Below are 57671 nucleotides of genomic sequence, written 5' to 3'. Positions count from 1 at the left end.
GCTCCTGTACAAAAAGCAGCACCTGTTCAACAAGCACAAGCAGCTCCAGCAGCAGCGCCTGTTCAACAAGAAGCAGCACCGGCAGCGGCGCCAGCAGCAACTTCTTCAGCAAAAGAATGGATTGCTCAACGCGAATCAGGCGGTTCTTATTCAGCTACAAACGGTCAATACATCGGACGTTACCAATTATCTTCTTCATATTTAAATGGTGACTACTCTGAAGCAAACCAAGAACGTGTGGCAGATCAATATGTTACTTCTCGTTATGGTTCATGGGAAGGCGCACAAGCTTTCTGGCAATCTAACGGTTGGTACTAAGATTTAGACGAATTCAAAAAGGAGGATCACTTGTTGATCCTTCTTTTTTTGTTCCTATTAAAAGAGGTATGGAAACGAAAAGACCAGCTAAAACAGAATGTCTGTCTTAGCTGGCTTTCTTATTCCGCCCATAGTCCGGGAAGTGCTTGAACCGCGATTTTCTGATTGGTGAAGGGATGGTGCAGGTGGAGCTCATACGCGTGAAGCATCAATCTGCCATGGGGATTTTTACTGTATAAAGGATCACCGACTAACGGATGCCCGATACTCGCAAGGTGAACACGAATCTGATGTGTCCTTCCTGTATCTAATTGGCAGAAGACCGCTGTTTGATTTTCTACGTTCTTTATGGGGGTCACGTGTGTTACGGCAGGCTTGCCACCTTTAGGATCGATTCGCCGTTTTCGGCGGTCATGGCGATCACGTCCAATTTTTTTGTTAATAATCAGTTCTTTTCTAATCGTACCGTGAACGAGTGCTTGGTAGCGACGATAGATTTTCTTTTGTTCTAGTTGTCTTCCTAAAATAGGTAAGACAAAAGGATTTTTTGCGAATAGAATTGCGCCGCTGGTTTCCTTATCGAGCCGATGAACGACATGTGGTTGGAAATCAGGTGATAAATAGTCAGCCAGGTGATTAAGCAACGTGTCTTTTTCTTCCGGTTGATTTGGATGTGTCTTCATTCCCTCGGGTTTATTGACGATGATCAAATGCTCATCTTCGTAAAGAACGTTGATTTTCCTTCGGTCTCCCAACAGGATGGAACGTTCTGGATAGTCGCTTGCCTCGATCGTAATCGTCAAAACATCTTCTGGAGAGACCATAGATTGGAAGTGGCAAACCTCGCCATTCACCAAGATTCCTTTACGTGTTCGAATGAAGTGGCGGACTTTTCGCGGTACGAGCCATTCTTCTTCCAATAATTCTTTGACTGTCATCTCTGACAAGTCGGCAGGCAATGTCATCGTGAATTTCATCATAGTGCTCCTTTATAGATAAATGTGTTAGTTTTGGCTAATTTAAACGTTTCATCTGGCTCATTGTATCACTTTTAATGGATATTTAAGAAAAAAAACAGCTTTTCATTGAGACCCCATGCTAGAATACTTTCAAGTGTGTATCCGTCTCAAGCCCCAAGCGTTGAATGGCTGATTTGTGGTACACTGTGTCTGAATTTTGTATAGAATGGAGACCAAAAATGGATTTTCAAGAATTTTGGCGCAAATTTAAAAGTGGTGCAAAAGTTTTTTGGCAAAAGTTTCGCAGCGGCACAAAAACTTTTTGGCAGTGGATCAAGCCTTATTTGATTCGTTTTCATCACTGGCGCAAACGTATTTGGAAAAAATATCATATCAATAAAATATTGCTCTTATTAGCACTCGTAGGTGTTTTAGTGATGAGTGTCTATCTATTTTTCTTAGCAAAGTCGGTGAATGTTGAGACACTGCAATCCAGTTTGAAGCAATCAACAGTTATCTACGATGAAAAAAATGAACAAGCGGGTTCCTTATATGGACAAAAAGGAACGTATGTAGAGAGCGACCAAATCTCTCCTTATCTTAAGGATGCGGTTGTTTCTACCGAGGATCGAAATTTTTACAATCACCACGGGTTTGATATAAAGGGAATCGCACGGGCGGCCTTAGGACTCGTCACTTCTGGCCACATTACTGGCGGGGGAAGTACCTTGACGCAGCAATTAGCTAAAAATGCCTATCTGAGCCTTGATCAAACTTTAGAACGAAAGGCCAAAGAAATTTTTATGGCGATTGAGATCGAGAAAAAGTACGACAAAGATCAGATTCTGACAATGTACTTAAACAACGCATATTTCGGGAATGGCGTTTGGGGTGTTCAAGATGCTTCTAGAAGGTATTTTGGTGTAGACGCCAACCAATTGTCGATCGGTGAAGCAGCTACGATTATTGGCATGTTGAAGGGGCCAAGCATCTACAATCCAATCGATAATTTAGAAAATGCGGTGAATCGCCGGAACACGGTTCTTTCGGTCATGGTTGAAAATGGCAAGCTGTCAAAAGAACAAGAGACACAAGAAAAGGCGACAGATCTGGGTTCTGAGTTGAATGATACATACTCTTCAGCGGACGCGGGCTATCGTTACCCTTCTTATTTTGATGCGGTCATTGATGAAGCCGTGGAACGCTACGGAATGTCAGAAAAAGATTTATTGAATAAAGGCTACAAGATCTATACGTCATTAGATCAAGATTATCAAAAACAAATGGAGACCGTTTATGAGAACAACGCGAATTTTCCGGCAAATGCTGAGGACGGTGCTATGCCGCAATCTGCGTCTGTAGCGATGGACCCTAAAACGGGCGGCGTTCAAGCCTTAGTCGGTAGACGTGGAGAGCATATCTTCCGCAGCTATAATTTTGCGACACAAATGCAGCGTTCGCCAGGTTCTACGATGAAACCATTGAGCGTGTATGCCTCTGCATTAGAGTCGGGCTATAAGCCAGACAGTGTGTTGAAGGATGAGCCGCAATCTTATTACAAAGCGAAAAACTATGATGGAACATTCCAAGGGGAAGTCCCTATGTATCAAGCCGTGGCACAAAGTTTGAACTTGCCGGCGGTCTGGTTATTGCACGAGATGGGATTGAACAAGGGCTATAGTAAAGCAGAAGAATTTGGTATCCCGTTAAGCAAATCAGATAAATATTATGGCTTGGCACTCGGTGGGCTGGAAAAAGGAACCTCGCCGATGCAAATGGCAGCCGCCTATGGTGCGTTTGCCAATGAAGGGAAAGTCTATCAACCTCATTTGATCACAAAAATTATTGATTCTACTGGTGCGGTGATTGAAGACAACAGCTCACCAAAATATGAACAAGTGATCTCTAAAGAAGTTGCCAATGAAATGACCAGTATGCTTCTAGGGACATTCTCAAACGGAACTGCCGCGCAAGCAGCACCAGCAGGCTTCACAGTTGCTGGTAAGACAGGAACGACTGAAACGAACTTTGATGCAAACAAAGTAAATGACCAATGGATCATCGGTTACACACCAAATGTCGTGATTTCGACGTGGTTAGGCTTTGAAAAAGTCAGTGAGACCCATTATTTAAGTGGAACAAGCGGGTCAGAGGTAGGACAGGTATTTAAAGCGGAAGCGGAATCTATCTTGCCGTATGCTGGACAATATTCCTTTGAAGTCGCAGACGCTTATGCTACGGGCGGCAAAGTCGTTGCCGCAGATCAAGTGAACCAAGGCGAGCAAGCGTCGGATTCGAATAAATGGCGGGAAGAATTAAAAGACATTGGCGGAAAAGCCAGTGAAGGGGCGGCGAATTTCTTTGAAAAAGCCAAAGAAGGCGCCAATAAATTGAAAGAAAAGGGCCAAGAATTGTGGCAGCAATACCAGCCGGGAAATTAAACTGTGAACCCGTTTCCATTCATGTTACAATAGAACAGTAACTTTTATAGAAAATGAGGGAATAAAAAGATGGCAAACATTTATGATTCAGCGAATGGATTAGAACGTGAAATCCGTGAACTACCAGAATTTAAATCTTTAGAAGAAGCTTTCGCGGAACTAAAGAAAAACGAAACAGCGTATGCTGCATTCAAAGACTTCCAAGCTTTCCAACAAAGTTTGCAAGAAAAACAAATGCGCGGTGAAGACTTCAGTGATGAAGATGCTGCACAAGCACAAGCATTAGCTGAAAAAGTTCAACAAGAAGAATTAATCAACGAATTAATGGTGAAAGAACAAGCATTCAGCGTGATCATCAACGACTTGAACCGGATCATCATGACTCCAATTCGTGAACTATACGAAGGCTAATCAAAAAATAGAAATTGCGAGTTCCGCTTTCTCCCGTTCAAAAGAGCGCGAGCTCTACCAAAAGCTGCTTTAGCGAATAACTGAACGCGTTGTGTAGCGGAATCGTATGCGAATGACGATAGGATCCTTTTTCCGAATGTTGGAAAAAGGATTTCTTTGTTTTGAAGCTAGCTGCGAGTTCGGCTTTCTGCCGTTGAAAAGAGTGCGAGCTTTTTTCAATTGAACAGAGGAATTCTTTAAGCTACGCACCTTACAAGAGTCTTACAAAAAACGAAGAAAATTGATAGATGGAAATAAATTGAAGCAATTCTTTTGGAAAATTGCTATACTTCAAGCCATAAGGATGCGAATAAAGATGAAAAAAATAATCATTGGCGGCAGTTTGCTTTTGTTGCTAGTAGTAGGCGGCCTGATGGCTTGGCGCGGGCATGCGTCGAATTCACAGACTGCGAAAACACAGAAATCAACAGTCGAGTCGACTTCGACTTCTAAAAGTTCAACGACGAAAGAAACAGAGAGAACGCCAGAAAAGAAGGAAGCAGTGGTTTTACCAGAAGCCACGAATCAGAAGTTGAATCAATTATTGGTTGACCAACGCTTTTCGGGAACGGCATTAGTAGTGCGTAAAGGCCAAGTGGTGTTGAATCACTCCTATGGGATGGCAGATCAGGAGAAACAACGCAAAAATACACCGACCACGCGATACTATATCGGGTCAGCGCAAAAAGCTATTATTGCTACCGCCATTCTGCAATTAGAGCAAGCGGGAAAATTAACTATTGATGATCCTGTTGCAAAATACATGAAAGATTTTCCCAATGGGCAGCAGATTACGTTGAAGAATTTGCTTAATCATACGAGCGGATTGACCGGACGTACAGAGGGCAGCAAAGAAATACTCCCTCAGCAGATTCTTCAGGAGATTGAGGCAGCAGGGAGCGATTCATCAGTAGGAACGTGGCATTATTCGGACAGCAATTACGCCGTGTTGGCCTATATCTTGCAACAGGTCAGCAAGCAGAAAGTGCAGGAGTACATTCAAGAGCATATTTTTGACCCTGCAAATATGCAAAATACTGGGTTCTATCAAAGCAATACAGCGACCCCCAATATGGCTGAGAGCTATAAAGAAAAAAATGGCCGTGTAGAAAAGGCGCAATTGCCAAACCTTTCTCAATTATTTGGTGCAGGAGATATCTATACGACCGCCACGGATTTTTATCTCTTCGACCAAGCTTTGATGCAGGGAAAACTGATCAATGAAAATGAAAAAAGTAAAATGATGACATCGGGAAGTGCCTCCACCTATGGGATGGGATTTTATGTAAATCCAGGAAGCTACTCTAGTCATGGCGTATTAGGCGGATTTAATACGATCAATACATTTACACATACAGGATTGACATACATCATTTTATTGGCGAATACGAACCAAGTCCAGTCGCTGGGACAGACGGCAGATGCTGTATATGGTGTGCTAAATCAAATGGAATAGAAAAAGGTAGAAGCAGTGCTCTGAGTGAGCGTCCGCTTCTACCTTTTTTGCTAAAAAAATTTTTTGAATCGATCCATCACACTATTGATATTTTCAGATTTTAGCAACACTTTGACTTTGTCATAGTATTCGCCTAATTCATCTTTGTGAGCTTCAATAAATGCCTTCGCCTTTTCTGTGTTTCCTTCGTTTAATAACTCTTTGGCTTTTCTGATCAGTTCGTCTCTCTCTATGAACACTCATCCTTCCTTATTCAGGTAATCGTTCGAAAGTCCTTTGCTTTGAGGAAACACCTGCGAACCTGGACACTCAAAGCTCCAAATAGTCCATCAAACCGTCCAACATAATGTGGACAGTTTCCGTTAAGTAGGTGTCGATCATCACTTCTCGATGAAACATCCCGAAACCTAATAAATGAACATAATTTTGTACGATTTCTGGGTGTTTGTCTTCAATTTCCAAGATAGCAAAAAAGTCTCGATAATTTTGTTTCTCGTAGGTTTCCAGTTCAGCCATTTTTTCTTTTGAATACCGTAAGAGAAAGCGCTGAATTTCCTGCTGCTCTTTCACGAAAAAGATCATATCGTTTGAGGAAAAGAACTGGTCGGAAAACGCTTTAATCGTTTGTCGTCGTTCGTGGGACGATAACGGTTTGATCCGTTCAGCAATTATCTTCAGACGACCAAATAATTCGCGATGGATCTGATAAACAATCGCATAGAGAAACTCATCTTTAGATGAAAAGTAATGGTAGAACGACCCTTTCGCTATCCCTGCGGAGGCGACCACATCATCCACACTCACTTTTTTGATGCCATATTGATAAACAAGCGCACGTCCCTTGTCGACCAACATCTGTTTATTGCGGGCTTTTTCATCCGGTGTTAATTCTCGCGGCAAAGCAGACACACCTCCATAAAATCCTATTCTGAGGACAATTATATACTGAAATAAGCGAATGAGCTATTTTATTCTTCTTGAACTTTCAACCCTTCAACAATAGCTAATCCTTCAATGTACCGATTGGAAATCAACAAACGAAAACTACTAATGATACTCACGACCAGCGCTGTAAAAATATAGGATTCCAACCGGATACTGGGCTGCATTGCAAAACTATTTTGTGAAAACTGTTCTTTTATAGCCGCTAATAGCCAGTTTCCTGCAAAAAAACCTAGAGGAATTGATAATAGGAGCTGCAGCAGATTTTCCTTATTGATCGTTTGCAGAATTCGTCGTTTGGAATACCCCATGATATTCATAAGCATGTATTCAAATTCTCGAATAGTCAAATTCATTAAGTTCAGGCAGAAAATAACTGTAGCACCTAGAATCACTGAACAAATCACTAATAAAACAATCAGTATTCCCATGTTGTCCAACAAAGAACGAAAGGTTTGTTTATCTTCTTCGGCGGTCGTATAAAAAAGGTTCTTTTCTTTTAATTGCTTTACGCCCTTGCTAGGGTGATCTGAAGTTACATAAAGGGTATTGTAGACTGCTGGCAATTCCTTAAAGCGCGTGCGCGCGTAATCATAGGAAGTATAGACCGCTAACCCCATACTTAGCGGAAGAACAGCAGAAATCGTTGCTTTTTTTTCATTGATGGTTATTTGATCGCCGACGGATACGTGCCATTTTTTTGCATAATATTCAGGAATCACCAAGCCCTGATCCAGTTTTTCCGTTGGCAGATTCAAAATGGTTATATCTGATGAGGTAATGATCAGCGGATAGTCTTCATCGTGGACGGTCCCTGTAAGCTGCAATGCCGCTTCTTGGCGATCGATCACAGAAGAAGTCTGTATGATTGTTTGATCGAGTGGGAGGGGTTCCGGTAATTGAACAATAAAGTCATACTTGGCAAATGTTTGAAAATAATGATCCGCCACGCCTCGGATAGAGTCGTTAAAGCCTAATGAGAATAACAATAGACCCGTTGAAGCGGACATCCCAAGGACCATTAGAAAAAAGCGTCCTTTATTTCTTAACGAGGCAGCAAAAGCGTAACGAGTATTGAAGGACAAGGAGGAAAGGAATCTTGAAGGCACACGTGTCCTTTTTACTTTTGGAATTCTCTGCCTCATAGAAATGGCTGGATACTCCTTGAGAATATCAAGCATGGAGCACAAGGAAAAAACGCCGCAACCAAGTGTGGAAATCATTAACGAAATCACCCAATAGCGAGAGTCAATATGATAGGCCAGAGTAGGCAGTTCGATCATGCCGCTAAAAATGCGGAATAACAACTCCGTAACAGGGTAACTCAGCAAACAACCTATCAATGAACTAAAAAGGCCTAGCAGCACAAATTGTCTAGTGTATATCCTAATGATGGAAAAATTAGTCGTGCCCAGAGCTTTTAATAGACCGATCTGCTTGTGTTCCTTGAGCAACGTCCGCCTCAGAATAATAAAGATGATCCCAAAAGACAGCAGCCAGAAGATCGTAGGAAAGATGTATGCGAAAGAGACAAATTGATCTAAATCACCTTGATACATTTGATAGTTGATTTGATCTTTTTGAGCTGTGAAGGATTGATAAGGAAGAAGCTTTTTTATCTCAGCTTCCTTGATGCTTGTTGTACTGGCTAGTAAAAGTTGATTTGCAGAAGGAAAGAAATTTTTTGAAACAAAAGCAACCGCGAATGTTTTCGAATCAGCAGAAAAAGAGCGTTCACTTTGCGAGTAGTAGATGTATTCCGGTGAGCGAACAATGCCGACTACGTTTAATTTTTGTCCATTGACCGTGAAGGTGTCATTCAATTTTATTTTATTCTGACGCGCGTATTGACTAATGAGGACACATTCTGCTGTGGACTTTGGGAGATGTCCTTTCTCCAAAATTACTTGATTCAGCTTTGTCGAAAGAGAAATCAGGCGCACCGTTTTGTCTCCGCTGCGAAAATCTTGTACAGTCCGCTTCTCAATAGTAGAGGTGTGAGGCGAAGCTTCCAATTTTTTCGTATCGTCAGCAGTAAAATTCCCCGTTAAGGTGACAGCTGCATAATGCTGTTGACGGAATAAAGCGGTCACTTCTTCTTCATAGATTATTTTGAAAGTAAACAGCGTTGTAAAAAACAAGGCAGCGATGAGAATCAACAACCCCATGCCGAGCATTTGAGCAAAATTGTTTTTTATTTTTCGAATAGAAAGAATTGTCTGTACACGCATTACCATTCCACCTCCATAGGGGACAGCGGGGAGTCATTTTCTTCAATAGATAAAATTTTCCCGCTTCGAAGTCGGATGACCGTATCGGCGATTTTTGCGATCTCTTTATTGTGAGTAATAAAGATAACGGTATTTTCAGTAGCAGTTTGAATGTCCTTTAAAACACCTAAAATAGTGATCCCCGTTTCAAAATCTAGTGCACCGGTTGGTTCATCACATAATAAAATCTCCGGCTTTTTAGCAATGGCCCGAGCGATGGAGACACGTTGCTGTTCACCGCCCGAAAGCTCCCCCGGAAAGTGAGTGATTCGGTCTTTTAGACCGACAAGCTGTCAATGCTTCTTCAGCGTCTTGTCTGTTTTTACTGACTAGCTCTGTAGAAAATTCTACATTTTCTAAGGCACTTAAATCAGGCAATAAATTGTAGCTTTGAAAAACAAAGCCAATTTTATTTTTTCGGAATTCAGTCATTTGAGCTTTGGAAAGTCCAGTGAGATCTTGTCCTTCAAACAGAATAGTTCCTGAGCTCGGCTTGTCCATGCAGCCGATCATATTCAAGAGGGTCGATTTTCCTGAGCCACTCTCACCCAAAATTACAATAAAGCGATTCTTAGGGATATCCAGAGTAATCTCATCCAGTGCGATAACTTTTGATTCTTTAGCGCCGTAAACTTTAGATAGCTTTTCAATTTGGAAAGTATTCATTAAAACGCCTCCATTCTTTATTTTGACCGAATAGTAATTATTAGTCATAATGTACGTAAAAAAAGAATCGTTTACTTTTGAGTATTATGACCATTTTGAGTTATATGGTCATAATGCTATAGCTTTCTTTTCTTGTATAGCTTTTCTTGAAGGAAACCTTAAGCATATCCGTGGAAGGCGAACAAATTTTCGTTTTTTTATGGTAAAATATACAGGATTGAGCAACTGCCTATTTTTCATTAAATAAAATAAATCCGTTGCCTTTACTGATAGGGGGAGAAAAAATGAAATTTTTACATGCAGCTGATTTGCATCTGGATCGCTCATTTGAAGGTCTGACGACGATACCAGAATACTTTCAAGAAAACCTTGTGACAGCGAACAAAAAAATGCTGGAAAATATCGTAGATACAGCAATTACAGAAGCTGTTGATTTCATTTTGTTCGCTGGCGATACGTTCCATCAAAATCGTCCTACCTTAAAAACTCAACGTTATTTCTTTCAAGAGATGGCGCGCTTGGATGAAGCGAAAATTCCAGTCTTCATGAATTTTGGAAATCATGATTTTTATCAAGCAGAACGTTATTGGTTTGATTTTCCAGAGACGATTCAGTTATTCGACAATGAACAGGTGGAAACGAAAAAATTTGTGACAACGATGGGGGAGACTGTTGCTATTACGAGTTTTAGTTATCAGCATTCCACGATCAGTGACGCGATGATCGAACAATTTCCTCACAAAGAGGCGGTTGATTTTCAAATCGGGATGTATCATGGTGGTCAGATGCCTTATGCGCCCTTTCAGCTAACCGAATTAGCAACAAAGGGTTATGATTATTGGGCATTGGGACATATCCATGTGCCGCAAGTTTTATTGCAGCAGCCTTATGTGGTTTATCCGGGAACACCTCAGGGACACACGCAAAAGGAAACAAATCTGGCAGGTGTAACGGTGGTGGAAAGCCAAGGCAATCAACTGATTCCGAGAAACGTTTCAGTTGAAGCGATTCGTTGGGAAAAACGGACGCTTTCCCTAGCTAGCGTGCGTCAGCCACGCGAACTCTTTCCTTTGATACGAGAGCTTACAGCGGATTTGCCCACGTTAATACATCTGGAGTTCAAGGATACAGAAAACTTGGGTGAGGAATTGGCTTATCAAGTGGCGTCAGGTGAGCTGGCAGAGGCGTTACAAGAAGAAGTGCCTCAAACTATTTTCCTATGGCAAGTAACGTTAGCAGAACGGCCGACGGAAAGACCGTATCTTGCCGTGGATCAACAGTTGGTAGAACAGTTGATCGCGACGTATCAAGCGCCTGATATTTTTAATGAATTACTAAGTGATTTGGAACAACATCCGCAAGTACATTATTTAATGGATCAAGCATTTAAATCAACGACGTTGGCAATGTTAAATGAAAGAATGACAAAGAATTATCGATTTAGGAGGGACGCCGATGTGGATTAAAAAAGCAGAGATCACAAGTTTTGGCAAATGGCGTCAGCAGTCGTTCCTGTTCGAAGCGAAAAATCAATTGGTCTATGGCCTAAATGAAGCCGGAAAATCAACACTGTATCAGTTTATTCAAGCGATTCTATTTGGCTTTCCTGCAAAACGAAAAAAGGGCCAAGACTATACGCCAAATGACGGTAGCGGTTTTGGTGGGCGCTTGCTGATTGTTCATCCAACCTATGGATCGGTAACGGTCGAGCGATACAAAGCCAAAAATAAAGGCAAAGCGAAGGTCTGGTTGGAGGATGGGCAGCAAGGCGATGATGAATTTCTAGAAAAGATTCTTTATCCGTTAAATCAGCAGTTGTTTCGCCAAGTCTTTACCTTTCAGCAGGAACAACTTCAGCAGTTAGAGACTCTGAGTGAAGAAAATCTTCATGAGGCATTGATTTCAATGGGGTTGTCTGGCAGCAATGAATTATTTGAGCAACGGATGAAGCTAAAAAATAACTACGAAACAATCTATCGTCCTCGAGGAAGAAAGCAGCCGTTGAATCAAGCGTTGCAGCAGTATCAAGAATTGAAACAAAAGATCAAAGAGAAGGAAGCGCAAGAACTCGGTTTTCAGCAGCTTGTTCGCCAAGCAGAGGACGAGAAGCGAAGCGTCAGCCAGCAAGCAGCAAGCAATCGAAAGCTGCAAGAAAGTCAGTTAGGTCTCGAGCAGCAGCGTATGAACTGGTCAGGTTACGCAGAATTTTTAGAGTTGCAGCAATTGGATCTGCACGCATTGGCGACCGAAGAAGAGCGGGCGCAGCTGCAAGACTTCTATCAAGATTATCAGCAATTAATGAAAGAACAGGAAAAGCTGCACGCTGCTCTACAGAAGTACAGTGGGAACCAAGAGTCTGCGCGCTATTATTTCTATTTAGAAAATGAACAACGCATCCAGCAATTGCTGGATGAAAAAGTCACGATCACTCGAATGCTGGATGAAGAACAGCGACTGGCGATCAAACTAGCTCAAACAGATGATGCTCCGGTAAATTGGCAGCAGAATTTGCCGCGCCCCTTTGCCGATGAGCAAGCGATCCAGCAGCTTTTCGAGCCGCTTCAGACCCAGCAAAAGGTAGTAGAAGAACAACGCATTCGATTACGTTTGGTCAAAGAACAGCGGGATCAAGCGGAGGCTAGTCTTAATGACTACGAACAAAAACATCCGGAGCTGTTTAATAAAAAGAAAAATCCGCCATGGTTCTTTCTCGCCGCAGGCGTTACTGTACTGATAGCATTCTTTGTCCCAGCACCATTTCGCTATCTTTTGATGATCGCCGCTGTAGTCTGCGGAATCCTAGGCGTGATGCGGCAAAGTAAACCAGCCAATAAGGATACTTGGCAGGAGAAGCTGGGCCAATTAGACATTTATGAAGGTCAAGTAGCAGAAATGACCGAAAAAGCAGCTAAAGGACAACAAAAAGTACAGCGTCTTTCAGAAAAGCTTCAAACGGAGGTGCTGCAAAGAAATCTGTCTAGTGTTGAGAATGAATTTTCACTGATACAAGAAAATCAACGTGCCTTGAACTATTTGTCTTTACTGAAGTCAAATAAAGAATTGCAGCAACGACAATCGGTATTGCGTCAACAATTGATGCAGTATGAGCAGCAGTTTGAATTTTTAGCAGATTGGCTGCCGCTGCATGAAAAGAATCTATCAGAAAAAATGACAACGCTGGAGCAATTTGCTAAAGAGATGGAACAGATTCGCTTTGCTCAGACCTACCAAGAGAATACCGTTTTACAGCAACGGATCCATGAGGCGCAAAAGCAGCAGCAACAGCTTTTAGAACAACAGCAACCGGTATTGCAACAGCTACGAATCGCTTATCCATCAGAAATTCCTGCCTTTTTACAACGGGAATCGGAATTGCTTCAAAAGCAAGCACGTTTAGGTGAATTAACCGAAACGATCTTACCGCTGTTTAAAAATGAAACGACGCTTGCAAAAATCGAGGAATCTCTGCGTACCCTAAAACAGGAGCTTCAAGAAGGAGAAGCACTGTTGCAACAACTACAGGAGCAGGAGCAACGCTCTCGTTTGCAGATTCAGCAAATGCAGGCGGATGGCACGTTAGATAGTCTTTATCAAAAAGAGAGTCAGCAACGTGCGCTGGTAGAAAAATTGACGACGGATTATGCAGTAGCAAAGCTGGAAAATCAATTGCTGCAGGACATTGCGACAGAACTATCCGAACAGCAATTACCTGAATTATTAAAACAGGCAACGAGTTATTTTCGAGAATTGACGAACAATGCCCATAGCCGGTTGGATTTTTCTGAAGGACTGTTGACCGTCGACGAGTTGAGCCTCTATAATCTTTCAACGGGGACTAAGGATCAGGTTATGATGGCCTTTCGCTTTGCGTACGTTGCTTTGCAGCAGCAATACCCATTATGCCCAGTAATTATTGATGATGGCTGGCTGCATTACGACCATCAGCGGAAGTATCAGTTTGCCAAATTATTACAGCAATTTAGCCAAAATTATCAAGTCATTTGTTTGTCATCTGATCAAGAAATGGTAAGCTATTACCAAGAGCTTCACCAGCCAATCTGGGAATTGAAGGGAGTCCAACGATGAAAAAAATCAAAGAATTAACGGTCGATGAGCAGTTTGAAATGTATGTGTTGATCAAGAATGCAGATGTCCGCTTAGCCAAAAATGGGAAAAAATTTATCGCGTTTACTTTTCAAGATACTTCTGGGACGGTCGATGGAAAATTTTGGGACGCATCTGAAGAAGAGATCAAACGCTATAAAGCTGGACAGGTCGTGTTATTGAACGGCAAACGAGAAATGTATCAAGGCAATCCGCAGGTCAAGATCATTCATCTACGTACAACGAAGACGGATGAACCAAATGATCCGGCACTGTATATGGAACGTGCGCCAATCAAGCGTGAAGATATGGAAGAAGAATTCAACAAAACGCTCTTTGAGATCACTAATGCGCATTGGAATCGTATCGTGCGCTTCCTATTAAATAAATATCAAAAAGAATTTTTTGAGTTTCCAGCGGCAAAACGCAATCATCATGCGTTTGCAGGTGGATTAGCCTTTCACACGTTAACCATGCTTCATCTAGGAAAAGCGATCGCGAAGGAGTACCCTCAGATAAACAACTCGTTACTTTATGCAGGAATCATTATTCACGATTTAGGCAAAGTAATTGAATTGACGGGTCCGTCTTCTACCGAATATACAGTCGTAGGAAACCTAGTAGGCCACCTCGTTTTAGTGGATGAAGAGATCACTAAAGCCTGCGCTGAACTGAAAATCAATGATGCAGATGAAGACATCGTTGTCCTGCGTCATATGGTCTTGTCCCATCATGGGTTATTAGAATATGGATCGCCTGTCCGTCCACGAATCATGGAAGCAGAGATCCTGCATCAAATCGATAATATCGATGCGTCAATGCAAATGATGTCTAGTGCGGTGAAAAATGCAGAACCAGGAATGTACACAGAACGCATTTTTGGAATGGATAACCGCAGTTTTTATGTTCCAAAAGATATTTAAATGGAAAAGCGGTGCCTCAAATTACAAGGCATCGCTTTTTTGCGAGTTCTACATTTATAGGCTATTAATAGTGAGATGGGTAAAATCTTTAACACTAACAGATAAAACACGAAGTTTAATTAGACCGTTTGAGAAGTGAACACCCACTCATTTTTTTGTACTCTTAGAAGAGGATTCTTTAAATTGAGGTAACTATCCGTCTTAATTTTCGCAGTTTGTTACGGTGCAAGTTACTTTAGAAATAGGCAGGGAATATTCAAGCTGAACAAGTTTTGCACGATGATCGATTTTTTTCTGGGACTTGGAAAAAAAGTCATTTTAGACTAAGCAGGAGGGGAAAGTGATGATTGAAACAGAGCGGCTCTATTTTCGTGAGCTGCAACAGACAGATAAAGAGGCACTAAGCGCTATTTTACAAGATGAACAAACGATGTATGCATATGAAGGCGCCTTTGACGATAAAGAGGTCCAAAACTGGTTGGATAAACAACTAAGCAACTATCGCCGTGATGGCTTTGGTTTATGGGCGGTCTGCTTGAAGGACACAGGTGAACTGATTGGTCAATGTGGTTTGACTTGGCAAGAAGTTGCAGGTACCCCTGTATTAGAGATCGGTTACTTGTTCCGACGGGCGTTTTGGCATAAAGGCTATGCGATCGAAGCGGCGAGGGCTTGTAAAGAATATGCGTTTACCCACATAAAAGCAGAAGAGGTTTATTCCATTATTCGTGATACGAATAGTGCTTCGCAGAAGGTGGCGAAAAGAAACGGCATGGTTCGTTGTGGAGAAATCGTTAAGCATTACCGAGGAGTGGCTATGCCACATGATGTTTATAGGATAAAGAACGGGGCTGCATGATGCGGCTCTTTTTTTGTCTTAAGTAAGTAAAAAAAGGAAATGCTCCCGATAGTTTAAGAGAATATTTTATAAAATGTTTTCTCCCGACTAAAAATGTAAGTCGTGTTAAGATAGTTCTAGAATCAAAAAAGAGAGAGTGCGACAAATGGAGACGAGGGGATGCCGTATGAAAAAGAAAAAAATTGACGTTCAAACGGTGGAAGAAACTTTTGAGGATGTAGAGATTCCATCAGATTTGAATGGACTGACTCACTCTGAAGTTCAGCAACGAATAGATCAGGGGCAAGTCAATCAAGCGGAAGAAAATTTATTAAAGTCTGATAAAGAGATTATCAAAGAAAATACGATCAATATTTTCAATATTTTAAACTTTGTATTGGCAGTATTTGTACTGTTGGTGGGATCGCCGAAAAATACGTTGTTTTTCGGTGTCGTGATCATTAATACGTTGATCGGAATCATTCAGGAATTAAGAGCAAAACATACGATCGATAAATTATCGGTCTTGGCTAAAACGAAAGCAGTCGTCTTGAGAGAAGGCCGGCTGCAGCAGGTGGATCAGGAGGAGATTGTCTTAGGCGATATCCTATATCTGCGCAATGGAGACCAGGTCCCAGTAGATGGAAAATTGTTATCTGGAATGGGTGTAGAAGTCGATGAATCACTGTTGACCGGTGAATCAGATCGCGTCCAAAAACAGTTGCAGGATCAATTGTACAGCGGCAGCTTCGTAACCGCTGGGGAATGTTTCTATCAAGGAACGGCTGTTGGAAAAGATAATTTTGCGGAACAATTGACTAGTGAAGCGAAAACGAAAAAAACAGACAATTCTGAACTGACGAAGGTATTGAATCGCATGATCGCTGTTTTGACGATCGTGATCATCCCAGTAGGACTGGGCTTGTTTTATAGTCAATATCAAGCGTCCTCGTCAATCAAGCAGGCTGTTTTAGGAACGGTGGCAGCGTTGGTCAGTATGATTCCCGAAGGACTGATGTTACTGACGAGTGTGGCCTTTGCTGTTGGTGCAGCGAATCTGGCACGAAAAAAGGTATTGGTGCAGGCACTGCCTTCCATTGAAACGTTGGCACGAGTAGATGTTATCTGTCTGGACAAGACTGGGACGATCACGGATGGCACGTTGAAATTTGAGGATGCGTTGCTGGAAAATGTATCTGAGGATCGTTTGCGCGTAATCATGGGAAATTTATTAAACCAGCTCAAAGATCAAAATGCGACAGCGAAAGCCTTGCGGGATGCTTTTCCGGCGGCAGATACTTGGCAAGCAGAAAAAATCGTGCCATTTTCTTCTGCACGAAAATGGAGCGGCGTAACGTTTAAGGATCAAGGGAGTTTTGCGTTTGGGGCGCCAGAATTTATATTCAAAAATCTGTCTCCTGAATTGCAAAAGAAAATTCACCCTTATTTGGAGGAAGGACAGCGCGTTCTTGTTTTAGTAAACTATCCAGGCCTCCTAGAAGAAGAGCTTTTGCAGGAGCCGCAATTGCTTGCAACATTGATTATTTCCGACAATTTAAGAGAGAACGCGCGAGCCACCTTTGGTTATTTTGCAAAGCAGGATGTGCAGCTAAAGGTCATCTCTGGCGATCATCCATTGACCGTTTCAAAAATTGCCCAGAAAGCAGGTATCAAAAATGCAGAGACATTTATTGATATGTCCAGCTTAGAAGAGCCGATCGACTATAGAGCTTTAGTGGCAAATACAACGGTCTTTGGCCGAGTGACACCAAAGCAGAAGCAATCACTGATTCGAGCGTTAAAGGTCCATCATACAGTCTGCATGACGGGGGACGGCGTGAACGATGTGTTGGCGTTACGTGAAGCAGATATCGGTGTAGCGATGGCCAATGGAAGCAGTGCCGCAAGAGCTGCCTCGGATGTCATTCTATTGGATTCTGATTTTGCTCGAATGCAGAATGTTTTAAATGAAGGGCGTCGAGTGATCAATAATATCGAACGTGTAGCCTCGATGTATTTAGTAAAGACAATCTATTCATTGATCCTGGCAGTGATTTTTATGATCATTGCAAGTCCATACCCCTTTGAACCTGTCCAATTAACACCAATCAATGCCTTGACTGTAGGCATCCCGTCCTTCTTCTTGGCGTTGAAGCCAAGCTATGAACGGATTAAGGGCGATTTTTTAAATAATATTTTGCGGGTCTCTTTACCCGGCGCCTTGACCGTGGTCGGTGCGGTAATAGTCATCCAAGTTGCAAACGTATTATTTGATCTAGACTATCAAGCAACATCGACTATGTCTGTCTTCTTGACGGGGTGTGTAGGATTATTGGTCCTATACAAAGTTTCTTTCCCGTTGGACAAGAAGAAGATCGCGTTGATTGCAGTATTGGGCACGGCGTATCTAAGCTGCTATTTATTTTTTAGAGAGTTCTTTGAATTTGATAAACTATGGAACCGTAATTTGTTTTTTGTTCTTCCATTAACATTCGGAATTTATTGGCTATTCAAAGGTCTGACCTTTGTCATGGACCGATTGGTTGCATGGCGGATTCGCTGGCAAAAGAAACGTCAAGCGAAAAAAAATCCTCAATCTCGAGTCATTTAAAAGAGTGAAAATTACTTAAATTGATAAAATTTCCCGGAAAAGGCTTTCTTTTTCGGGATTTTTGGTATAATGGACTAAAAGTAATACCAAAGGATGCCAGTTGTCAGTTTTGCTTTTAGCTGGAATAGGCGGGGAATTTGGCACACCGTGACGAAGCATCTTATTTTTCTGAAGAGAAAACAAGTATATAAATAGGAATAAGGAGGAATTCATCAATGGAGTTATCGAAATTGCAAAATGGTTCGGACATTCGTGGAATCGCTATCACTGCTGAGGGGAAAGAAAAAAACTTAGGTGTTGAAGAAGTACGTGAAATTGCGAAGGGGATTCTTAATTGGTTAGCAGATAAAGGTGTTAAGCGTCCATTCAAGATTGGAATCGGACATGACAGTCGTTTGACGGGGCCAGAGTTGAAGCAAGCCATGGCGGCAGTATTTGAAGCAGCAGGCTGCACGGTGTTAGATTTCGGACTGGCGACGACACCGGCCTTATTTATGGCGACACAATTTGATGAGTTCGCCTGTGATGCTGGAATTATGCTGACAGCCAGTCATTTGCCGTTTTATTTTAATGGCATCAAAATTTTCAGTCAATCTGGGGGCGCGGAAAAAAGTGATATCGCCTACATTTTGACACATACTACTGCAAGCGAAGAAGCTGCTGGAAGTACAAAGCAAGCCGATTTATTGTCTCGATATGCCGCGGATCTTGTTGAAAAAATCCAGCAAGGAAGCGGGGCTGAGCAGCCTTTAAAGGGTCTGAAAATCGTTGTTGATGCGGGCAATGGCGCGGGCGGCTATTTTGCAGAGAAGGTATTGGCCGTTTTAGGTGCGGACATTGAAGGTTCTCAGTTTTTGGAGCCTGACGGTAATTTTCCCAATCATATTCCCAATCCCGATAACAAAGAAGCGATGGCTAGTATTAAACAGGCCGTACTTGAAAATCAAGCGGATCTTGGCGTGATTTTTGATACAGATGTGGATCGTTCGGCAATTGTTTCTAAAGATGGACAAATGATCAATCGCAATAATCTGATCGCTGTTTTATCTGCCATTGTTTTGCAGGAGCACCCAGGAAGCACGATCGTGACGAACTCGCCAACTTCAGATCATTTGAAACACTTCATTGAAGAAAAGGGAGGAAAGCAATACCGCTATATTTCTGGTTATCGGAATGTCATCAATAAAGCAATTGAATTGAATGAAGAAGGTATTGATTGTCAATTAGCGATCGAGACAAGCTCTCACGCAGCCTTTAAAGAAAATTATTTCCTAGATGACGGTGCGTATGTCATTGCCAAAGTATTGATGCTATTACCAAAATTACAAAAAGAAAATCGGGAATTGACTGATTTAATGGCAGAACTGGAACAGCCCGTAGAGACATTGGAGATCCGTTATACGATCACTGGCGAAGACCACAAGAAGACCGGGCAAAAAATGATTGAAAGATTCCGTGCAGAGCTTCCGAAGCAGGAAGGTTTTTCGGAGAATTCAGAAAATCAAGAAGGCGTTCGTTTTTCCGTGACGACTCCCTATGGAAAAGGTTGGATGTTGCTGAGACTAAGTCTCCATGAACCATTGTTAGTGATGCAGGTGGAAAATGATCAAGCGGATCAAATCCAAAAACAATTACCACTCTTCCGCGAGCTGTTGGCACAAGAGCCGCAAATCGATTTAACGAAATTGGATCAACAATTGAATAAGTAAGAATTCTTGCAAAATAAGCCCCTTCGTCTGATGATAAGAGTCAGACAAGGGGCTTATTGCCGTTCATACAACTAACCGCGCTTAATTTGAAGGAACAGTCAGCGTTGAAAAAAATCAGATTGGGGAGTTTATTATGAAAATCACCGTGGATGAAGCAGCAAAAGAAAAAATCTCTGCACACTTAGGCGCAGGGAAACTTTTATTATTAACCTTTGAAGATGGGGTAGGCGCCTACTCGCAGCATGCGATGATCCATATGCAGACACAGTTTTCCATCAATATTATTTCATCAGAAATGGAAAGAACCGATTATGACGAAAAGATTCCTTCAGAGATCGGCGATTTTTGGATCAAAGGATATTCAAAAGAAGATTTACAAGAAGAAATTCGGATCAAATTCAATCCACGCTTGAGTACATTTAGTTTGTCAGGTGAAGGCGGCATGATCGACGATAATATGGGGTTCATCGATTTTACCAAAAATTAATCTAAAAAGGATCGTCTTTCATTTTTTTCGCGTTCTTTGATATGATAAAAAAAAGAGTTCAATTAGTCGTGCAGTCTCTGGTTTTTTCGGATCAGAGACTGCTTCACGACATCGAGCAGCAACCAGAAAGTAGGGAACAACATGGCAAAAATCATGATCGTGGAAGATGAAGCGGTAATTCGGCAACTGATCGGGGAAGAACTAACGAAATGGCGATTTGATGTTTATCAAACAACGGACTTTAATCAAGTCTTTGAAGAATTTGAACAAGTGGCTCCGCAGCTTGTTTTATTAGATATCAATCTTCCAGTCTATGACGGCTATTTTTGGTGTCAAAAAATTCGTGAAGTTTCTAAGGTACCGATCATTTTTATTTCTTCGCGAAATACGAACATGGATCAAATCATGGCAATGAATATGGGGGCCGATGATTACATTACGAAGCCGTTTCAAGTAGATATACTAGTTGCAAAAATCAATGCCTTGCTGCGCCGTTCGTACAATTACGCTGAAAGCGGCGAAGAATTGGAACACAACGGGATTACGTTAAATATTGACAATAGCAGCATGACGATCAGCGATGAAGTGGTGGATCTCAGCAAAAATGAGTACCGATTGTTGTTTATTTTAATGAAGCAGCACGGAAAGATTTTGAGCCGTGATAAATTGCTGCGTGCATTGTGGGACGACGAGCGTTTCGTGGATGACAATACATTGACAGTGAATATCAATCGGCTGCGTCGGAAGATCGAACAAGCTGGGATCGAAGATTATATTCAAACAAAAGTCGGACAAGGATATATTGTCCCATAAGGAGAGCCCATGACATTTATTAAGTATCTAAAAGACCGAATACTTATTTTAGCAGGATGGGTTGTACTGAGTTTACTATTGGGGTTTATGGTGTGGCTGACACCCGATCTGCATAATTTCTGGGACAACCTCAGTTATTTGCTGGTCTTGCAATTATTTATTGTTTTTCTATTTTTTACGATTGATTACCATCGGAGAAAAAAATGGTACAAGACATTTGATAAAGAGGAAGATTCCCACCTTCAGCATTTTGTAGAATCCGCGAGCACAGAAGAGGAGCTGCTGATTCAAGAATACGTGAACCAGCAAGTCCGAGAGCATCATTCGATGATGGAGCAACTGTTGGATAGTCAAAAAGATCAAAAAGATTATATGGATTCTTGGATTCATGAGATCAAGGTACCGTTAGCGGCAGTTGATTTGATTTTGAATTCGATTGAATTTGATATTCCAGATGAAAAATTCGTTCTATTGCAAAATGAGATCCAGCAGATCGATGAATATGTTGAACAAATTTTGTATTATTCGCGCTCCGATGAATTTGTGAATGATTACCTCATTCAAGAATACTCATTGAAAAAAATTATCCAGCCGATCATTCGCAGCCAAGCAAATTATTTTATTCAGAAAAATTTACAATTGACTTTAGCAGAGGCGGATGCGCGCGTATTGACGGATTCTAAATGGATCGAATTCATTTTTCGCCAACTATTAAGCAATGCAATCAAGTACACGCCCGATCATGGTAAGATCGATATCACGATCGAAAAGAAGAACAATGGGGTGGCCTTGATCTTGCAAGATAATGGAATCGGTATTCCCTCAGAAGATCTCGGTCGGATTTTTGATAAGGGATTTACTGGTGAGAACGGACGGAAGGCGCAGCAGCATTCTACTGGCTTGGGCTTGTATCTTGCGAAGCGATTAGCAGGCAAGATCGGTGTGGACTTATCGGCAAAATCAACGATGAACGAAGGAACGACGATGACACTCTTTTTCCCTCAATTAGATTATTATCATGAAGAACGTTAAATTTTCGATTTTTGATTGCCAAATATCCTTTTTTTCGCTAAACTGTTCCAGTTGTGAATTGAAGGGAGTAAGTTTATGAGTATTTTAATAGCCCTAGTGCCAATGATAGCATGGGGAAGCATTGCTTTGGTGAGCGGAAAGTTAGGCGGGGATGCCAATCAGCAAACCTTAGGGATGACGATGGGTGCTTTTGTTTTCGCATTGGTAACCTTTTTTATCGTTCAACCAGCAATGAGCAGTTGGATTCTGTTGATCGGTTTCTTGTCAGGTCTTTTTTGGTCGGTTGGTCAAAACGGTCAGTTTCATGGGATGAAATTCATGGGTGTATCTGTAGGGTTGCCCATTTCGACCGGCTTTCAATTGATTTTGAATACCGTCGCCGGTGCCGTCTTCTTTCATGAATGGACGAAAACAAGAGATTATGTTTTAGGATTTATCGCTTTGGCCCTCCTTGTTCTAGGTGCGTATTTAACGGCACGAAAAGATGACGAGAGCGGAGTCGAGACAGATAATAGTATGTTGAACTTCGGTAAAGGCTTTCGGGCGCTGCTATTTTCAACTTTTGGATATGGTGTCTATACGATCATCATCACGTGGGCAGGACTGAATCCTTTGGCGATCATTTTACCTCAAAGTGTCGGAATGTTAGTCGGCGCCAGCTTCTTTGCATTTCGCAAAGCAAAGGTGGATCGCTACGTTTGGCGCAATATGGCGTCAGGTCTTTTATGGGGAATCGGAAATGTCTGCATGTTAGTGAGCGTTCAAAATATTGGTTTAGCCATTGGCTTCTCTTTATCGCAAATGGGAATCATCATTTCTACGCTAGGCGGGATCTTCCTTCTGGGCGAACGTAAAACTAAAAAAGAGATGTATTATGTGATTACGGGCTGCCTGCTGATTATTGTCGGCGGTATCGTACTAGGCTATATGAAAGCATAAAAAAAGCGCGCCGATGGGCGCGCTTTTTTTGCAATTATTGACCGGAATTTAGTTCCATCAATTTTTGTTTTAAGTCGTTTTCCATGTGACCGATCTCGATCTCCGCTGCTTGGCGACGTTCTCGACCTTCTTTTTGGATACGCAATGTTTCTTCTAATGTCTCAACGAGATCATTTTGTGTTTGCTGTAACGTATCTAGATCAACGATGCCGCGTTCATTTTCTTTAGCGGTTTCAATAGTAGAGATCTTCAACATCTCTGAATTTTTCTTCAGCAAATCATTGGTTGTTTCTGAAACTTGGCGCTGTGCTGTAGAAGCATCCTTTTGGCGTAAGAGTGTCAATGCGATCGCCACTTGGTTTTTCCATAAAGGAATCGCTGTATTGATGGAAGCCTGGATTTTTTCAGCTAGTGCTTGATTGGTATTTTGGATCAAACGAATCTGCGGTGCTTGCTGAATCGTGATTTGACGAGCCAGTTTCAAGTCGTAGGTTCGTTTGTCTAAACGATCTAAGAATTGTGTATAATCATTAACGATCTGAACTTCCATCTGATCACCGGAAGCCTGTGCCTTTTCTGTTGCTTCAGGAATCGTTGTGAGCTTCAGCTCTTCTATTTTCAATTCTGCTGCGGCAATATAAATATTTAAGGCATCAAAGTAATCCTTATTTTTATTGTAAAGTGTTTCCAGCATTTGATTGTCGCGTAATAAGCCATCTTTTTCGACGTTTAATTTTGTGGCGATTTTGTCGATTTGAGCACCGATTTTTTGATATTTTGTCGTGATTTCATAAATGGATTGTTTTACTTTACCAAACATTTTTTGAAAAATATTTCCTTCACCGACACGTAGTTCATCGGGGTTGGCTTCATTTAAACGATACATCAACTGATTCAACGAATCTCCGATCGGTCCAATGTCTTGAGAAGAGACGGTATTTAGCATGGACTGAGAAAATTCACTTAATTTTGTTTGTGCTGTTGAGCCGTAGCTGATCACAGCCTGCGAATCATTCACGTCGATTTTCTTTGCTAGTTCCCGCGCCTGTGCTTGGCGTTCTTCGGGAAGCTTATCCACTAAGCGATCTGCTTGTTCTTGCGACTGTAAGTGAGAAATTTCTTGTTGCTGGACGGGAGTTAATGAATCGGTCCCGAAAGGATTGCTTAGTAAATCGTCTAAAGTACTGTCGACTGGTTTAGTCTGCGGGTTGTTTTCTGGTTCCACTATGGTTCCTCCTGTTCGAAAAAAATCTAGCTTAAGCTAGATTTTTTTGATATTTCGTTCATTTTATTTTGTGGACAAATCAGGATCGTGTTCAAGATTTTTTTTCGCAATCGAAATCTCAACATCCATGTCTTCCAAATCGTCAGACACAAATTGTTGATAATCTTTTACGATCAAATCTGCCATTTGATCAATGATCTGTGCGCTTTCTTCCAGTTTACCATAAACTTCTTTTGACTTGACCTCGTGACCGTTGATTTCAACATAATTATCTGTCAAATCAACGATATTCGGTAAATGCGTATATAGAAATTGACTTGCTTCTGGTAAACGCTTCGGATCTTTTACCAATTCCTTGAATAGAGCTTTCGCTGCCTTTAACGTATCGTGACGCAAATCGATCGCTTTTAACTTGGCATTTTTTTGAATGTTTTGTTGCAGACGCAACACTTGCTGTTTGGAAAGATTCATCGTTTCACGGAACAATTCGATTTCACGTTCACTCATACCCAATTTTTTATAGTAAGCTTCCTTTTCTTTTGTAAGAAATGGCAATTCTTCTTTTTGTGGACGGATTTTTCTCCCTTTAAATCCACGATAAATCAGCCAAAACCCAACGACCAACATCAAAAAGATCAGATAGTCGCCGAAATCTCCTTCAAAAAAGGAGAGAATACCGATGGCTGCGATGATGATAGGGAATAGTTTCCTTCGCATAATAATCCTCCTAGTCTATTGATAACCCTTCACATTATTTAGTCAAAATTCTTGATTTCTTTACACGCTCATCATAGCATGAATTTCTATAGAATTAGTATCGGACTAAAGATGGATTTTTCAGATTTAGAAAAAACATAAGAATTTTCTGTGATACAATAAGGCAGAACCGTCGAGTTAAAGCTATTTAGGGGGAATGATGTCATAATGCTAGAGTACAAAGACTTCGAAGAAAAGACGATTGAACGTAAAGAATTGTTTAAGGGGAAAATTATTGACGTCTATTTAGATGATGTTTACTTGCCAATGGGAGGAACAGCAAAACGTGAATTGGTTTTTCACCATGGTGGTGTGGGAATCATCCCGATCACAAAAGAGAATAAAATGATCATGGTCAAGCAATTTCGCAAACCGTTAGAAAAAGTAGTTTTAGAGATTCCAGCAGGAAAAATCGATCCTGGCGAAGGGCAGCATCCTGAAAAAACAGCGGTACGTGAGCTAGAAGAAGAGACCGGTTATCGCACTGAGAACTTGATGTACATAAATGAAATGTATTTATCTCCGGGATTTTCGAATGAGAAGCTATATATTTACACGGCAACCGATCTAGTAAAAGTCGAAAATCCGAAGCCACAAGACGAAGATGAAGTCTTAGAACTGTATGAGCTAACGATGGAAGAAGCGAAGCAAGCCATTCACGACGGATTAATTTGTGACGCAAAAACAATCTTTGCAGTCAATTATTGGGAATTGATGCACTATAGAAAGGAAGATCACGCATGAGCCAATCTCCTCTGGTGACGCGCAGCGAATTGAGAAAGCGAAAAGAAGAGCAGGAACGTTTGGCAGAGGAACAACGGAAAGACGCTGAACGAATGTATGAAAAAAGAGAAAAAGAAATCAGCTCTGTTTATCGAAAAGAACTGAAGAAAAACAAGCCAGTCACAAAATCTCGCAGCAGCGAACGAGTGAAGCAAAAAGAACGCAGCAGTTTTTTAAATAAAGCGATAATTGTGGTCTTATTACTTTTAATCGTCGTCATGTTAGCAGTATTCTTTATTTGATCCTTAACTAAACACAACTATATTAAGAAGAAATAGGGGAATGAGTTATGAAAATCGGTATTATCGGTGCAATGGAGCCAGAAGTAAAAGCGTTAAGAGAGAGCTTGGATTACCCGTTATCTTGGGAACAATCAGGCGCGTTGTTTCTCTCAGGAGGTTTAGGGAATCATGAGGTGATCGTTGTTCAATCAGGTATTGGGAAAGTGTTGGCATCCATCACAACATCTGTTTTGATCCAGCAATACAAAGTCAATATGGTCATCAATACTGGTACAGCCGGCGGAATCGGCGGCGGTCTTGCTATCGGCGATCTAGTGATTGCTGACAGAGTTGCGTATTTTGATGTAGACGCTACGACCTTTGGCTATAAGATCGGACAAGTCCCAGGCATGCCGCTTTATTTTGAAAGCTCCACGTATCTAAAAAGTGAGATGCTGGAAGCAAGCAAAAAACTAGAGCAGGCAGCACATGTGGGACTGATTGTTTCAGGTGACACCTTTGTCAGCAGCCCATCAAAAATTTATGAAATCAAAGCCGCATTTCCAGATGCACTGGCTGTCGAAATGGAAGGGGCAGCGATTGGGCACACAGCCGCACAATTTGGCATTCCGTTCTTGATCGTGCGTGCGATCAGTGATACAGCGGACAGTGAAGCGACGGAGACTCATGAAGAATTCGTGAATCGCACAGGCACACTTTCTGCACAATTGGTCATGGAATTCGTGAACCATTTAAAATAAAAGGATTCATTGATAAAACGAGGAGGCATCACGATGCGTGCATTACTTTCGATTGATTACACCAATGATTTTGTCGCAACCGATGGAAAATTAACGACAGGCGAAGCAGGTCAAGCGATTGAACAAGCTTTAGTTGACCGAACAAAAGACTATTTTCAACAAGGAGATTTCATCGTTTTTGCGATCGATGGGCATGACCCAAACGATCACTACCATCCTGAAAACAGCTTGTTTCCCCCTCACAATGTGATTGGAACGAGCGGGCGTGATCTATACGGTTCGTTAGCCGCATTTTATCAAGCCAATCAAGCAGAAAAAAATATTTACTGGATCAATAAACGCCATTATTCTGCCTTTAGCGGAACGGACTTAGACATTCGTCTGCGGGAGCGCGGCATTACAGAGCTTTGTTTAACCGGTGTTTGTACAGATATTTGTGTGCTGCACACTGCTGTGGATGCTTATAATCTGGGGTATCAGCTCGTAATACCAGAGAATGCCGTTGCCAGCTTTGATGCGACTGGTCATGCTTGGGCATTGAACCATTTTAAACATACACTAGGGGCAACACTTATCTAGATAAAAGAACCGCAAACGAAAAAAATCGTTTGCGGTTTTTTCTAAGCTAGATAGGTTAGAATAAATGTAGTGAAATCCTCGATCACCCCATCGGAGGCTAAGCCTTCCGATTCGAAGATCCCGCGATTTTTCCCATCGGGGTCAATGGCAACAATTGTTCCTATCCCCGCACTATGAGCGGCTTGTAACCCTGAATAGGAGTCTTCGATGACTAAGCAATTTTCAGGAGCGACGCTGATTTTTTTCGCGGCGATCAAGAATATATCTGGAGCAGGTTTACCAGGAAAGCTGCCATCATGGTAAACTATCTTTTCGTAATCGAACCAGATGCCTAGGTCTAAATAGTCAAAATAGAAGTCCATATTGATTTTCGGTGAGGCAGAAGCAATGGTCATTGGACTATTCTTTTTCTTCAAATAGTCCAAGACTTCTTTCAGCCCTTTTGTAAATTCTTTATGATCAGAGCTGTTTAGAACGGTTTCTCGATAGTACGCCTCTTTTTCATCCGATAATCGTTGGATTTCTTCATCTGTTAAATTTTTTGAGATAAAATTGCGAAGGACGACATCATTGGTTTTACCATGCAGATTTTTTAAAATGTCTTCCTCGGTCACTTTGCTGTCTGAATATTTTTGAATCAACTGCAGCCATGCCGCTTCATGAAGATCAGAATCCATAAACATTGTTCCGTTAAAATCAAAAATGATCCCTGTCATGTATAGCCCTCACTTTTTTCAAGATACTCTTAGTTTAGCATGTTTTGAAAATAGTAGATGAAAAAGATAGTATTATTTGCAACTTCAAATCAATCGTTTTATAGTGATGAAGAATAATTAATGGAGATGAACATCATGTTGGATTATTTAGTCATTGCGCTGTTTGCTTTTGCGGGAGGAACAGCGCGGTATTGGTTAGGCGTGTGGATTCCTTCAGTGGGCGGATTTCCACTTGGAACACTTGTTATAAATTTGATCGGCTGTTTTATTTTTAGCTGGGTCGTCAAGCATATTTTGAGTGATATTGACGTATCCGCTCGTTTGGTCTTAGGGGTCGGTGTTGGTTTCTGCGGGGCACTAACGACCTTCTCGTCTTTTGCCTTGGATACGATGAAACTGGTTCAGTCTGGAGAAATTGGTTTGGCATTTCTTTATTTGCTGCTGTCATTTATCGGCGGGTTGGCGATGACCGTGCTCGGTGAAGCCATCTACCACAGAAGGGTGGGAGAAGAATGATCGAGATGTTATTGGTTGGCAGCGGGGCAGCGATTGGCGCGATGCTGCGTTTTGCTCTGAACAATTACTTTGAGCCTCAGACCAAGCGGCTGCCGAGGGCGACTTTTTTTATCAATTTATCAGGAAGCTTGCTATTAGGTATTTTTTTTGGTGTGCACTTGTCTGATCCCGTCTATTTATTTTTAGGAACAGGGATCATGGGAGGCTATACGACATTTTCTACTTATAATTTTGAATTGTTTGTCTTATGGAAACATGATCGCCCCATGTTTTATCGCTATTTATTCGGTTCTTATGGCCTAGGATTACTATTGAGCTTTGTCGGTATCGTGATCGGCTCAAAAATTTAGAAAATAAGTCACAGAAAACGCTGTGGCTTATTTTTTATGCTCTCTGAAAGAGTTCGGCAGCTCATGGTATGTATCTTTGAATTGTTTGTAAAAATGGCTGCGGTTTTTGAGACCGATCATTTCGATAATGGTATAATCTTTTTATTTTTGGAAGGCCGCTTATTATTTATCTGGAGAGAAAGTCATGAAATATTTTGCTCAAGCAGAGTTACTTATTGGAGAGAGCTTTAGAAGCAAGTCCTATAAAAAGTGAAGGTTTCGACTGTTGCTGCCAATACAGACAGTCGACCCCTTTTTTTGCTATTTCTGCTGATTTTCCAGCAAGAATTTACAATCAGAAATCATAGAAAACGGTTTCTTTTTATGGGATAATCAATTGTGAAATACAACACAATGAAGGAGAGATACTAATGGTAGTCAATCGAATGATTTTGAACGAAACCTCTTATTTTGGCAAGGGTGCAATTCAGGAGGTAGCCAATGAGGCGAAAAAACGCGGGTTCAAAAAGGCACTAGTCGTGACAGACAAGGATTTATTGAAATTTGAAGTGGCAACAAAAGTTACCGCACTTTTAGATGAAGCAACATTGAGTTACGAAATTTTTGATGGGATCGTTCCGAATCCTTCGATCGAAGACGTACAGGCTGGGGTCAAGGCTTGTCAAGCGGCTGGCGCGGATTATCTCGTGGCGATCGGCGGCGGATCACCTATCGATACGGCCAAGGCGATCGGGATCATTAGCACCAACCCTGATTTTGCAGATGTCATCAGCTTAGAGGGACCCGCAGATACGAAAAATCCTGCGTTGCCGATACTGGCGATCCCGACAACTTCTGGAACGGCTGCTGAAGTAACGATCAATTATGTCATCACGGACAAAGCCAATCAACGGAAATTTGTTTGTGTCGATCCTCATGATATTCCAGTGGTGGCTTTTATCGACAGTGATATGATGATGGGGATGCCCACAGCGTTATGTGCGGCAACTGGTATGGACGCCTTGACCCATGCGATCGAAGGGTTCATTACAAAAGGTGCGTGGGAAATGACAGATATGCTGCACATCAAGGCAATTGAGATCATCAGTCATGCGTTGCGTGATTCCGTTGCGGGAAATCAAGAAGCCCGAGAAAAAATGGCTTTGGGTCAGTATATCGCTGGGATGGGCTTTTCTAACGTTGGATTAGGTCTCGTCCATGGAATGGCACATCCATTATCCGCTTGGTACGATACACCACATGGGGTAGCGTGTGCGACATTGCTGCCATTGATCATGGACTTCAATAAAGATTATACTGGTGAAAAATATCGTGAGATCGCCGTGGCAATGGGTGTGAAGGATGCGGCTGAACTGCCGTTATCAGAAGTTCGCGATGCGGCAGTCCAAGCGGTGAAGCAGCTAGGTATTGACGTGGGGATTCCTCAAAGTCTGACTGAGATCGGAATGAAAGAGGCGGATGTTCAAAAAATTGCAGAAGATGCTTTCCGGGATGTCTGCTCACCAGGGAATCCGCGGGATGCAACAGTAGAAGAAATCAGCGAGCTTTACAAATCAATGTTGGATTAAAGCGAAATGGCTATAAGGAAAAGAGGGAGTGCCAATCGGCGCTCCCTCTTTGTAGTCACTGTTTTATTTGTCTTCTTCAGGAATCTTATTGTCTAAATCTGTACGAACGATCAAGACGTCGCAAGCGGCGTTGCGAATAACGTATTCCGATACGGAACCGATAAATAAACGTTCTACTGCATTTAATCCTGTAGCACCCAGCATGATCAAGTCAATATCGTTGTTTTCCGGGATTTGATTGGCGATCATCACTTTTGGTGCGCCGTATTCAATGACCTTGCTGATATTTTTGACGCCGGCTTTTTTCGCTTCAGCTTCATAATCACCTAAGGTTTGCTTCGCCATATCCGTAGCCTGTTCTGCAAGAACATTATCGAAAGAAGAAACTGTTTGGAATGCACGCGTATCAATGACATGAGCGAGTAGTAATTCTGCCTGATTTCGTTTCGCTACATTCACTGCTTTTCTGAATGCTAATTCCGCTTCATTAGAACCGTCAACTGCCACCATGATTTTACTGTATTCTTGATCCATCATTTCCCACTCCTTTTCATTTCAAAGAATCCATCCTTCTGTAGAAAAACGATTTCCATACTATCTAATTAAAAATCGGTTCACTTCTAAAGAATTGGATCAGTATCCGTTTCTCATCTTTATTTTAAATCAAAAGACTCGAAAATGGTACTGTTACCCTTTTTTTGTTTTTGCGCCCATCAATAAAGCAAAGATCGCTGCAACCACTAAAAGCAGGATCAAATACATCATCGAATAGGAACGGTTGTTCATCACACCGACCAATAGCGCCATGATCCCTAAAACGGCATAGATAATTCCAAATTGACGTAAGAAGCTGCGTGCTTCAGTTTGTGTTTCTTTACTAAAGAGAACTAATAGCCCCTGTGGTTTTTTGATCAAGTAATAACTGCAAATTAATAAAATAAGCGCAAGTAAAAATAATAAAATGCGAACCATTTTCTTCCTCCAATACAATAAAAAGCAATTTGCAGTTCGCAAATTGCTTTCATTCCATAAAAAAATGGAAAATTCCGTCGATGCCGTTATTCGCCCGATAGTATTGATCCCGCAAAATCTAGCAGGTGGGTTCCATGGTCTAAGCATCGAACTACCAAATGAAAAGGCATGTTACCAACTTTGACACAAGACGGATCCCAAGATATCAATAAAAATGTTCGGTCAACACTGAAATGGGCAACGCGCACATCACAGAACTTCCATCTCAATCATAGCATAGTCATTATAGAGACGCAACGAAGTGGTCTTTTAGAACACATCTGAAAAGGTTCGAGCCACTCACATCTTCTATACCTATATAGTATGAAAAAGAAGGCGGTATGTCAAAAAAAATTACTTATTTATTTAATTTATATTTTTACATTTTTATTTGATTTTTTAATTGTTGAAAGCAGACAAAGCAACACGATATATTTGACTTTTATAAATGAAAAGAAGACGGATCGAACGGAATCCAAAATGATTTTGTTGAAAAAGAAACAAAAACACCTTAAAATAGTCTTGCATTTACGAATGGTTAATAAAAAGTCCAGCGCAATGACTAGGGGGATCGAGTATGAACAAAAGAGAAGAGGTTCTGGAAGGCTTCAGCGAAGTGTTTAACAAGCGGGCCTGGTTAGATAAGGTAAAAATGGAAAAAGCTTTGGCAGGATATGCTGTTTCCGAAGTACATTGCATCGAATTTATTGGTAAACATGAAGACCCAAACGTTACAAAAATGGCGGAATCTATGTATATGACTCGTGGGGCCATCAGTAAGCTGACGAAAAAAATGCTGCAAAAGAAGTATATTGAAAGTTACCAAAAGGCGGATAATAAAAAGGAAATTTATTTTAAGCTGACTGAAGAAGGACAAAAGGTCTTTGATATTCATGAGCAGCTTCACCAAGAATTTGAAGATCGCGACGAGGTTGTTTTTGAACCAATTACTGACGATCAATACGATGCCTTCTTAACATTTCTCGCACGGTATAACCAACATTTGGATTCAGAAATCAAGAAACAAGGGATCACAACTCACTGATTTGAAGCAGTCATTCGCGACTGCTTCTTTTTTTTTGATTTAATTTTGTTGACAAGGAAACAAAGAGGCTGTATAGTTTCCTGGGAAACAAAAAAGACCGCTATTCGACAAGGGGAAGAATAGACATTTCAATCAAATCCATAACAATAAGAAAGGTGTTTTCTATGACTCAATCACATTTAAATAAATTACCAAAAGAAGTATTATCTGCTGCCTGGGCGATTGCTTTAGGCGCTATTGCCCCAATGCTGGACTCAACGATGGTGAATATCGCCATTGATCAATTGACCAGAAATTTTCACACGAACTTAGCAACGATCCAATGGGCGATCACGGGCTATGTCTTGGCGTTAGCCATTGCCGTACCTATCGCAGGTTGGCTGATGAATCGTTTTGACGGAAAGAAGATTTTCATTGCTGCCGTCATTCTTTTCGGTTTCACCTCTGTTTTAGCAGGTATTAGCTGGAGTGTTACGAGCTTCATCGTTTTTCGTCTGCTTCAGGGGTTTACGGCAGGGATCATTACGCCCTTGATGTCAACCCTGTTAGTTAAAACGGCAGGTCCCGAAAATATCGGACGCGTCATGGCGATCGTCAGTACGCCAATGATCTTTGGACCGATCCTTGGTCCTGTATTAGGCGGGTTCATCGTTCAAGCGGCATCATGGCGCTGGATCTTCTTTATCAATGTTTTCATCGTTCTCATCGCGGCACCTTTAATGATGCGAACATTGCCCGCTTTTGAACCATTTAACCGAGAAAGTAAATTGGATATTTTCGGTATTCTTGATTTATCAGCGATGAGCGCCGCGTTGATTTACGGTATTACAAAAGCTGCGGATCATGCAACGTTCAATAATAGCGAATCCTTGACTTGGACAGGTATCGGCGTGCTGCTCTTGATCGCCTATATCTTCTACGATCGGTATAAAGGGCACAAGACGGTGTTGCCGCTAACAATCTTTTCTCATCGCAGCTTCAAAGCATCAAGTGTCGGTCTGTTTTTCGCCAACATCGCTATTATGGGCCCCATGCTTATTTTGCCACTATTTTTCCAAAATTTCCGTCATTTTTCCGCGATGGAGGCTGCGATTGCCCTAATTCCCCAAGGAGTGGGGATGTTAGTCACGCGTCCATTGATCGGGAAAATGATCGATCAGCTTGGTGCAAAATATGTTGTGATCGTCAGCTTGGTCATTTCTTTAGTTGGGACGATCCCACTGCTGTTTGTCACCGATCAAACGAATATGATTTGGATCGCGCTGATCCTGTTCATCCGAGGAACAAGCTTTGGCGGCATCAATTTACCGTTGACCAGCGATGCGTATACAGGCTTAGCGGATGAAGAATTGCCTGACGCAGGTGTAGGTATCAATATTATTGAAAATCTAGGATCAAGTGTTGGTTCAGCGATGATCGCTACAGTAGTGGCTACGGTATTGCAAGGAGCTCAGCCAACGGTTGCCCATGAGCTGGCCGCCTATCATGCGGGCTTTCTCGTCTCAGTCGTTGTCTTAGCATTGCTCTTCCTGCCGAGTCTCTTCCTAACGAATAAAACAACAGCCTCTGCTGATAAGCACACGATTTAAAAAAACAGGCGTCAAGCCCGAAAGCTTGACGCCTGTTTTTGCCTCTTTATAAAAGAAGAACTTATTTCTTCTTTTTCCATTCTTCGATTCGTTGGTATTGCTGTCCGAGAGCCTGCTCATACTTACCGGTAGATTTAGGTTCATAGTAATGGGCATTCTTGATTTTGTCTGGTAAATATTGCTGATCAACCCAGGCATTCTCAAAACTATGCGGGTATTGGTAGCCGATGCCGCGGTTCAACTCCTTTGCCCCTTTGTAGTGACTGTCTCGTAAATGGTCAGGTACTTCTCCGGCATTCCCCATTCGGATATCTGTGATCGCCGCGTCCAATGCGGCATAGGCAGAATTCGATTTAGGGGACAAGCAAAGATCTACGACTGCATCCGCCAAAGGAATCCGTGCTTCGGGAAAGCCTAATTTTTCTGCTGCTTGGACTGCCTGGACGGTTCGAGCGGCTGCGGCGGGATTTGCCAAGCCAATGTCTTCATAACCGATGACCATCAACCGACGGCAAATAATCGGCAGATCCCCCGCTTCGACTAATCGGCCCAAATAGTGCAATGCGGCATTCACATCACTGCCGCGAATAGACTTTTGAAAAGCAGAGATCACATCATAATGGGCATCGCCATCCTTATCATGAGTCAAGGCTTTCCGTTGAACACATTCTTCGATGATCGAAAGCGTCAAATGAATTTTTTCTTCAGTATCTTTAGGTGTGGATTTTGTCGCTAATTCTAATCCATTCAGTGCGCTTCTTAAATCGCCATTTGTTGCGCGAGCCAAATGAGTCAATGCATCCTCATCTAGTTCCACAGGATACTCTCCAAGTCCGCGCTCCTTGTCTTTTAAAGCTGTCTTAACTGCGGAGATAATATCGTACTCATCTAACGGCTTTACCTCAAAAATCTGCGTTCGACTTCTAATCGCGGGATTGATTGTGATATAGGGATTTTCGGTGGTAGCCCCAATCATGATGATGCGGCCGCTTTCTAAATGAGGCAGTAGAAAATCCTGTTTGGTTTTATCTAAGCGATGCACTTCATCTAACAATAAAATAACTGTCCCGCTCATTTTTGCTTCTTCGGCGACGATCTGTAAATCTTTTTTTGCGTCCGTAGCCGCATTCAACATTCGAAACGCATAATTTGTTGAGCCAGCAATGGCGCTTGCGATACTGGTTTTTCCTGTGCCTGGCGGTCCATATAAAATCATCGAAGAAAGCATTCGCGCATCAACCATGCGCCGAATAATTTTTCCGGGACCAACTAGATGCTGCTGCCCGACAACTTCGTCTAAGTTGCGTGGGCGCATACGATAAGCTAACGGCTGTTGCATGAGAAACCTCCTTGAAAGAATGAATAATACTATTTCAGTTGCGATGGTTACGAGTAAAAAGCAGATTAATTACGAGTTTTAATAAACTGCGAAAAGCAGAACTGGCAGCTAGCTCAGAGTAAGGTATCTATTTTCGTACGCTTAGCATCCAACGAAACAGTTCTTCTGATGTTTACATTTAACAAAGTGTGTTCACGTTGAATTTAGTAAACTGCGAAAAGTTGGACTGGCAAATGTATGTTCTCATTATAGCATTTTTTTGGTGAGGGTGCTTTGTTTGGATATGTTAGAGAAGGGGAGGGAGTTCTATTGTTCGACTAGAAAGATTCCTTTGTGTTTGCTGAGTTTTGGTCGTTGAGCGTAGCATGCGGCAGGATTATTGTGTATCATGTAGAAGGTGAGAAAAATGGAGCAGTTAATTGATTATTTTAATACAGAAACGACGGAAAATGTGGCGCGCTATTTATTGGGAATGTATTTAGAGCATGAAACGCCTTCTGGGACATTAGGTGGCTACATCGTTGATTGTGAAGCCTACTTAGGGCCAGAGGATGAAGCGGCGCATAGTTACGGGATGCGTGCGACTCCTCGTGTACGTGCCATGTATGAAAAGCCGGGAACGATCTATTTATACACGATGCACACGCATTTGATCTTAAATATGATCACTCAGCCTGAAGGAACGCCTCAAGGTGTAATGATCCGAGGGCTTGAACCGGTTGATGGCGTGGCGCAAATGATCCGCAATCGTCATGGCAGAGCGGGAGCGATGCTCTCCGACGGTCCGGGGAAATTAGTGGAGGCACTAGGAATCACTCGTGAATTATATGGCGACTCTATTTTTACAAGTAGCCTGCATTTGGTTCCTGAAAAACGACGGATTCCTAAAAAAATCGAGGTTCTTCCACGCATCGGCATACCCAATAAAGGGATTTGGACGGAGAAACCTCTGCGTTTTGTTGTTTCTGGAAATCCTTACATAACCAATCAACGCAAAGCATTACTAGAAGAAAACAATGGATGGAGGAACTAAAAATGGCAAAAGAGACCATGATTACTTATTTAGACAAATACTTGAACAAAAAAATTCCTGATTATGAACTAGCACTGGATTGGGATACGCGAAACCACAGTTTTGAGATCGCTTTTCGCATTTATGGAGAGAATAAAGAACAGATTGAGATCGATGATGTAGATGGCGTGGCTTCAGAGGAGGAAATCATTGAGTTTGAAGACGCGATCGTATTAGTCGATCCGACTAAATCTGACTACGATACAGAGAATTATTTGGCAGTGATTCCTTACGAAGGCAAAAAAGGCATGAAGAAAAATGAACTGACCGCTGTCGTAGACTATTTGAAGGACGTGATTGAGGAAGGCCAGAGCGATTTGCTAGACTTTTTAGCGGATGATAGTGAGGACGCGGTTTTTGAAATGAACTGGGACGATGCGGTATTCAAGGCGACGATCAAACCAACCGACAGCAGCTATCTGCCATATCCAAGTTATTAAGGGGCGAAAAAAATGAAATGGAATGAAGTAAAGGTAACGACAGAAAGCGAAGCAGTAGAAGCTGTTTCGAATATTTTGATGGAGGCAGGGGCATCAGGTGTAGCGATTGAAGATGCCTTGGATTTTGAGAATTATCAAGAAGATCAGTACGGGGAATTGCTGGATAAAGAGACTTTTTCAAGCTTGACCGAAGGGGCCGTCGTGATGGCGTATTTTCCAGAAACGATCTTTTTACCAGAGATTTTGCCCTTCATTAAAACAAAGATTGAAAAACTCCCTGAATTCGGCTTGAACATCGGAAAAAATCTCCTAGAAGTCAGTGAAGTGGAAGAGAGTGACTGGGCGACGGCTTGGAAGAAATATTACCATCCAGTTCGCGTGACTCGTTATTTGACGATCGTTCCAAGCTGGGAGAATTACGAAGCGCAACACGAAGATGAAAAAATCATCACCTTAGATCCCGGCATGGCGTTTGGAACAGGGACGCATCCGACAACGAATCTGACGCTGCAGGCGCTGGAAACAGTGCTGCGCGGTGGGGAAACGGTCTTGGATGTTGGTACAGGTTCGGGTGTATTGAGTATCGCGAGTTCCCTTTACGGCGCACAAGAAATCTATGCCTATGATTTAGATGAAGTTGCGGTGCGTTCAGCACAGGAAAACGTAGACCTCAATGCCCATACAGAAAATATCCACGTGTCTGCGAATAATTTATTGGTGGGTGTAGAGCAAGAAGCCGATGTTATCGTGGCAAATATTTTAGCAGACATCATCGTCCTAATGATCGAAGATGCGTGGCGCTTATTGAAATCAGAGGGCACCTTTATCGTCTCTGGAATCATCGAAGATAAAAAAGATATGGTATTAGAGGAAATGTACGCACAAGGCTTTGAAGTTGATCGAATCTTCCAACAAAAAGACTGGTTCGCTATTATCCTGAAGAAACCAGAGGAAGAATAAGATGCAACGTTATTTTATCGATCAAGCGTATCAACCTGCTGTGACAGTTACGGGAGAGCCGCACCATCATATGTCTCGTGTGATGCGGATGACTGTCGATGACCAAGTCTTTCTTGTCTTCAACGACCAAACAGCGATCAAAGCCAAAATCATTGCTATGGATAGTGAGAAAGTGATGCTGGAAGAGGTTGAAAAAGAACGCCTAGAGCGTGAGCTGCCGATCCAGATCACGATTGCCAGCGGATTTCCTAAAGGTGAGAAACTGGAACTGATCGTTCAGAAGGGGACAGAACTTGGTGCGCATGCCTTCATTGCCTTTCCAGGAGAAAGCTCTGTGGCGAAATGGGATACGAAAAAGCAGCAAAAGAAGCAGCAGCGATTAAACAAAATCGCGCAAGAAGCAGCGGAGCAGTCCCATCGCCAAGCGTTGCCCACTGTTCACTTTACTTCTGAAAAAGAGTTGACCACTCGTTTTTCTGAATACGATGCCGTGCTGATCGCCTATGAAGAATCCGCGAAGCAAGGCGAGCAGGCGCAAGTTGTCCAAACGTTTCGAAGCTTGAGCGCAGGACAAAAACTATTGGTCGTTTTTGGTCCAGAGGGCGGCTTGACGCCGAAGGAAATTGACGCGTTTCAAGCGGCAGGAGCGAAACTATGCGGTTTAGGGCCAAGAATATTACGGACAGAAACGGCGCCTTTTTATCTTTTAAGTGCGGCAAGTTTCTATTATGAGCTGCAACACTGATTTGATTGAAAAAGCTTACGAGAGTTTGTATAATAAGAGCAATCATTTTCAAAAAGAGAGTGGAATAAAAGCGTTCGGGTTCATAAAGTAGAAAGAAAATTACAGAAAATGTTCTTGCTGATTGAGAAGTTCGTTTTCATTCCGAATGTTTTTTTGTATTCCAGTCACTAAGAATAAGGGGGAACGTCACATGGCAAAAGAAGTTGAATTGACTGGTCCTGACGTCATCAGGATGGTCAGTACTTACATGGGAAAAGAGCACGTGGCGTTTGTACAAAAGGCATACGACTTTGCTTATGAAGCCCATAAGCCCCAGGTTCGCAAATCAGGAGAACCCTACATCATTCATCCGATCCAAGTCGCAGGTATTTTGGCTGACTTACATATGGACCCGCATACTGTTGCGACAGGCTTTTTGCACGATGTGGTAGAAGACACACCCGTAACATTGGAAGATTTGAAGGTTGAATTTGGGGAAGACGTGGCCTCGTTAGTGGATGGCGTTACCAAATTAGGGAAGATCAAATACAAATCTCATGAAGAACAATTAGCAGAAAATCACCGTAAGATGCTTTTAGCGATGGCACAAGATCTACGGGTCATCATGGTCAAATTAGCCGACCGTCTGCACAATATGCGTACACTAAAATATTTACGTGATGACAAGCAACGCCGCATCGCTCGTGAAACGCTAGAAATTTATGCACCGTTAGCGGATCGTTTAGGGATGAGCCGGATCAAGTGGGAACTAGAAGATACTGCCTTGCGCTATTTGAATCCAAAGCAATATTATCGGATCGTTCACTTGATGCGCAGTAAGCGTGACGAACGTGAAGGCTTTGTGGACGAAGCTGTAAATGAAATCAAAGAAGCGACAAGAGAATTAGGGATCGAAGGCGATATTTACGGTCGTCCGAAGCATATTTATTCCATCTATCGTAAAATGCGGGATCAAAAGAAACAATTTGATGAAATTTACGACCTGTTGGCGATTCGCGTAATCGTGGATTCGATCAAAGACTGTTATGCAGTCCTAGGGGCGATCCATACCAAATGGAAGCCGATGCCAGGACGCTTTAAAGACTACATCGCCATGCCAAAGGCCAATATGTATCAGTCGTTGCATACGACGATCATTGGACCAAGCGGCAACCCAGTGGAGGTACAAATTCGGACCCATGAGATGCATCAGATCGCTGAGTTCGGGGTTGCGGCTCACTGGGCATATAAAGAGGGAAAAACGGATAAGACAGAAACAACACAGGACAACAAGCAACTGGACTGGTTCCGTGAAATTATCGAATTGCAAGATGAAAGCTATGATGCCTCAGAATTTATGGAGAGCGTCAAGGGCGATATTTTCAGTGATAAGGTGTACGTCTTTACACCAAAAGGCGACGTAACTGAACTGCCAAAAGGTTCTGGTCCGTTGGATTTTGCTTATAGTATCCATACAGATGTCGGAAATAAAACCACAGGTGCTAAGGTCAATGGCAAGATGGTCCAGCTAGATTATAAACTGAAAAATGGCGATATCATTGAGATCATGACCTCAGCTAATTCCTTTGGACCAAGCCGCGACTGGTTGAATCTAGTCAAAACCAGCAAAGCAAAAAATAAAATCAAACGGTTCTTCAAGACACAGGATCGAGAAGAAAATGTATCAAAAGGCCATGATGCTGTAATTAAGTGTATCAATGACTTAGGGTTTGTTCCGAAAGAAATGCTGACGAAGGACAAACTTTCAGACGTGTTGGATAAATTTAATTTCCACAGTGAAGAAGACTTATATGCGGCCATTGGATTTGGTGAAATCAGTGCATTGACCTTCGCCAATCGTTTGACGGAAAAAGAACGCCGAGAACAAATGAAGCAAAAACAGCGAGATGCTGTAGATGAGATGGTCAGCAGTCCGAAAGAACCAGAAAAAATCAAAGTTCGCCATGAAGGCGGCATCGTCATTCAAGGCATCGAGAACCTATTGATTCGGATCAGTCATTGCTGCAATCCTGTTCCTGGGGATAACATCGTCGGTTACATTACAAAAGGTCGAGGAATCTCGATCCATCGTGCCGATTGCCCAAATATTACGAAACAAAAAGATATCCAGCAACGATTGATCGAAGTAGAATGGGAAGATACCTCCAATTCTGTTCAAGATTACAATGCCGACCTAGAGATTTACGGCTTCAATCGTGACGGGTTGCTGAATGATGTCTTGAATATCGTGAGCGGCATGACTAAGAAATTAGTGAGTGTTGAAGCAAAGCCAACGAAAGATCGTTTGGCGCTCATCAACTTGACGTTTAAAATTCAAAACTTGAATCATCTGTACTCGATTGTTGATAAAATCAAGACTGTCCCGGATGTTTATAGTGTGAAACGGACGAAGGGATAGAAGAAATAGGAGGGCACTATGCGAGCTGTTATTCAACGTGTAAGCCAAGCCAGTGTAACGATCAATGAGACGGTTATCGGAAAGATCGACCATGGCTTCATGATCCTTTTAGGAATTCATGAAGAAGATACACAAGCAGATGCGGATTATTTGATTCGGAAGATTCCGCTGTTGCGCGTATTTGAAGATGAAGAAGGAAAAATGAACCAGTCTTTGCAGGATGTTGGCGGCAGTGTTTTGAGCGTTTCGCAATTTACACTCTATGGGGACACCAAAAAAGGCAATCGTCCGAGTTTTGTAAAAGCTGCTCGTCCAGAAACCGCTATCCCCTTATATAACTATTTTAATGAAGGCTTGCGTCAAGCGGGGCTTACGGTAGAGACGGGAGAATTCGGCGGTGACATGGATGTCGCGCTGATCAACGATGGACCGGTCACGATCTTGTTTGATACAAGAGATAAATAACGAACGAAGTACAAAAGTTTAACGGCTTTTGTACTTTTTTTGTATCCGTTTTGGTAGAAATGAGCGATAATTGAACAAAATAGAAGGAAAAAAGATCTCAGTTCCACTTTTCGCAGGATCATGGCTGAACTAGCAAGAGTCAAAATGAAACCAATGAAAATTTACAGAAGTCTAGAGGAATGACATACGGATGAAACTCAAACTCATTTTTCTAGAAGAAAAATGAATACATTAATTTGAAGAAGGAGTCGAATACATGGAAACACGGATTGAACAGGATTCAATTGGCCCAATCGAGGTGCCAAAAGAAGCGTGGTGGGGAGCACAAACCGAACGCAGCAGGCAGAATTTCAAAATTGGCGGAGAAAAAATGCCGCAAGAATTATTGCATGCGCTCGTGTTAGTAAAAAAAATGGCTGCGATCGCTAACCAGCGGACAGGAAAACTAGAAGCTGAGAAGGCGATGGCTATTCAAAAAGCAGCGGATTTGCTATTGAAGGGTGAGCACTGGGAGAAATTTCCGCTAGTGGTCTGGCAAACAGGTAGCGGCACGCAGAGCAACATGAATGCGAATGAAGTTATTGCACATCTAGCGACTCAGAATGATTTAGCAGTGCATCCAAACGATGATGTCAATATGTCACAGAGCTCCAATGATGTTTTTCCGACAGCGCTTCATATTGCAGGAACATTTACGATTGAACGAACGTTATTACCAGCGATCCATGAGATGATCGGTGTATTAGAAGAGCTAGAAGAGAACAATCAGCATGTGATCAAAATTGGGCGGACCCATCTACAAGACGCGACGCCGGTCACTTTTGCGCAAGAAATCAGCGGGTGGCGCTCTGCATTGGAGCACAACGAAAATATGCTGATCCACAGCTTAGCGGAATTACATCAGTTGGCAATCGGAGGAACAGCAGTAGGTACTGGGTTGAACGCGTCAAAAGCGTATGAAGAAGCCTTTATTGAAGCGATAGGTGAAGAAACAGGGATACATTTTACCAGTGAAAAAAATAAATTTCATGCGTTAGCCAATCGGGATGCCGTTGTATTTGTCAGCGGCGCACTAAAGGCCTTAGCAGCAAACAGCATGAAAATGGCGAACGATATCCGCTGGATGGCAAGCGGACCTCGCAGCGGCTTAGGCGAGATCACCTTGCCTGCCAATGAACCGGGGAGCTCGATCATGCCAGGGAAAATCAATCCGACACAATGTGAAGCTTTGGCAATGGTCGCGGTACAGGTCATGGGAAATGATACGGCGATCGGTGTGGCGGCATCACAAGGGAATTTTGAACTGAATGTTTATTTGCCTTTGATCGCGTTTGATTTATTGCAGAGCGTCCGATTGTTAGCAGATGCTCTCCATTCCTTCACTGAAAACTGTCTGAAGGGATTGGTCGTAAACGAAGAACGGATGGCGGAGCTTTTGGAGAAGTCGTTGATGCTAGTGACGGCATTGAACACACATATCGGCTACGACAAAGGGGCTGAAATCGCGAAGAAAGCATTTAACGAAGGAACCACATTGAAGGAATCCGCGTTATCTTTAGGCTATGTGACGGAGGAAGAATATGAGTCTTGGGTACGACCAGAAAAAATGATTGGAGATACGATTGATGACTATTTATGATGAAGCGTTGACTGCGCATAGAAAATGGCACGGAAAAATCGAAGTGACAAGTAAAGCCAAAGTACGAAACAAAACAGACCTGTCCTTAGCCTATACACCAGGCGTGGCAGAGCCCTGTCGGAAAATCGCAGAGGATAAAAACAAGGCCTATGATTACACTTGGAAAGGCAACAGTGTCGCCGTGGTTACCGATGGGACGGCTGTCTTGGGGCTGGGAGACATCGGACCAGAAGCCGCATTGCCGGTGATGGAAGGAAAAGCATTGCTTTTTAAGGAGTTTGCCGGTATCGATGCAGTGCCAATCTGTTTAGATACAAAAGACCCACAAGAAATTATCCAAATCGTCAAAGCCATCGCGCCGACCTTTGGAGGGATCAATTTGGAAGACATCAGCGCTCCCCGCTGTGTAGAAATCGAGCGGGCGTTGATCGAAGCGCTGGATATTCCTGTCTTTCATGACGATCAACACGGGACCGCAGTTGTCGTGACTGCGGCATTGATCAATGCGTTGAAGCTGGTAAAAAAGGAACCACAGGATCTAAACGTTGTGATCTCAGGAATTGGTGCAGCAGGTAGTGCGATTATTCATATGCTTGTCGATCTAGGCGTGAAGAACATCGTTGCCTTCAATAAAGATGGCGCATTGAATGAGCAGATGCCCAATGCGACCTTCGTTGAAAAGGAAATTTTACATTTGATTACGCTTAAGGATTTTACGGGCACGATGGCAGAAGCATTTGTCGGAGTAGATGTTTTTATCGGTGTATCTGCACCAAATCTAGTGACGAAAGAAATGGTAGCCTCTATGAATGAGGGGAACATCGTTTTCTCTATGGCGAATCCTGAACCAGAAATCACCTACGCAGAGGCGATCGCTGGCGGAGCTTCTGTGGTAGGAACCGGTCGTTCCGATTTTCCAAACCAAATCAACAATGTGCTCGCTTTTCCAGGATTGTTTCGTGGGGCCTTCACAGCAGAAGCAAAACGGATCACCCCCCGCATGAAGCTTGCCTGTGCCCATGCGATCGCGGATTCGATCCCTTACTCGGAATTAACCTCTGACTATATCATTCCATCGGCTTTCGATGAAAATGTCGTCGATTTGATCACCTTAAAGGTCGCAGAAGCCGCAAGACAAGACGGCGTGACACGGTCATAGAAAGGCTGTTATATCAAGGGTAGAAAGAACTTTCTATCGACTTTTTGGCACAATTGAAGTAATTTTGATTCATGAAATTCAATTATTGAAGGTGAGCGATGAGGGAATGGAAATCAGTCAACGAATCAAAAGCGAACGGCAGGCAGCGGAATGGACACAGGAACAATTAGCCGATAGAATTTTTGTATCAAAACGAACGATCTCAAATTGGGAAACAGGGAAGACGATCCCCGATATTGAAAGCGTGTTGCGTTTATCAACAATTTTTAAACTATCTTTGGACGACCTATTGGTGAAAGATTCAGATGTGGTGAAAGAGATCAAACACAAAGAAACGATCGCAAAATTGTCCGTTTTGTATTTTGTAGGGCCTATACTGACCGCGTTACTCTTATTAGTCGTGATTTTTTTACCAGAAGATATTCCCCATCGCGAACTGACCTATTATATAGTGATGGCGGCCGCAGCAAATTTTATTACGATGTTTGCTTTTCAATTTAAAATAGATCGACTAAAAGGAAAAGAGGTTGATCTAGATCAACAGCTCAAACAAGGAATTGTTGCGGGTGCTGGGTTGATTATTTCTTTTTGTATTTTTCTTATAGTATTGCATTTTTTATAAAGAAGGGGTCAGTATATGAGTAAGATTTTTAAAATGAGCTTTGCGTCCATCTATCCATTGTACCTTCAGAAAGTTGAGAAAAAAGGACGCACGAAAGAAGAGCTCGACCAAGTGATTTATTGGTTGACAGGCTATGATGAAAACGGGCTGCAGCAGCAGTTGGATACAGGCGTTGATATGGAGACTTTTTTTGCGGAAGTTCCCCGATTAAACGAAAATACTGTCTTGATAACAGGCATGATCTGCGGTTATCGCGTAGAAGAAATTGACGATCCCTTGATGCAAAAAATTCGCTACTTAGATAAGCTGGTCGATGAGTTAGCCAAAGGGAAAAAGATGGAAAAAATTTTACGAAAATAAGGAAGGCAGCGAGTCGAGGTAGACTTGCTGTTTTTTGATTTATTTTAGGTTATTAAATCAGTTTCCAATAAATAGAGCAGGTTCTTTCATTTTCTTAAAAGCAAAGCCCTTTTATGGTATACTACGAGAGAATCTATTTTTAAAGGAGGAGCCTCATGGCAGAGAAAGAAACATTTTATATTACAACGCCGATTTATTATCCAAGTGGCAAACTGCACATTGGGAATTCTTATACAACGATTGCCTGTGATGCGATTGCACGCTACAAACGCATGATGGGTTTTGATGTGTTTTATTTGACTGGGGTCGATGAACACGGACAAAAAATTGAAAAGAAAGCCGATGAACTTGGCGTAGAACCACAGGAATACGTAGACAAGATGGCGACGGACATCAAAAAATTATGGAAGACGCTCGATATCAGCTACGATAAATTCATCCGTACGACGGATGGGTACCATCAAGCAGCGGTCAAAAAGATTTTTGACCAGTTGTTGGAGCAAGGCGATATTTATCTTGGGGAATATGAAGGCTGGTATTCTGTTTCGGATGAAGAATATTTCACAGAAACACAACTGGAAGAAGTATACCGTGATGAAGAAGGCAATGTGATCGGTGGGAAAGCACCAAGTGGACATGAAGTAGAATTGGTTCGTGAAGAATCTTATTTCTTCCGTATGAGTAAGTACGCGGATCGTTTATTGGACTATTACGAAGAGCATCCTGAATTTATTCAGCCTGAATCGCGTAAGAATGAAATGATCAATAATTTCATCAAACCGGGCTTGGAAGATTTAGCTGTTTCACGGACGACCTTTAAATGGGGAATCCCTGTCAATGCGAATCCTGAACACGTGGTGTATGTATGGATCGATGCATTATCAAACTATATCACTGCTTTAGGATACGGCTCTGATGATGACAGCTTGTTCCAAAAATATTGGCCGGCAGATGTGCAAATGGTCGGAAAAGAAATCGTTCGTTTCCATACGATCTATTGGCCAATCATGTTGATGGCTCTTGAATTGCCATTGCCGAAAAAAATCTATGGTCACGGCTGGTTGATGATGAAAGACGGCAAAATGTCGAAATCAAAAGGAAATGTCGTATATCCAGAAATGTTGGTAGAACGTTACGGATTGGATGCCGTTCGTTACTACCTATTAAGAGCAATCCCGTTTGGTTCAGATGGTGTATTTACACCAGAGGATTTTGTTGCTCGAGTGAATTATGACTTGGCGAATGACTTAGGAAACTTGTTGAATCGTACAGTCGCGATGATCAATAAATATTGTGATGGGATGGTTCCTGCCTATAAATCATTGGTGACAGATTTTGACAGCGAGTTATCCACGACTGCAGCAAATGTTGTTAGCCGCTACCGCGAATCAATGGACAAAATGGAATTCAACAATGCCCTAGCAGAAGTGTGGACGCTGGTTTCTCGTGCGAACAAGTACATTGATGAAACAGAGCCATGGGTCTTAGCAAAAGACGAAGAGCGCAAAGCGGAATTAGACAGCGTAATGGTTCACTTAGCAGAAAGTCTGCGCATCGTAGCTATTCTGTTGCAGCCAATCATGACACAAACGCCTAAACGAATTTTTGAACAGTTAGGATTAAACTCGGAGCAGATGAACCTAGAAACAATTCATTTTGGCGAATTCCCAGAAGAGACAAAAGTAACACCGAAAGGCAAACCAATCTTCCCACGTCTAGATATGGAGGAAGAAACAGCCTATATCAAAGAAAAAATGTCTGAAGGCAGTCAGCCAGAGGAAGAAAAAATTAAATGGGACCCAGAAGAAACGGAATTGGTCTCTGTGAAAGATAAAGACATCAAGTTTGATGTTTTCGACAAGGTCGAATTAAAAGTGGCGGAAGTCATGGCATGCAAAAAAGTCGAAGGTGCAGACAAATTGCTGCAATTCCGCTTGGATGCAGGGGACAACCAAGACCGTCAAATCTTATCTGGAATTGCAGAATATTATGCTGACCCAGAATCTCTAGTTGGGAAAAAGCTGATCATCGTAGCGAATCTTAAGCCACGTAAAATGCGTGGAGAGATCAGTCAAGGAATGATTCTTTCAGCGGAAGCGCCAGATGGTACATTGAAGGTAGTTGAAGCACCTGAAGAGATGCCTAATGGGGCAGTTGTCGGATAAAAGCAATAGACTGTAAGCTCTCGAATTTTCGAGAGCTTTTTTAATGATTTTTTGAAGAATCGAGGTATACTCGAGGTGAGTATTTGAAGGGAGGCGTGTTCATGCCGCTAGTCGCAATTTTGATTGATATACTAACAATGGGAGGGTATTTTATCCAACTGAATCATGGTGGACCTTTGTTATACTTAGCAGGGTTGGTTTTTCAGACTGTGATGACGGTTTTATTACTGATTCTTATGATCGGTTACCATGGAAAAAGGCATACTGGGTATCGCCCAGAAGGGTATTCTTACTTGACAATCCGTTATGGGATCATCGTCCTTTCCTTCATTATTAATGGCCTTGTATTATTTTTATATGGGTTAAATTATTTTGGTGCAAACGATGTTATTTTTTTAGCTTTTTAAACGCTTTGAAAAAGAAGACAAACGGTTTTTCTTGCTGAAAATAAACAGGAAAATGATTTAAGAATTATATAATGTTTTATTTGACTATTTTCGTTTTGATTGTACTTGTGCTATAGTTGTTTTATACGAAAGATATTTTTATGCGACACTTTAACTCATTTTGATGAAATTTAATCAAACTGGCGTAACTATAGGGTTACAAGGATGTATTAGAAGGATTTGGGAATACATCGTTTAAACGAGAAATAGTTAATTTTTAGTAATAGTCAACACCCTCAACTTTAGAATAATGAATATTGATTAGTTAGATAGCCCGCTCATGATTGAGCGGGCTATCGTTCATTTTAGGAGCGTCTCAACGCGATCTATTTTTATTGAAGGGATCAAAAAAAGGACTAGATATAGTCTAGTCCCTTACCGATTATGCGTGTAGTACTTCAATGATTTTTTCGTTGAAGTCTGGAAGATCATCGGGTGTGCGGCTCGTAACGAGTTTGTTATCGACCACCACAGCCTCATCTTTAACGATAGCGCCAGCGTAGCCGACATCTGGACGAACCGTTGTATAGGCAGTCATTGTACGACCTTTTGTCAAACCTGTTTGGATAAATAATTGTGGGCCGTGACAAATCGCAAAGAGTGGTTCTTCTTTGTCTAAGAAGTAGGTAACGAAAGCGACAAAGCGTGAATCGCCGCGTAATTGGTCGGGAGAAAATCCACCAGGGATCAATAGGGCATCGAAGTCTTCTGGTTTTACTTCATCGATTCCTTTGTCGCTTTTGAAGGTAGTTCCTTTTTTACCTGTAATTTCTTGATTGGCTTCGAAGCTGATAATAGTGACTTCATTGCCGTCTTTTTCTAGTGCTTCTTTCGGAGAGGATAGTTCAACATCCTCTACTAAATCTGTAACGATCGCTGCAATTTTCTTGGTCATTGAAATGCCATCCTTTCTTTTTTAAGTACTCCTTTACCCTAAAGGATATCCAAGCAGAATTCAATTAATCTGTTCGAGGATTTGTCTAACGCCTGCTTGCAGGTGTAAAATGAGGACAAGGGGAGTGATGCGTATGATTATTGGGATCGTGTTTTTATTGTTGGGGATTTGGCAGTTATGGATGACCGTGCGGACATTTAAAAATATAAAAAAGGAAGGAAACGAAAATACGTCTCCTTTCATTATGTTAAGTTTGTGGGGCAGCATCGTGATGGTCGTGATATTTTTATCTTTGGCGATCAACCTTTTAAGCGGTGCTTTCTAAGCGCATAAAGGAACGAGGGTTTACAGCTTTTTGTACTGGAGGCAGGCTAATAGGCGTTCACAAAATACAAGGCGAATAAAATTATTTTTGTAAAAACTATTGACAGCGCTTTCTCTGTTTGTTAAGCTAATTTTGAATTAAATAGACCAAATGATGGATAGTGATTGTTTAAATACAAGCTAAACCTGATGACGTATTCGATGTTATTTGTCGTGCGCTCATTGGGTTTTTTTGTTGCTCAAAAATAGGAAGGAGGATCTTAAAAAAACAAAATTGAGTTTGACAGCGGTCACAAATATATCTATCATTTTAAGTGAAAGAGATCGTGGAAAAGAGCTTGAGTAGCGAATGTCACAGAACGGGGGAGCATTGGATGCAGATTCGAAAAATTTTGAATAACAATGTGGTAATTACAACGAATCAAAAAAATAACGAAATCGTTGTAATGGGGCGTGGTCTAGCCTTTCAGAAAAAAGTGGGGGATGAGATAGCGGAGGACGCGATCGATAAAACCTACCATCTTGCCAACAATGAATTGTCCCATAAGTTTCAAGAGCTTTTAGAGGATATGCCAATTGCCTATGTAGAAATCGCCAATGACATTATTGACGAAGCAAAAGTCACATTGAAGAATCCATTGAATGACTCGCTCTACATTTCCATAACGGATCATTTATATGCAGCGATCCAGCGCGTCAAAGAAGGTGTTCGCGTCCGTAATCTTTTATTGTGGGACGTTAAACGGTTCTTTCCTGATGAATTTTCAGTAGGGGTAGACGCGGTAAAGAGAATCAAAAAGAAGTTCGGTATTGATCTAGGGGAAGATGAAGCAGGAAACATTGCTTTGCATCTAGTCAATGCGCAAACGGAAAACGATAATGATGATGCCTTTTTAATGACAGAGATGATGCAGGAAATCATACAAATTACAAGCTATTATTTTAAAGTTCAACTGGATGAAGAATCTGTCTATTTTTATCGTTTTACGACGCATCTGCGCTTTTTTGCCTCACGGATCATGAATCAACGGCAAGTTGCTGATGAGACAGACGATGAGCTGCTTTTGATCATTCAGAGAAAATATCAAAATGCCTACAAATGTGTAGGGAAGATCGCGGATTTTATTTTAGAAAAGTATCAATACGAAATGACGAACGATGAGAAATTGTATTTAACGATCCACATCGCACGGTTAGTGCAAAAAGTGACGCAATAAAAAACACTGCGCTTGTTTAACAGGAAATACCCGGGTGCTGTTAGACAGACAGACAGGACGACTACAAATTAGGAGGAAATAGAAGTGGGAAAATATCGTGAATTAGCGGAAAAAATCGTCGAAAATGTTGGCGGCAAAGACAATATCAACAGCTTAACGCATTGTATCACGCGTTTACGTTTTAAATTAAAGGATGAGAGCAAAGCAAACGATGATGTATTGAAAAATATGGATGGTGTTGTAACGATCATGCATAGTGCTGGTCAATATCAAGTCGTTATCGGCAATCATGTTGGACAAGTCTATGAAGACGTCGTGGATATGGCAGGACTTGGCGGCGAAAGCAGCGCACCAGTCGAAGCGTCAGGTAGTCTTTTTGACCGATTGATCGATGTGATCAGCGGAATCTTCCAACCATTTCTTGGAGCATTAAGTGCTGGCGGGATGATCAAAGGGCTGAATGCCTTATTAGTAGCAGCAAGCGTACTGACTCCTGAAAGCGGTACCTATATTGTGCTGAATGCCATTGGTGACGCGATCTTCATGTTCTTGCCAATCGCAGTAGCAGTTGCAGCCGCGAAGAAATTCGGCGTGAATCAATATGTGGGTCTGGTGATTGGTGGTGCGTTGTGTTATCCGGCAATCCAATTGTCCACGTTGACTGGGGGCGGCGATGTCCAACCTCTGTACACGCTATTTTCCGGCAGTATGTTTGAAAGTCCGGTCTACATGACCTTTATGGGACTGCCTTTTGTAGCGAATGATTATACAAGCAGTGTTATCCCATCGATCTTGATCGTCTGGATGGCGAGCAAGTTGCAACGACCATTACGCAAAGTGATTCCAGAAGTGATCCAAAACTTCTTCGTACCCTTTTTCTTATTGTTGATCGCGTTGCCGATCGGCTTCTTGGTAATCGGTCCAGTCATTACGATCTTGACGAATATGTTAGCAACTGGGTTCGACAGCTTATTGGCATTCTCTCCGATCTTGTTCGGTTTGATCGTTGGTTTCTTCTGGCAAGTACTAGTAATGTTCGGTCTGCATTGGAGCTTGATTCCGATTGCGATCTTGCAACTGGGAACAATGGGCTATTCTACAGCATTGACAGGAATGTTTGGTGCCAGCTTTGCACAAACAGCGGCAGTTGCTGCAATGTACTTCCGTTTGAAGAATCCAAAGGAAAAAGCATTGGTTGTACCAGCAGTTATTTCAGGGATCTGCGGAGTTACTGAACCGGCTATTTACGGTCTGTCTCTTCCTAAGAAAAAACCATTTATCTATTCAATGATCGGTGGGGCAGTATCTGGGGCTTTCATGACAGCGATGAATGTTCGTTCATATGTAATGGGCGGTTTGGGCGTCTTTGGTATTCCAAGTTATATCAATCAGCAAACAGGCGATACATCTGGAGCAATCTACTCAGTAATTTCCATTGTTATTGCCGCTGTGATCGGTTTTGCATTGACACTCTTCTTCTGGAAAGATGATACAGTCGTTGCGGAAGTCGAAGAAGGACAAAAGGCGATGGAAGTTCGCAAAGAAATCGTCACTGCTCCTGTAACAGGCACAATGATGCCTTTGTCAACAGCTAAAGATCAAGCATTTGCACAAGGTGTTTTAGGTAAAGGCGTTGTGATCCATCCAACAGTTGGTGAAGTCGTTGCGCCATTTGACGGCACAGTAATGACGATGTTCCCGACAAAACACGCGATTGGGCTAGTATCAGATAATGGTTTAGAATTATTGATTCATATTGGTTTAGACACGGTTCAATTAGACGGTCAATTCTTTGAATCTTTCGTTGAACAAGGAGCAAAAGTGAAACGCGGCGACAAATTGGTGACCTTCGACATCAAAGCGATCGAAGAAGCTGGTTACAGTGTCGAGACACCAGTTATCGTGACGAATTCAGCAGATTACTTAGATATTATTGAATCTGATCAGAAGAAAGATATTTGTAACGAGGATGAATTATTAACGGTGTTAGTTTAAACAGAAAAAAATGGAATGTGTTTGTTCACATTCCATTTTTTATGGAGTTGATTAATTGGGGCGGAAGGATTCGGTAAAGCGAACCATTGATTCAGGAGACTCCGCCATAATCGCTGAACTGGTTTTGCGTTTATCCGCAAGCTCTCCGATTTCAATCAGATGATTCAGATTTTTTTGATAATCCTCAGCGAAAATGCAGCTATACAAAACATCCAACAAGTAGCAAATCGATGAATTGATGGTAAAATTGGCGATTTTTGAATAGAGCCGTTCTCTAGTAGTCATGCGCAGCGTCGCATGGCTAAGAGAAGCCAGCGTATTTTCCCCGATACTGGTCAGCGCGATAAAGGGAACCTGTTGTTTCCGCAAAATGCGGGCGATCTGCAAGATAAAGTTATTTTCTCCCGTGTAGGAAATCAAGATCGCGCAAGTATCTGGTTGGCTGTTGAAGGCTTCATAGGCATCCTCGCCCATTGTCTGGCTGGTAACGACGTTTCTTTGGATGCGGCGCATTTTTAAAGCGAAATCCTGTGAGATCAGTAAATTGGCATTGCTGCCGAAAATCTTGATTTGACTGGCGTTAAGCAAAAGCTGTTTGGCTTTTTGCAGGTCATCGTGATTTAGCAGACTGAGTGTATCGTCAATGGTCGTGCGTTCTAAAGAAGCGATCTTGTTAGCGATCGTCATCAATCCTTCATTTGATTGGAAAGGAAAATTCGCATCGACATCGTCAAAGTACGTTTGCAGATACGTTTGTTCTGCAAGGAATTCTGTTCGTAATTCCAGCCAACCTTGATACCCTAATTTTTTGGCTACGCGGATCAACGTCGAAGGATGGACATAATTGGCTTCCGCAATTTCTTTGATAGTCATGGGTTCGATCGCTGTACCTTTGTCCAAGATGTAGGCGACTAAGGCGGACTCAGCATTAGAAAAGTCCGTTTGCTTCATTTTTTCTGATAGTAACATGTGCGTACCTCCATCCGTTTACGTTTATTATAAATTATTCGTAAATAGATTTGTGGATTAAATGAGAAAAAACGAGAAATATTCCATCGGTATTTACAAAATAAACCGTTTACAATCATCGATTTGTAAATATAGATGGAACAAATTGTAAACGCATTGAATTCAAATTTTACATCATAGATAATTAGAATGTAAATAAAACAGAAGGAGTCGATTGAATGGCAGCAGGAGTAAAGATCGCTACAATTGGTGGCGGAAGTAGTTATACACCGGAATTAATGGAAGGTTTTATCAAACGTTATGATGAATTACCAGTACGCGAGATCTGGTTGGTCGATATTGAAGCAGGACGGGAAAAAGTTGAGATCGTTGGAGCAATGGCGCAACGGATGTGGGATGCTTCTCCTTATGATGTGAAAGTCCACATTACGTTGGACCGTGAAGAAGCCTTGAAAGATGCCGATTTTGTGACGACACAATTCCGTGTAGGCTTGTTAGAGGCTCGGATCAAAGATGAGCGTATTCCAGCGTATTACGGCATGCTTGGTCAAGAAACGAATGGTGCTGGCGGCATGTTCAAAGCTTTTCGGACAGTCCCGATCATTTTAGATATCGTAGAGGATATGAAACGTCTCTGTCCTGATGCGTGGTTGATCAACTTTGCAAATCCAAGCGGTATGGTGACGGAAGCTGTCGTTCGTTATGGAAAATGGGATAAAGTCATCGGCTTATGTAATGTACCGGTGATGGCGCAGATGATCGAACCTGAAATGCTAGGAAAACAACCAGATGAATTGATTTATAAATTTGCTGGGTTGAACCACTTCCATTGGCATAAAGTGGCCGATACCCACGGGAAAAACGTGACACAAGAGATCATTAATAAAATGTATGAAGGCGATGAAACTGGGATGCCGAAAAACATTCATGACATTCCGTTCCCAAGAGAGATCCTGGAACAAATGCAAATGATCCCTTGCGGCTACCACCATTATTATTACCAAGAAGAAGAAACATTGGCACATGCGTTGGAAGAATACAAAACAATCGGTACGCGTGCCCAACAAGTGAAGAAGACGGAAACAGAATTGTTCGAATTATACAAAGATCCAAACTTGGATTACAAACCTGAACAATTGGGTCAACGTGGCGGCGCGTATTATTCTGATGCAGCTTGTGAATCGATCGCGTCTATCTATTCAAATAAAAATACGCAATTGGTTGTTTCTACGAAAAATGATGGCGCAGTGCCCGATCTTCCGGCAGACTGTGTTGTTGAAGTTTCTGCGTATATCGGCGGACAAGGAGCGCGTAACGTGGCCTTTGGCGAATTGCCTACAGCAGAACGCGGCTGGCTGCAAGTCATGAAAGCCATGGAATTATTGACGATCGAAGCAGCAGTGACTGGGGACTACAACACTGCATTGCAAGCATTTACCATCAACCCAATGGTGCGTTCTGGTAAAACAGCGCAACGAATCATGGACGAATTATTCATCGCACATAAAGATCATTTGCCGAACTTCAAAGAAACCATCGAACGTCTAGAAAAAGAAGGCATCGAAGTTCAGGACGAAGTGGCACGTGAATTAGATTTAGAAAAAGTAAAATAGAAAGCAGGAATGAAGCAATGGGATTTAGAAAAGACTTTTTATGGGGCGGCGCGACCGCTGCGAATCAATGTGAAGGCGGCTATAACGAAGGCGGACGCGGATTGGCAAACGTCGATTTGGCACCCGTTGGGAAAGATCGTTTCGGCGTGATCGCTGGTAAAACGAAAATGTTTGATTTTGATGACGAACATTTTTATCCAGCAAAAGAAGCCATCGATATGTACCACCATTGGAAAGAGGACATCGCCTTATTTGCTGAAATGGGCTTCAAAACCTACCGTTTATCTTTAGCATGGAGTCGGATCTTCCCGAAAGGCGACGAAAAAGAGCCGAATGAAGAAGGCTTGAAATTCTATGAAGATATTTTCAAGGAATGTAAAAAATATGGCATCGAACCATTGGTAACGATCACGCATTTTGACTGCCCGATGCATCTGGTAGAAAAATATGGCGCATGGCGCAGCCGTGAATTGGTCGGTTTCTATGAAAACTTGTGTAATGCTATCTTTACTCGCTACAAAGGATTGGTAAAATATTGGCTGACCTTCAACGAAATCAATATGATCTTGCATGCGCCGTTTATGGGTGCAGGTCTGTACTTTGAAGAAGGTGAAAATGTGGAGCAGGTGAAATACCAAGCGGCTCATCATGAGTTGGTTGCCTCTGCGATCGCAACGAAGATCGCTCATGAAGTTGATCCTGAAAACCAAGTTGGCTGTATGCTGGCGGCAGGTTCATACTATCCTTATACACCAAAACCAGAAGATGTCTGGGAAGGTCGTCAAGAAGAACGTCAAAACTACTTCTTTATTGATGTGCAATCTCGAGGAGAATACCCTGCTTATGCGCTGAAGGAAATGGCACGTAAAGGGATCGATGTGAAGATGGAAGAAGGCGACGCAGAGTTGCTGAAGGCACACACAGTCGACTTTATCTCCTTCTCTTACTACTCTTCTCGTGTTGCTACGACAGACCCAGAATTGTTGGAGCAAACAGCCGGAAATATCTTTGCTTCAGTGAAGAATCCTTATTTGGAATCAAGTGAATGGGGCTGGCAAATTGATCCATTGGGCTTACGTATCACTATGAATGACCTGTACGATCGTTACCAAAAACCATTATTCGTCGTCGAAAATGGGTTAGGTGCAGTGGATACTCCTGATGAGAACGGGTATGTAGTGGATGATTACCGCATCGATTATTTAGCGAAGCATATCGAAGCGATGAGAGACGCGGTTGATTTAGACGGTGTCGATCTCCTAGGCTACACGACTTGGGGCTGTATTGACTTGGTGTCGGCTGGAACCGGTGAAATGAAGAAACGCTACGGCTTCATTTACGTAGACCGCGACAACGAAGGCAACGGCACATTGAAACGCAGCAAGAAGAAATCCTTCGACTGGTACAAAAAAGTGATTGAAACCAACGGAGATGACTTAAGTAATTAATTTAGAAAAGAGATCTGCTGCGTGCAGGTCTTTTTTTTTGTCGAAAAATGTTTTTTTACTTTTTACTTGTTCTTAATTGTTATTCGATTTATTATTTTCATAGAGAATCATTTTCCGTAAATGTGATTTTGTGCAATGATCAAAAGAATCAGTTGAGGTGTCAGTAGTTGACTAAATCAGGAGGGGGTCATTATGGATTTTAGATCTATTTTAGGAACAAGTGATACTATGCGGTTGGAATTGGTAGAGAAGCTTTATTACCGCAGGGATGGGCTGTCCAGTGATGAATTACTGAGTGAACTGAATTGTTCACTGCCGATTTTGCTGAATGACATCGATTTGATCAACGAGCAGCACTCCTATTATTTGATTAACAAGGTGAAGGGGCTGTACCGCTTAGAGATCGATCCAAAGGTAAACCTGGGCAATATCTATGCAGACACCTTGAATCGAAGCTCAGAATTTCAAATCATCGAAGAATTATTATACGAGCGTTGTGACAGTATCACGTCGCTGTCCAAAAAATTGTATTTAAGTACTTCGAACACGCAACGAGCGTTGAAAAAAATTGAGAAGGCTTTGTCAGAGGCTGGGATGGAGCTTTGTTACCGTCCGCTGCGGATCGAAGGGCGAGAAGGAGAGATTCGCTCCTTTTATTTTCGGTTTTACAGCGAACGGCAGAATATGTTTGAAAGCACGCTGCCTAATTTAACGGCGGTGCAATACGATGTGATCAACAACTATGTTCAAGAGTTCGTCGAGGTGAATGATATTTGGCGGAAATATGTTTTCCAGAAATATTTGGTGTACAACATTTATATCAGCTTATGGAGGATAAAAAACAACCACCCGTTTCCAAAGGAAGAGCTGCGAACGAAGGGAATCAAATTGCCCTTTGGGGATTCGTATAAGGAACTAAAAAAAGTCGTCAGAGAAATCGTGGCGATGGATCTTCGTCCGTTTATTTTACAAGATTGTTTATGGGCGACCTTTTCGGATTCGATCGTATTCAGTATTCCTCATCGGGAGTTGGCGATGACGGACAATCCGAAATATCAGGAGCTGTTCATGCGGCATTATGAGCTGGTTCAGGACTATGACAAAATGTTGGGCTACCGCTTTTCTAAACAGGATAAGATCGATTTGACGACCGTTTTGTGCAATGATTTTTATTTGTATGATCCAGAGGGACAATTCATCGGGGTATTGTGGCGGAATCGTGCGGATTTCCTGATGGAAGTGGAGAAGATCTACAGTCGCGGATTCAATAAAGTCCGTCGATTAGTGGAACGGTTCGTAGAGAAATACCAGATGTTTCAAGA

At 42.1% G+C, this 57671-nt stretch carries 55 protein-coding genes and 1 other RNA gene (2 of these 56 only partly in view); 41 read left to right on the top strand and 15 right to left on the bottom strand.

Annotated features, from left to right (window positions below):
* On the top strand, positions 1-318 hold the 3' end of the coding sequence (gene apf / locus I592_RS13480) for an aggregation-promoting factor (RefSeq protein WP_010779639.1). 321 nt of this gene lie to the left of the window's left edge; the window shows 318 of its 639 coding nt (coding positions 322-639); the start codon falls outside the window, past its left edge; the stop codon is at positions 316-318.
* Positions 319-437: 119 nt separating this feature from the next.
* Here the strand turns inward: apf and I592_RS13475 are convergent, their stop codons facing one another.
* Positions 438-1295 carry an RluA family pseudouridine synthase gene (locus tag I592_RS13475; protein WP_010779640.1) on the bottom strand — a complete coding sequence of 286 codons (858 nt, stop codon included), beginning with the start codon at positions 1293-1295 and terminating at the stop codon, positions 438-440.
* A 221-nt stretch (positions 1296-1516) separates the two neighbouring features.
* Here I592_RS13475 and I592_RS13470 point away from each other — a divergent pair, with 221 nt between their 5' ends.
* The 3 genes from I592_RS13470 to I592_RS13460 all read left to right on the top strand — a co-directional run bounded on the left by I592_RS13470 (position 1517) and on the right by I592_RS13460 (position 5624).
* Positions 1517-3718: a PBP1A family penicillin-binding protein gene (locus tag I592_RS13470; protein ID WP_010779641.1), complete on the top strand. Its 2202-nt coding sequence runs from the start codon at positions 1517-1519 to the stop codon at positions 3716-3718.
* A 69-nt stretch (positions 3719-3787) separates the two neighbouring features.
* Positions 3788-4129 (top strand): YlbF/YmcA family competence regulator, encoded by a 342-nt coding sequence (locus tag I592_RS13465; protein ID WP_010779642.1) that lies wholly within the window; start codon positions 3788-3790, stop codon positions 4127-4129.
* Between the two features lie 355 nt (positions 4130-4484).
* Positions 4485-5624 carry a serine hydrolase domain-containing protein gene (locus I592_RS13460; protein WP_010779643.1) on the top strand — a complete coding sequence of 380 codons (1140 nt, stop codon included), beginning with the start codon at positions 4485-4487 and terminating at the stop codon, positions 5622-5624.
* A gap of 50 nt (positions 5625-5674) precedes the next feature.
* On the opposite strand, the gene I592_RS13455 is transcribed toward I592_RS13460, so the two are convergent.
* From I592_RS13455 to I592_RS22285, 5 genes are all read right to left on the bottom strand, one after another.
* Positions 5675-5863 carry a hypothetical protein gene (locus I592_RS13455; protein WP_010779644.1) on the bottom strand — a complete coding sequence of 63 codons (189 nt, stop codon included), beginning with the start codon at positions 5861-5863 and terminating at the stop codon, positions 5675-5677.
* Positions 5864-5933: 70 nt separating this feature from the next.
* On the bottom strand, positions 5934-6524 hold the full coding sequence (locus I592_RS20760) for a TetR/AcrR family transcriptional regulator (RefSeq protein WP_010779645.1): 591 nt from the start codon (positions 6522-6524) through the stop codon (positions 5934-5936).
* 68 nt (positions 6525-6592) lie between these two features.
* Positions 6593-8797 carry an ABC transporter permease gene (locus tag I592_RS13445; RefSeq protein ID WP_010779646.1) on the bottom strand — a complete coding sequence of 735 codons (2205 nt, stop codon included), beginning with the start codon at positions 8795-8797 and terminating at the stop codon, positions 6593-6595.
* Complete coding sequence (locus tag I592_RS22290) at positions 8797-9105, bottom strand: ATP-binding cassette domain-containing protein (RefSeq protein WP_371191116.1); 309 nt, start codon at positions 9103-9105, stop codon at positions 8797-8799. The genes I592_RS13445 and I592_RS22290 overlap by 1 nt, the downstream gene beginning before the upstream one ends.
* Positions 9071-9502 carry an ABC transporter ATP-binding protein gene (locus I592_RS22285; RefSeq protein WP_010779647.1) on the bottom strand — a complete coding sequence of 144 codons (432 nt, stop codon included), beginning with the start codon at positions 9500-9502 and terminating at the stop codon, positions 9071-9073. Before I592_RS22285 ends, I592_RS22290 begins: the two co-directional genes overlap by 35 nt.
* A gap of 284 nt (positions 9503-9786) precedes the next feature.
* Here I592_RS22285 and I592_RS13435 point away from each other — a divergent pair, with 284 nt between their 5' ends.
* The 10 genes from I592_RS13435 to I592_RS13390 all read left to right on the top strand — a co-directional run bounded on the left by I592_RS13435 (position 9787) and on the right by I592_RS13390 (position 22958).
* Positions 9787-10968, top strand: a complete 1182-nt coding sequence (locus tag I592_RS13435) for a metallophosphoesterase family protein (protein WP_010779648.1) — start codon at positions 9787-9789, stop codon at positions 10966-10968.
* A complete protein-coding gene (locus tag I592_RS13430) occupies positions 10958-13588 on the top strand; it encodes an ATP-binding protein (RefSeq protein ID WP_010779649.1) in 2631 nt (876 codons plus the stop codon). The genes I592_RS13435 and I592_RS13430 overlap by 11 nt, the downstream gene beginning before the upstream one ends.
* Positions 13585-14529: a 3'-5' exoribonuclease YhaM family protein gene (locus I592_RS13425; protein ID WP_010779650.1), complete on the top strand. Its 945-nt coding sequence runs from the start codon at positions 13585-13587 to the stop codon at positions 14527-14529. Before I592_RS13430 ends, I592_RS13425 begins: the two co-directional genes overlap by 4 nt.
* Positions 14530-14872: 343 nt before the next feature.
* On the top strand, positions 14873-15388 hold the full coding sequence (locus I592_RS13420) for a GNAT family N-acetyltransferase (protein WP_010779651.1): 516 nt from the start codon (positions 14873-14875) through the stop codon (positions 15386-15388).
* Positions 15389-15554: 166 nt separating this feature from the next.
* A complete protein-coding gene (locus I592_RS13415) occupies positions 15555-17978 on the top strand; it encodes an HAD-IC family P-type ATPase (RefSeq protein WP_010779652.1) in 2424 nt (807 codons plus the stop codon).
* Between the two features lie 215 nt (positions 17979-18193).
* Positions 18194-19687: a phosphohexomutase domain-containing protein gene (locus tag I592_RS13410; RefSeq protein WP_010779653.1), complete on the top strand. Its 1494-nt coding sequence runs from the start codon at positions 18194-18196 to the stop codon at positions 19685-19687.
* Positions 19688-19820: 133 nt separating this feature from the next.
* Positions 19821-20174 carry an iron-sulfur cluster biosynthesis family protein gene (locus I592_RS13405; protein ID WP_010779654.1) on the top strand — a complete coding sequence of 118 codons (354 nt, stop codon included), beginning with the start codon at positions 19821-19823 and terminating at the stop codon, positions 20172-20174.
* A gap of 141 nt (positions 20175-20315) precedes the next feature.
* Entirely contained in the window at positions 20316-20987 is a 672-nt protein-coding gene (gene sapR, locus I592_RS13400) for a two-component system response regulator SapR (RefSeq protein ID WP_010779655.1), read from the top strand.
* Positions 20988-20996: 9 nt separating this feature from the next.
* Positions 20997-22019 carry a two-component system sensor histidine kinase SapS gene (gene sapS, locus I592_RS13395; RefSeq protein ID WP_010779656.1) on the top strand — a complete coding sequence of 341 codons (1023 nt, stop codon included), beginning with the start codon at positions 20997-20999 and terminating at the stop codon, positions 22017-22019.
* Between the two features lie 75 nt (positions 22020-22094).
* Positions 22095-22958, top strand: a complete 864-nt coding sequence (locus I592_RS13390; protein ID WP_010779657.1) for a GRP family sugar transporter — start codon at positions 22095-22097, stop codon at positions 22956-22958.
* A 34-nt stretch (positions 22959-22992) separates the two neighbouring features.
* Here I592_RS13390 and I592_RS13385 read toward each other — a convergent pair whose 3' ends face one another.
* Both I592_RS13385 and I592_RS13380 read right to left on the bottom strand, forming a co-directional pair.
* Positions 22993-24183 carry a toxic anion resistance protein gene (locus I592_RS13385; protein WP_010779658.1) on the bottom strand — a complete coding sequence of 397 codons (1191 nt, stop codon included), beginning with the start codon at positions 24181-24183 and terminating at the stop codon, positions 22993-22995.
* A 63-nt stretch (positions 24184-24246) separates the two neighbouring features.
* On the bottom strand, positions 24247-24900 hold the full coding sequence (locus I592_RS13380) for a 5-bromo-4-chloroindolyl phosphate hydrolysis family protein (RefSeq protein ID WP_010779659.1): 654 nt from the start codon (positions 24898-24900) through the stop codon (positions 24247-24249).
* A gap of 207 nt (positions 24901-25107) precedes the next feature.
* Between I592_RS13380 and I592_RS13375 the strand changes: the two genes are divergently transcribed.
* The 4 genes from I592_RS13375 to I592_RS13360 are packed head-to-tail and all read left to right on the top strand — an operon-like array spanning position 25108 to position 27283.
* On the top strand, positions 25108-25683 hold the full coding sequence (locus I592_RS13375; protein ID WP_010779660.1) for an NUDIX hydrolase: 576 nt from the start codon (positions 25108-25110) through the stop codon (positions 25681-25683).
* A complete protein-coding gene (gene macP / locus I592_RS13370; RefSeq protein ID WP_010779661.1) occupies positions 25680-25964 on the top strand; it encodes a cell wall synthase accessory phosphoprotein MacP in 285 nt (94 codons plus the stop codon). The genes I592_RS13375 and macP overlap by 4 nt, the downstream gene beginning before the upstream one ends.
* Before the next feature lie 47 nt (positions 25965-26011).
* Entirely contained in the window at positions 26012-26704 is a 693-nt protein-coding gene (locus I592_RS13365) for a 5'-methylthioadenosine/adenosylhomocysteine nucleosidase (protein WP_010779662.1), read from the top strand.
* Between the two features lie 33 nt (positions 26705-26737).
* Positions 26738-27283: a cysteine hydrolase family protein gene (locus I592_RS13360; RefSeq protein WP_010779663.1), complete on the top strand. Its 546-nt coding sequence runs from the start codon at positions 26738-26740 to the stop codon at positions 27281-27283.
* Between the two features lie 41 nt (positions 27284-27324).
* On the opposite strand, the gene I592_RS13355 is transcribed toward I592_RS13360, so the two are convergent.
* The gene (locus I592_RS13355) at positions 27325-27999 is read right to left on the bottom strand and encodes an HAD family hydrolase (RefSeq protein WP_010779664.1); all 675 of its coding nucleotides are present in this window, start codon (positions 27997-27999) and stop codon (positions 27325-27327) included.
* A 135-nt stretch (positions 28000-28134) separates the two neighbouring features.
* Here I592_RS13355 and crcB point away from each other — a divergent pair, with 135 nt between their 5' ends.
* The 3 genes from crcB to fucO all read left to right on the top strand — a co-directional run bounded on the left by crcB (position 28135) and on the right by fucO (position 30433).
* Positions 28135-28515 carry a fluoride efflux transporter CrcB gene (crcB, locus tag I592_RS13350; RefSeq protein WP_010779665.1) on the top strand — a complete coding sequence of 127 codons (381 nt, stop codon included), beginning with the start codon at positions 28135-28137 and terminating at the stop codon, positions 28513-28515.
* The gene (locus I592_RS13345; RefSeq protein WP_010779666.1) at positions 28512-28865 is read left to right on the top strand and encodes a fluoride efflux transporter FluC; all 354 of its coding nucleotides are present in this window, start codon (positions 28512-28514) and stop codon (positions 28863-28865) included. The genes crcB and I592_RS13345 overlap by 4 nt, the downstream gene beginning before the upstream one ends.
* A gap of 410 nt (positions 28866-29275) precedes the next feature.
* A complete protein-coding gene (gene fucO, locus I592_RS13340) occupies positions 29276-30433 on the top strand; it encodes a lactaldehyde reductase (protein ID WP_010779667.1) in 1158 nt (385 codons plus the stop codon).
* Between the two features lie 63 nt (positions 30434-30496).
* Here fucO and I592_RS13335 read toward each other — a convergent pair whose 3' ends face one another.
* The 3 genes from I592_RS13335 to ssrS all read right to left on the bottom strand — a co-directional run bounded on the left by I592_RS13335 (position 30497) and on the right by ssrS (position 31666).
* Positions 30497-30967 (bottom strand): universal stress protein, encoded by a 471-nt coding sequence (locus I592_RS13335; protein ID WP_044926304.1) that lies wholly within the window; start codon positions 30965-30967, stop codon positions 30497-30499.
* A gap of 153 nt (positions 30968-31120) precedes the next feature.
* The gene (locus I592_RS13330) at positions 31121-31405 is read right to left on the bottom strand and encodes a hypothetical protein (RefSeq protein WP_010779669.1); all 285 of its coding nucleotides are present in this window, start codon (positions 31403-31405) and stop codon (positions 31121-31123) included.
* Between the two features lie 67 nt (positions 31406-31472).
* A non-coding RNA gene (gene ssrS / locus I592_RS21050) (6S RNA) lies at positions 31473-31666 on the bottom strand.
* Positions 31667-32021: 355 nt separating this feature from the next.
* Here ssrS and I592_RS13325 point away from each other — a divergent pair.
* Positions 32022-32489, top strand: a complete 468-nt coding sequence (locus I592_RS13325; protein ID WP_010779670.1) for a MarR family transcriptional regulator — start codon at positions 32022-32024, stop codon at positions 32487-32489.
* Positions 32490-32653: 164 nt separating this feature from the next.
* Positions 32654-34078, top strand: coding sequence for an MDR family MFS transporter (locus I592_RS13320; RefSeq protein ID WP_010779671.1), 1425 nt, complete (start codon positions 32654-32656; stop codon positions 34076-34078).
* A gap of 61 nt (positions 34079-34139) precedes the next feature.
* Here I592_RS13320 and I592_RS13315 read toward each other — a convergent pair whose 3' ends face one another.
* Positions 34140-35417, bottom strand: coding sequence for a replication-associated recombination protein A (locus tag I592_RS13315; RefSeq protein ID WP_010779672.1), 1278 nt, complete (start codon positions 35415-35417; stop codon positions 34140-34142).
* Between the two features lie 406 nt (positions 35418-35823).
* On the opposite strand from I592_RS13315, the gene I592_RS13310 reads away from it, so the two are divergent.
* From I592_RS13310 to I592_RS13255, 12 genes are all read left to right on the top strand, one after another.
* A complete protein-coding gene (locus I592_RS13310) occupies positions 35824-36450 on the top strand; it encodes a DNA-3-methyladenine glycosylase (protein ID WP_010779673.1) in 627 nt (208 codons plus the stop codon).
* A gap of 2 nt (positions 36451-36452) precedes the next feature.
* A complete protein-coding gene (locus tag I592_RS13305) occupies positions 36453-36929 on the top strand; it encodes a DUF3013 family protein (protein WP_010779674.1) in 477 nt (158 codons plus the stop codon).
* 12 nt (positions 36930-36941) lie between these two features.
* Positions 36942-37889 (top strand): 50S ribosomal protein L11 methyltransferase, encoded by a 948-nt coding sequence (gene prmA, locus I592_RS13300; protein ID WP_010779675.1) that lies wholly within the window; start codon positions 36942-36944, stop codon positions 37887-37889.
* Position 37890: 1 nt separating this feature from the next.
* Positions 37891-38634, top strand: a complete 744-nt coding sequence (locus I592_RS13295) for a 16S rRNA (uracil(1498)-N(3))-methyltransferase (protein ID WP_010779676.1) — start codon at positions 37891-37893, stop codon at positions 38632-38634.
* 190 nt (positions 38635-38824) lie between these two features.
* On the top strand, positions 38825-41032 hold the full coding sequence (locus tag I592_RS13290) for a RelA/SpoT family protein (RefSeq protein WP_010779677.1): 2208 nt from the start codon (positions 38825-38827) through the stop codon (positions 41030-41032).
* Positions 41033-41050: 18 nt separating this feature from the next.
* Positions 41051-41497: a D-aminoacyl-tRNA deacylase gene (gene dtd, locus I592_RS13285; RefSeq protein ID WP_010779678.1), complete on the top strand. Its 447-nt coding sequence runs from the start codon at positions 41051-41053 to the stop codon at positions 41495-41497.
* A gap of 256 nt (positions 41498-41753) precedes the next feature.
* The gene (fumC, locus tag I592_RS13280) at positions 41754-43136 is read left to right on the top strand and encodes a class II fumarate hydratase (protein ID WP_010779679.1); all 1383 of its coding nucleotides are present in this window, start codon (positions 41754-41756) and stop codon (positions 43134-43136) included.
* Complete coding sequence (locus I592_RS13275) at positions 43123-44295, top strand: NAD(P)-dependent malic enzyme (RefSeq protein ID WP_010779680.1); 1173 nt, start codon at positions 43123-43125, stop codon at positions 44293-44295. The genes fumC and I592_RS13275 overlap by 14 nt, the downstream gene beginning before the upstream one ends.
* Before the next feature lie 64 nt (positions 44296-44359).
* Positions 44360-44917, top strand: coding sequence for a helix-turn-helix domain-containing protein (locus I592_RS13270; RefSeq protein WP_244265180.1), 558 nt, complete (start codon positions 44360-44362; stop codon positions 44915-44917).
* 15 nt (positions 44918-44932) lie between these two features.
* Positions 44933-45277 carry a DUF2200 domain-containing protein gene (locus tag I592_RS13265; RefSeq protein ID WP_010779682.1) on the top strand — a complete coding sequence of 115 codons (345 nt, stop codon included), beginning with the start codon at positions 44933-44935 and terminating at the stop codon, positions 45275-45277.
* 155 nt (positions 45278-45432) lie between these two features.
* Positions 45433-47442, top strand: coding sequence for a methionine--tRNA ligase (gene metG / locus I592_RS13260; protein ID WP_010779683.1), 2010 nt, complete (start codon positions 45433-45435; stop codon positions 47440-47442).
* Positions 47443-47543: 101 nt separating this feature from the next.
* A complete protein-coding gene (locus I592_RS13255) occupies positions 47544-47849 on the top strand; it encodes a hypothetical protein (RefSeq protein ID WP_010779684.1) in 306 nt (101 codons plus the stop codon).
* 421 nt (positions 47850-48270) lie between these two features.
* Here the strand turns inward: I592_RS13255 and I592_RS13250 are convergent, their stop codons facing one another.
* Positions 48271-48783 carry a type 1 glutamine amidotransferase domain-containing protein gene (locus tag I592_RS13250; RefSeq protein ID WP_010779685.1) on the bottom strand — a complete coding sequence of 171 codons (513 nt, stop codon included), beginning with the start codon at positions 48781-48783 and terminating at the stop codon, positions 48271-48273.
* Between the two features lie 127 nt (positions 48784-48910).
* Between I592_RS13250 and I592_RS13245 the strand changes: the two genes are divergently transcribed.
* The 3 genes from I592_RS13245 (at position 48911) to I592_RS13235 (ending at position 52319) form a co-directional block, all read left to right on the top strand.
* The gene (locus tag I592_RS13245; RefSeq protein WP_044926301.1) at positions 48911-49108 is read left to right on the top strand and encodes a hypothetical protein; all 198 of its coding nucleotides are present in this window, start codon (positions 48911-48913) and stop codon (positions 49106-49108) included.
* A gap of 373 nt (positions 49109-49481) precedes the next feature.
* Positions 49482-50324 carry a BglG family transcription antiterminator LicT gene (licT, locus tag I592_RS13240; protein WP_010779687.1) on the top strand — a complete coding sequence of 281 codons (843 nt, stop codon included), beginning with the start codon at positions 49482-49484 and terminating at the stop codon, positions 50322-50324.
* Between the two features lie 84 nt (positions 50325-50408).
* A complete protein-coding gene (locus I592_RS13235) occupies positions 50409-52319 on the top strand; it encodes a beta-glucoside-specific PTS transporter subunit IIABC (RefSeq protein WP_010779688.1) in 1911 nt (636 codons plus the stop codon).
* 51 nt (positions 52320-52370) lie between these two features.
* On the opposite strand, the gene I592_RS13230 is transcribed toward I592_RS13235, so the two are convergent.
* On the bottom strand, positions 52371-53288 hold the full coding sequence (locus tag I592_RS13230) for a MurR/RpiR family transcriptional regulator (RefSeq protein WP_010779689.1): 918 nt from the start codon (positions 53286-53288) through the stop codon (positions 52371-52373).
* A gap of 218 nt (positions 53289-53506) precedes the next feature.
* Between I592_RS13230 and I592_RS13225 the strand changes: the two genes are divergently transcribed.
* The 3 genes from I592_RS13225 to I592_RS13215 all read left to right on the top strand — a co-directional run.
* Complete coding sequence (locus I592_RS13225) at positions 53507-54901, top strand: 6-phospho-beta-glucosidase (protein ID WP_010779690.1); 1395 nt, start codon at positions 53507-53509, stop codon at positions 54899-54901.
* A 17-nt stretch (positions 54902-54918) separates the two neighbouring features.
* A complete protein-coding gene (locus I592_RS13220; protein WP_010779691.1) occupies positions 54919-56349 on the top strand; it encodes a 6-phospho-beta-glucosidase in 1431 nt (476 codons plus the stop codon).
* A 192-nt stretch (positions 56350-56541) separates the two neighbouring features.
* On the top strand, positions 56542-57671 hold the 5' portion of the coding sequence (locus tag I592_RS13215; RefSeq protein WP_010779692.1) for an AcpB/EbpR/MafR family transcriptional regulator. Its footprint extends 394 nt past the window's final position; 1130 of the gene's 1524 nt are visible here — the first part of the coding sequence; its start codon is at positions 56542-56544; the stop codon falls past the right edge of the window.

The sequence above is a fragment of the Enterococcus gilvus ATCC BAA-350 genome, assembly GCF_000407545.1.
In the GTDB taxonomy this organism is placed as follows: Bacteria; Bacillota; Bacilli; order Lactobacillales; family Enterococcaceae; genus Enterococcus_A; species Enterococcus_A gilvus.
Note: the sequence above shows the minus strand (reverse complement) of the source record. Positions and strands in the feature narration are given on the sequence as shown.

Coding starts and splice junctions, on each gene's coding strand:
- I592_RS13475 (WP_010779640.1), bottom strand. CDS start 1,295: ATGAAATTCACGATGACATTGCCTGCCGACTTGTCAGAGATGACAGTC.
- I592_RS13470 (WP_010779641.1), top strand. CDS start 1,517: ATGGATTTTCAAGAATTTTGGCGCAAATTTAAAAGTGGTGCAAAAGTT.
- I592_RS13465 (WP_010779642.1), top strand. CDS start 3,788: ATGGCAAACATTTATGATTCAGCGAATGGATTAGAACGTGAAATCCGT.
- I592_RS13460 (WP_010779643.1), top strand. CDS start 4,485: ATGAAAAAAATAATCATTGGCGGCAGTTTGCTTTTGTTGCTAGTAGTA.
- I592_RS13445 (WP_010779646.1), bottom strand. CDS start 8,797: ATGCGTGTACAGACAATTCTTTCTATTCGAAAAATAAAAAACAATTTT.
- I592_RS22285 (WP_010779647.1), bottom strand. CDS start 9,502: ATGAATACTTTCCAAATTGAAAAGCTATCTAAAGTTTACGGCGCTAAA.
- I592_RS13435 (WP_010779648.1), top strand. CDS start 9,787: ATGAAATTTTTACATGCAGCTGATTTGCATCTGGATCGCTCATTTGAA.
- I592_RS13430 (WP_010779649.1), top strand. CDS start 10,958: ATGTGGATTAAAAAAGCAGAGATCACAAGTTTTGGCAAATGGCGTCAG.
- I592_RS13425 (WP_010779650.1), top strand. CDS start 13,585: ATGAAAAAAATCAAAGAATTAACGGTCGATGAGCAGTTTGAAATGTAT.
- I592_RS13420 (WP_010779651.1), top strand. CDS start 14,873: ATGATTGAAACAGAGCGGCTCTATTTTCGTGAGCTGCAACAGACAGAT.
- I592_RS13415 (WP_010779652.1), top strand. CDS start 15,555: ATGAAAAAGAAAAAAATTGACGTTCAAACGGTGGAAGAAACTTTTGAG.
- I592_RS13410 (WP_010779653.1), top strand. CDS start 18,194: ATGGAGTTATCGAAATTGCAAAATGGTTCGGACATTCGTGGAATCGCT.
- I592_RS13405 (WP_010779654.1), top strand. CDS start 19,821: ATGAAAATCACCGTGGATGAAGCAGCAAAAGAAAAAATCTCTGCACAC.
- sapR (WP_010779655.1), top strand. CDS start 20,316: ATGGCAAAAATCATGATCGTGGAAGATGAAGCGGTAATTCGGCAACTG.
- sapS (WP_010779656.1), top strand. CDS start 20,997: ATGACATTTATTAAGTATCTAAAAGACCGAATACTTATTTTAGCAGGA.
- I592_RS13390 (WP_010779657.1), top strand. CDS start 22,095: ATGAGTATTTTAATAGCCCTAGTGCCAATGATAGCATGGGGAAGCATT.
- I592_RS13380 (WP_010779659.1), bottom strand. CDS start 24,900: ATGCGAAGGAAACTATTCCCTATCATCATCGCAGCCATCGGTATTCTC.
- I592_RS13375 (WP_010779660.1), top strand. CDS start 25,108: ATGCTAGAGTACAAAGACTTCGAAGAAAAGACGATTGAACGTAAAGAA.
- macP (WP_010779661.1), top strand. CDS start 25,680: ATGAGCCAATCTCCTCTGGTGACGCGCAGCGAATTGAGAAAGCGAAAA.
- I592_RS13365 (WP_010779662.1), top strand. CDS start 26,012: ATGAAAATCGGTATTATCGGTGCAATGGAGCCAGAAGTAAAAGCGTTA.
- I592_RS13360 (WP_010779663.1), top strand. CDS start 26,738: ATGCGTGCATTACTTTCGATTGATTACACCAATGATTTTGTCGCAACC.
- I592_RS13355 (WP_010779664.1), bottom strand. CDS start 27,999: ATGACAGGGATCATTTTTGATTTTAACGGAACAATGTTTATGGATTCT.
- crcB (WP_010779665.1), top strand. CDS start 28,135: ATGTTGGATTATTTAGTCATTGCGCTGTTTGCTTTTGCGGGAGGAACA.
- I592_RS13345 (WP_010779666.1), top strand. CDS start 28,512: ATGATCGAGATGTTATTGGTTGGCAGCGGGGCAGCGATTGGCGCGATG.
- fucO (WP_010779667.1), top strand. CDS start 29,276: ATGGTAGTCAATCGAATGATTTTGAACGAAACCTCTTATTTTGGCAAG.
- I592_RS13335 (WP_044926304.1), bottom strand. CDS start 30,967: ATGGATCAAGAATACAGTAAAATCATGGTGGCAGTTGACGGTTCTAAT.
- I592_RS13330 (WP_010779669.1), bottom strand. CDS start 31,405: ATGGTTCGCATTTTATTATTTTTACTTGCGCTTATTTTATTAATTTGC.
- I592_RS13325 (WP_010779670.1), top strand. CDS start 32,022: ATGAACAAAAGAGAAGAGGTTCTGGAAGGCTTCAGCGAAGTGTTTAAC.
- I592_RS13320 (WP_010779671.1), top strand. CDS start 32,654: ATGACTCAATCACATTTAAATAAATTACCAAAAGAAGTATTATCTGCT.
- I592_RS13315 (WP_010779672.1), bottom strand. CDS start 35,417: ATGCAACAGCCGTTAGCTTATCGTATGCGCCCACGCAACTTAGACGAA.
- I592_RS13310 (WP_010779673.1), top strand. CDS start 35,824: ATGGAGCAGTTAATTGATTATTTTAATACAGAAACGACGGAAAATGTG.
- I592_RS13305 (WP_010779674.1), top strand. CDS start 36,453: ATGGCAAAAGAGACCATGATTACTTATTTAGACAAATACTTGAACAAA.
- prmA (WP_010779675.1), top strand. CDS start 36,942: ATGAAATGGAATGAAGTAAAGGTAACGACAGAAAGCGAAGCAGTAGAA.
- I592_RS13295 (WP_010779676.1), top strand. CDS start 37,891: ATGCAACGTTATTTTATCGATCAAGCGTATCAACCTGCTGTGACAGTT.
- I592_RS13290 (WP_010779677.1), top strand. CDS start 38,825: ATGGCAAAAGAAGTTGAATTGACTGGTCCTGACGTCATCAGGATGGTC.
- dtd (WP_010779678.1), top strand. CDS start 41,051: ATGCGAGCTGTTATTCAACGTGTAAGCCAAGCCAGTGTAACGATCAAT.
- fumC (WP_010779679.1), top strand. CDS start 41,754: ATGGAAACACGGATTGAACAGGATTCAATTGGCCCAATCGAGGTGCCA.
- I592_RS13275 (WP_010779680.1), top strand. CDS start 43,123: ATGACTATTTATGATGAAGCGTTGACTGCGCATAGAAAATGGCACGGA.
- I592_RS13265 (WP_010779682.1), top strand. CDS start 44,933: ATGAGTAAGATTTTTAAAATGAGCTTTGCGTCCATCTATCCATTGTAC.
- metG (WP_010779683.1), top strand. CDS start 45,433: ATGGCAGAGAAAGAAACATTTTATATTACAACGCCGATTTATTATCCA.
- I592_RS13255 (WP_010779684.1), top strand. CDS start 47,544: ATGCCGCTAGTCGCAATTTTGATTGATATACTAACAATGGGAGGGTAT.
- I592_RS13250 (WP_010779685.1), bottom strand. CDS start 48,783: ATGACCAAGAAAATTGCAGCGATCGTTACAGATTTAGTAGAGGATGTT.
- I592_RS13245 (WP_044926301.1), top strand. CDS start 48,911: ATGCGTATGATTATTGGGATCGTGTTTTTATTGTTGGGGATTTGGCAG.
- licT (WP_010779687.1), top strand. CDS start 49,482: ATGCAGATTCGAAAAATTTTGAATAACAATGTGGTAATTACAACGAAT.
- I592_RS13230 (WP_010779689.1), bottom strand. CDS start 53,288: ATGTTACTATCAGAAAAAATGAAGCAAACGGACTTTTCTAATGCTGAG.
- I592_RS13225 (WP_010779690.1), top strand. CDS start 53,507: ATGGCAGCAGGAGTAAAGATCGCTACAATTGGTGGCGGAAGTAGTTAT.
- I592_RS13220 (WP_010779691.1), top strand. CDS start 54,919: ATGGGATTTAGAAAAGACTTTTTATGGGGCGGCGCGACCGCTGCGAAT.